55 protein-coding genes and 6 tRNA genes (1 of these 61 only partly in view) are annotated in these 57,671 nt (G+C 34.1%); 31 read left to right on the forward strand and 30 right to left on the reverse strand.

The window, feature by feature from the left end; translation table 11 throughout:
• Positions 1 to 32: 32 nt before the first annotated feature.
• The 8 genes from JMI89_RS05060 to rpsU all read right to left on the reverse strand — a co-directional run bounded on the left by JMI89_RS05060 (position 33) and on the right by rpsU (position 8,874).
• Positions 33 to 251 carry a helix-turn-helix transcriptional regulator gene (locus JMI89_RS05060; protein ID WP_220679483.1) on the reverse strand — a complete coding sequence of 73 codons (219 nt, stop codon included), beginning with the start codon at positions 249 to 251 and terminating at the stop codon, positions 33 to 35.
• A gap of 13 nt (positions 252 to 264) precedes the next feature.
• Positions 265 to 834, reverse strand: coding sequence for a DUF2975 domain-containing protein (locus JMI89_RS05065; RefSeq protein ID WP_187754469.1), 570 nt, complete (start codon positions 832 to 834; stop codon positions 265 to 267).
• 407 nt (positions 835 to 1,241) lie between these two features.
• Entirely contained in the window at positions 1,242 to 1,703 is a 462-nt protein-coding gene (gene uspA, locus JMI89_RS05070; protein ID WP_187754470.1) for a universal stress protein UspA, read from the reverse strand.
• A gap of 62 nt (positions 1,704 to 1,765) precedes the next feature.
• Positions 1,766 to 3,268, reverse strand: a complete 1,503-nt coding sequence (gene pitA / locus JMI89_RS05075; protein WP_187754471.1) for an inorganic phosphate transporter PitA — start codon at positions 3,266 to 3,268, stop codon at positions 1,766 to 1,768.
• A 232-nt stretch (positions 3,269 to 3,500) separates the two neighbouring features.
• On the reverse strand, positions 3,501 to 4,472 hold the full coding sequence (locus tag JMI89_RS05080) for a bile acid:sodium symporter family protein (RefSeq protein ID WP_220679484.1): 972 nt from the start codon (positions 4,470 to 4,472) through the stop codon (positions 3,501 to 3,503).
• A 185-nt stretch (positions 4,473 to 4,657) separates the two neighbouring features.
• On the reverse strand, positions 4,658 to 6,496 hold the full coding sequence (rpoD, locus tag JMI89_RS05085; protein ID WP_187754473.1) for an RNA polymerase sigma factor RpoD: 1,839 nt from the start codon (positions 6,494 to 6,496) through the stop codon (positions 4,658 to 4,660).
• Positions 6,497 to 6,770: 274 nt separating this feature from the next.
• Entirely contained in the window at positions 6,771 to 8,558 is a 1,788-nt protein-coding gene (gene dnaG / locus JMI89_RS05090; RefSeq protein ID WP_370633720.1) for a DNA primase, read from the reverse strand.
• Between the two features lie 100 nt (positions 8,559 to 8,658).
• Positions 8,659 to 8,874, reverse strand: a complete 216-nt coding sequence (gene rpsU, locus JMI89_RS05095) for a 30S ribosomal protein S21 (protein ID WP_039103609.1) — start codon at positions 8,872 to 8,874, stop codon at positions 8,659 to 8,661.
• 439 nt (positions 8,875 to 9,313) lie between these two features.
• Here rpsU and hemB point away from each other — a divergent pair, with 439 nt between their 5' ends.
• Positions 9,314 to 10,321 (forward strand): porphobilinogen synthase, encoded by a 1,008-nt coding sequence (gene hemB, locus JMI89_RS05100; RefSeq protein ID WP_220679486.1) that lies wholly within the window; start codon positions 9,314 to 9,316, stop codon positions 10,319 to 10,321.
• A 67-nt stretch (positions 10,322 to 10,388) separates the two neighbouring features.
• Here the strand turns inward: hemB and ybaK are convergent, their stop codons facing one another.
• The 4 genes from ybaK to glyQ all read right to left on the reverse strand — a co-directional run bounded on the left by ybaK (position 10,389) and on the right by glyQ (position 14,909).
• Positions 10,389 to 10,874, reverse strand: a complete 486-nt coding sequence (gene ybaK, locus JMI89_RS05105; protein WP_220679487.1) for a Cys-tRNA(Pro) deacylase — start codon at positions 10,872 to 10,874, stop codon at positions 10,389 to 10,391.
• Positions 10,858 to 11,688 (reverse strand): hypothetical protein, encoded by an 831-nt coding sequence (locus tag JMI89_RS05110; RefSeq protein ID WP_187754476.1) that lies wholly within the window; start codon positions 11,686 to 11,688, stop codon positions 10,858 to 10,860. Before JMI89_RS05110 ends, ybaK begins: the two co-directional genes overlap by 17 nt.
• A gap of 203 nt (positions 11,689 to 11,891) precedes the next feature.
• Positions 11,892 to 13,964: a glycine--tRNA ligase subunit beta gene (gene glyS / locus JMI89_RS05115; RefSeq protein ID WP_187754829.1), complete on the reverse strand. Its 2,073-nt coding sequence runs from the start codon at positions 13,962 to 13,964 to the stop codon at positions 11,892 to 11,894.
• A gap of 9 nt (positions 13,965 to 13,973) precedes the next feature.
• Positions 13,974 to 14,909 (reverse strand): glycine--tRNA ligase subunit alpha, encoded by a 936-nt coding sequence (gene glyQ, locus JMI89_RS05120; RefSeq protein ID WP_187754477.1) that lies wholly within the window; start codon positions 14,907 to 14,909, stop codon positions 13,974 to 13,976.
• Between the two features lie 135 nt (positions 14,910 to 15,044).
• Between glyQ and JMI89_RS05125 the strand changes: the two genes are divergently transcribed.
• The 3 genes from JMI89_RS05125 (at position 15,045) to JMI89_RS05135 (ending at position 17,134) form a co-directional block, all read left to right on the forward strand.
• On the forward strand, positions 15,045 to 15,614 hold the full coding sequence (locus JMI89_RS05125) for a DNA-3-methyladenine glycosylase I (RefSeq protein ID WP_255562853.1): 570 nt from the start codon (positions 15,045 to 15,047) through the stop codon (positions 15,612 to 15,614).
• A gap of 9 nt (positions 15,615 to 15,623) precedes the next feature.
• On the forward strand, positions 15,624 to 16,049 hold the full coding sequence (locus tag JMI89_RS05130) for a MerR family transcriptional regulator (protein ID WP_187754479.1): 426 nt from the start codon (positions 15,624 to 15,626) through the stop codon (positions 16,047 to 16,049).
• A gap of 128 nt (positions 16,050 to 16,177) precedes the next feature.
• Complete coding sequence (locus JMI89_RS05135; protein ID WP_220679489.1) at positions 16,178 to 17,134, forward strand: hypothetical protein; 957 nt, start codon at positions 16,178 to 16,180, stop codon at positions 17,132 to 17,134.
• A 231-nt stretch (positions 17,135 to 17,365) separates the two neighbouring features.
• Here JMI89_RS05135 and JMI89_RS05140 read toward each other — a convergent pair whose 3' ends face one another.
• Entirely contained in the window at positions 17,366 to 18,712 is a 1,347-nt protein-coding gene (locus JMI89_RS05140; protein ID WP_187754481.1) for an MFS transporter, read from the reverse strand.
• 302 nt (positions 18,713 to 19,014) lie between these two features.
• On the opposite strand from JMI89_RS05140, the gene mnmE reads away from it, so the two are divergent.
• The 4 genes from mnmE (at position 19,015) to JMI89_RS05160 (ending at position 22,773) form a co-directional block, all read left to right on the forward strand.
• The gene (gene mnmE / locus JMI89_RS05145; protein ID WP_220679490.1) at positions 19,015 to 20,376 is read left to right on the forward strand and encodes a tRNA uridine-5-carboxymethylaminomethyl(34) synthesis GTPase MnmE; all 1,362 of its coding nucleotides are present in this window, start codon (positions 19,015 to 19,017) and stop codon (positions 20,374 to 20,376) included.
• Between the two features lie 120 nt (positions 20,377 to 20,496).
• Positions 20,497 to 21,432, forward strand: a complete 936-nt coding sequence (locus JMI89_RS05150; protein ID WP_187754483.1) for an ABC transporter ATP-binding protein — start codon at positions 20,497 to 20,499, stop codon at positions 21,430 to 21,432.
• Positions 21,425 to 22,195 (forward strand): ABC transporter permease, encoded by a 771-nt coding sequence (locus tag JMI89_RS05155; RefSeq protein WP_187754484.1) that lies wholly within the window; start codon positions 21,425 to 21,427, stop codon positions 22,193 to 22,195. The genes JMI89_RS05150 and JMI89_RS05155 overlap by 8 nt, the downstream gene beginning before the upstream one ends.
• A 41-nt stretch (positions 22,196 to 22,236) precedes the next feature.
• Positions 22,237 to 22,773 carry a ClbS/DfsB family four-helix bundle protein gene (locus JMI89_RS05160; protein ID WP_187754485.1) on the forward strand — a complete coding sequence of 179 codons (537 nt, stop codon included), beginning with the start codon at positions 22,237 to 22,239 and terminating at the stop codon, positions 22,771 to 22,773.
• A gap of 18 nt (positions 22,774 to 22,791) precedes the next feature.
• Here the strand turns inward: JMI89_RS05160 and pth are convergent, their stop codons facing one another.
• The 3 genes from pth to mnmD form a co-directional block, all read right to left on the reverse strand.
• Positions 22,792 to 23,376: an aminoacyl-tRNA hydrolase gene (gene pth, locus JMI89_RS05165; protein WP_187754486.1), complete on the reverse strand. Its 585-nt coding sequence runs from the start codon at positions 23,374 to 23,376 to the stop codon at positions 22,792 to 22,794.
• 59 nt (positions 23,377 to 23,435) lie between these two features.
• Positions 23,436 to 24,383, reverse strand: coding sequence for a ribose-phosphate pyrophosphokinase (locus JMI89_RS05170; protein WP_187754487.1), 948 nt, complete (start codon positions 24,381 to 24,383; stop codon positions 23,436 to 23,438).
• 170 nt (positions 24,384 to 24,553) lie between these two features.
• Positions 24,554 to 25,264: a tRNA (5-methylaminomethyl-2-thiouridine)(34)-methyltransferase MnmD gene (gene mnmD, locus JMI89_RS05175; protein ID WP_220679491.1), complete on the reverse strand. Its 711-nt coding sequence runs from the start codon at positions 25,262 to 25,264 to the stop codon at positions 24,554 to 24,556.
• Positions 25,265 to 25,383: 119 nt separating this feature from the next.
• Between mnmD and JMI89_RS05180 the strand changes: the two genes are divergently transcribed.
• From JMI89_RS05180 to rfaC, 5 genes are all read left to right on the forward strand, one after another.
• Positions 25,384 to 26,130 carry a 1-acylglycerol-3-phosphate O-acyltransferase gene (locus tag JMI89_RS05180; RefSeq protein WP_187754489.1) on the forward strand — a complete coding sequence of 249 codons (747 nt, stop codon included), beginning with the start codon at positions 25,384 to 25,386 and terminating at the stop codon, positions 26,128 to 26,130.
• Between the two features lie 12 nt (positions 26,131 to 26,142).
• A complete protein-coding gene (locus JMI89_RS05185; RefSeq protein WP_187754490.1) occupies positions 26,143 to 26,904 on the forward strand; it encodes a methyltransferase domain-containing protein in 762 nt (253 codons plus the stop codon).
• Between the two features lie 97 nt (positions 26,905 to 27,001).
• Positions 27,002 to 27,934 carry an ADP-glyceromanno-heptose 6-epimerase gene (gene rfaD / locus JMI89_RS05190; protein WP_220679492.1) on the forward strand — a complete coding sequence of 311 codons (933 nt, stop codon included), beginning with the start codon at positions 27,002 to 27,004 and terminating at the stop codon, positions 27,932 to 27,934.
• A gap of 21 nt (positions 27,935 to 27,955) precedes the next feature.
• On the forward strand, positions 27,956 to 29,017 hold the full coding sequence (gene rfaF, locus JMI89_RS05195) for an ADP-heptose--LPS heptosyltransferase RfaF (RefSeq protein ID WP_220679493.1): 1,062 nt from the start codon (positions 27,956 to 27,958) through the stop codon (positions 29,015 to 29,017).
• Positions 29,018 to 29,989, forward strand: coding sequence for a lipopolysaccharide heptosyltransferase RfaC (gene rfaC, locus JMI89_RS05200; RefSeq protein ID WP_220679494.1), 972 nt, complete (start codon positions 29,018 to 29,020; stop codon positions 29,987 to 29,989). It abuts the gene before it with no gap.
• Positions 29,990 to 30,857: 868 nt separating this feature from the next.
• Here the strand turns inward: rfaC and JMI89_RS05205 are convergent.
• The 8 genes from JMI89_RS05205 to JMI89_RS05240 form a co-directional block, all read right to left on the reverse strand.
• A tRNA-Gln gene (locus JMI89_RS05205) sits at positions 30,858 to 30,932 on the reverse strand.
• An 8-nt stretch (positions 30,933 to 30,940) separates the two neighbouring features.
• A tRNA-Leu gene (locus tag JMI89_RS05210) sits at positions 30,941 to 31,026 on the reverse strand.
• Positions 31,027 to 31,361: 335 nt separating this feature from the next.
• Positions 31,362 to 31,436, reverse strand: a tRNA-Gln gene (locus JMI89_RS05215).
• A 239-nt stretch (positions 31,437 to 31,675) separates the two neighbouring features.
• Positions 31,676 to 31,750 (reverse strand) — tRNA-Gln (locus tag JMI89_RS05220).
• A gap of 20 nt (positions 31,751 to 31,770) precedes the next feature.
• Positions 31,771 to 31,855 (reverse strand) — tRNA-Leu (locus tag JMI89_RS05225).
• Positions 31,856 to 31,872: 17 nt separating this feature from the next.
• Positions 31,873 to 31,949 (reverse strand) — tRNA-Met (locus JMI89_RS05230).
• 125 nt (positions 31,950 to 32,074) lie between these two features.
• Positions 32,075 to 33,256, reverse strand: coding sequence for a multifunctional CCA addition/repair protein (locus JMI89_RS05235; protein ID WP_220679495.1), 1,182 nt, complete (start codon positions 33,254 to 33,256; stop codon positions 32,075 to 32,077).
• Positions 33,257 to 33,265: 9 nt separating this feature from the next.
• A complete protein-coding gene (locus tag JMI89_RS05240; RefSeq protein ID WP_187754495.1) occupies positions 33,266 to 33,895 on the reverse strand; it encodes a TIGR04211 family SH3 domain-containing protein in 630 nt (209 codons plus the stop codon).
• A 347-nt stretch (positions 33,896 to 34,242) separates the two neighbouring features.
• Between JMI89_RS05240 and moaC the strand changes: the two genes are divergently transcribed.
• The 4 genes from moaC (at position 34,243) to JMI89_RS05260 (ending at position 36,244) form a co-directional block, all read left to right on the forward strand.
• On the forward strand, positions 34,243 to 34,749 hold the full coding sequence (gene moaC / locus JMI89_RS05245) for a cyclic pyranopterin monophosphate synthase MoaC (RefSeq protein ID WP_187754496.1): 507 nt from the start codon (positions 34,243 to 34,245) through the stop codon (positions 34,747 to 34,749).
• Positions 34,742 to 34,987, forward strand: a complete 246-nt coding sequence (gene moaD, locus JMI89_RS05250; RefSeq protein WP_220679496.1) for a molybdopterin synthase sulfur carrier subunit — start codon at positions 34,742 to 34,744, stop codon at positions 34,985 to 34,987. Before moaC ends, moaD begins: the two co-directional genes overlap by 8 nt.
• Positions 34,988 to 34,991: 4 nt before the next feature.
• Positions 34,992 to 35,441 carry a molybdenum cofactor biosynthesis protein MoaE gene (locus tag JMI89_RS05255; protein ID WP_220679497.1) on the forward strand — a complete coding sequence of 150 codons (450 nt, stop codon included), beginning with the start codon at positions 34,992 to 34,994 and terminating at the stop codon, positions 35,439 to 35,441.
• Between the two features lie 74 nt (positions 35,442 to 35,515).
• The gene (locus JMI89_RS05260; protein ID WP_220679498.1) at positions 35,516 to 36,244 is read left to right on the forward strand and encodes a Bax inhibitor-1/YccA family protein; all 729 of its coding nucleotides are present in this window, start codon (positions 35,516 to 35,518) and stop codon (positions 36,242 to 36,244) included.
• Positions 36,245 to 36,339: 95 nt separating this feature from the next.
• Here the strand turns inward: JMI89_RS05260 and gloA are convergent, their stop codons facing one another.
• Both gloA and JMI89_RS05270 read right to left on the reverse strand, forming a co-directional pair.
• A complete protein-coding gene (gloA, locus tag JMI89_RS05265; protein WP_255562854.1) occupies positions 36,340 to 36,747 on the reverse strand; it encodes a lactoylglutathione lyase in 408 nt (135 codons plus the stop codon).
• Positions 36,748 to 36,764: 17 nt separating this feature from the next.
• Positions 36,765 to 37,247 carry a glycine zipper 2TM domain-containing protein gene (locus JMI89_RS05270; RefSeq protein ID WP_187754501.1) on the reverse strand — a complete coding sequence of 161 codons (483 nt, stop codon included), beginning with the start codon at positions 37,245 to 37,247 and terminating at the stop codon, positions 36,765 to 36,767.
• A 401-nt stretch (positions 37,248 to 37,648) separates the two neighbouring features.
• On the opposite strand from JMI89_RS05270, the gene JMI89_RS05275 reads away from it, so the two are divergent.
• The 5 genes from JMI89_RS05275 to JMI89_RS05295 all read left to right on the forward strand — a co-directional run bounded on the left by JMI89_RS05275 (position 37,649) and on the right by JMI89_RS05295 (position 41,838).
• Positions 37,649 to 37,849, forward strand: coding sequence for a hypothetical protein (locus tag JMI89_RS05275; RefSeq protein WP_220679499.1), 201 nt, complete (start codon positions 37,649 to 37,651; stop codon positions 37,847 to 37,849).
• Between the two features lie 53 nt (positions 37,850 to 37,902).
• Entirely contained in the window at positions 37,903 to 38,412 is a 510-nt protein-coding gene (locus JMI89_RS05280) for a replication initiation regulator SeqA (RefSeq protein ID WP_187754502.1), read from the forward strand.
• An 86-nt stretch (positions 38,413 to 38,498) separates the two neighbouring features.
• Positions 38,499 to 40,133, forward strand: a complete 1,635-nt coding sequence (pgm, locus tag JMI89_RS05285) for a phosphoglucomutase (alpha-D-glucose-1,6-bisphosphate-dependent) (protein ID WP_220679500.1) — start codon at positions 38,499 to 38,501, stop codon at positions 40,131 to 40,133.
• 225 nt (positions 40,134 to 40,358) lie between these two features.
• Positions 40,359 to 41,180: a hypothetical protein gene (locus JMI89_RS05290; protein ID WP_187754504.1), complete on the forward strand. Its 822-nt coding sequence runs from the start codon at positions 40,359 to 40,361 to the stop codon at positions 41,178 to 41,180.
• A gap of 370 nt (positions 41,181 to 41,550) precedes the next feature.
• A complete protein-coding gene (locus JMI89_RS05295) occupies positions 41,551 to 41,838 on the forward strand; it encodes a DUF305 domain-containing protein (protein WP_246415076.1) in 288 nt (95 codons plus the stop codon).
• 78 nt (positions 41,839 to 41,916) lie between these two features.
• On the opposite strand, the gene JMI89_RS05300 is transcribed toward JMI89_RS05295, so the two are convergent.
• Positions 41,917 to 43,095 carry a PLP-dependent aminotransferase family protein gene (locus JMI89_RS05300; protein ID WP_220679501.1) on the reverse strand — a complete coding sequence of 393 codons (1,179 nt, stop codon included), beginning with the start codon at positions 43,093 to 43,095 and terminating at the stop codon, positions 41,917 to 41,919.
• 173 nt (positions 43,096 to 43,268) lie between these two features.
• Between JMI89_RS05300 and alr the strand changes: the two genes are divergently transcribed.
• From alr to nrdG, 4 genes are all read left to right on the forward strand, one after another.
• Entirely contained in the window at positions 43,269 to 44,381 is a 1,113-nt protein-coding gene (alr, locus tag JMI89_RS05305; RefSeq protein ID WP_220679502.1) for an alanine racemase, read from the forward strand.
• 18 nt (positions 44,382 to 44,399) lie between these two features.
• Entirely contained in the window at positions 44,400 to 45,419 is a 1,020-nt protein-coding gene (gene mltG, locus JMI89_RS05310; RefSeq protein WP_220679503.1) for an endolytic transglycosylase MltG, read from the forward strand.
• Between the two features lie 239 nt (positions 45,420 to 45,658).
• Positions 45,659 to 47,794 carry an anaerobic ribonucleoside-triphosphate reductase gene (gene nrdD / locus JMI89_RS05315; protein ID WP_187754509.1) on the forward strand — a complete coding sequence of 712 codons (2,136 nt, stop codon included), beginning with the start codon at positions 45,659 to 45,661 and terminating at the stop codon, positions 47,792 to 47,794.
• Between the two features lie 24 nt (positions 47,795 to 47,818).
• The gene (nrdG, locus tag JMI89_RS05320; protein ID WP_187754510.1) at positions 47,819 to 48,289 is read left to right on the forward strand and encodes an anaerobic ribonucleoside-triphosphate reductase-activating protein; all 471 of its coding nucleotides are present in this window, start codon (positions 47,819 to 47,821) and stop codon (positions 48,287 to 48,289) included.
• Between the two features lie 113 nt (positions 48,290 to 48,402).
• Here the strand turns inward: nrdG and can are convergent, their stop codons facing one another.
• Positions 48,403 to 49,065 (reverse strand): carbonate dehydratase, encoded by a 663-nt coding sequence (gene can, locus JMI89_RS05325; protein ID WP_187754511.1) that lies wholly within the window; start codon positions 49,063 to 49,065, stop codon positions 48,403 to 48,405.
• Between the two features lie 221 nt (positions 49,066 to 49,286).
• Here can and JMI89_RS05330 point away from each other — a divergent pair, with 221 nt between their 5' ends.
• Together JMI89_RS05330 and JMI89_RS05335 are read left to right on the forward strand one after the other, a co-directional pair.
• Positions 49,287 to 51,554, forward strand: a complete 2,268-nt coding sequence (locus tag JMI89_RS05330; protein WP_220679504.1) for a heavy metal translocating P-type ATPase — start codon at positions 49,287 to 49,289, stop codon at positions 51,552 to 51,554.
• Between the two features lie 149 nt (positions 51,555 to 51,703).
• Positions 51,704 to 51,904: a heavy-metal-associated domain-containing protein gene (locus JMI89_RS05335; protein ID WP_187754513.1), complete on the forward strand. Its 201-nt coding sequence runs from the start codon at positions 51,704 to 51,706 to the stop codon at positions 51,902 to 51,904.
• A gap of 61 nt (positions 51,905 to 51,965) precedes the next feature.
• On the opposite strand, the gene JMI89_RS05340 is transcribed toward JMI89_RS05335, so the two are convergent.
• The gene (locus JMI89_RS05340) at positions 51,966 to 52,418 is read right to left on the reverse strand and encodes a surface-adhesin E family protein (protein ID WP_220679505.1); all 453 of its coding nucleotides are present in this window, start codon (positions 52,416 to 52,418) and stop codon (positions 51,966 to 51,968) included.
• Between the two features lie 1,093 nt (positions 52,419 to 53,511).
• Positions 53,512 to 54,354, reverse strand: a complete 843-nt coding sequence (locus JMI89_RS05345; protein WP_220679506.1) for a DUF6708 domain-containing protein — start codon at positions 54,352 to 54,354, stop codon at positions 53,512 to 53,514.
• 738 nt (positions 54,355 to 55,092) lie between these two features.
• On the opposite strand from JMI89_RS05345, the gene JMI89_RS05350 reads away from it, so the two are divergent.
• The 3 genes from JMI89_RS05350 to JMI89_RS05360 all read left to right on the forward strand — a co-directional run.
• On the forward strand, positions 55,093 to 55,512 hold the full coding sequence (locus tag JMI89_RS05350; RefSeq protein WP_220679507.1) for an OsmC family protein: 420 nt from the start codon (positions 55,093 to 55,095) through the stop codon (positions 55,510 to 55,512).
• A gap of 115 nt (positions 55,513 to 55,627) precedes the next feature.
• Positions 55,628 to 56,977, forward strand: a complete 1,350-nt coding sequence (locus JMI89_RS05355; RefSeq protein ID WP_220679508.1) for an APC family permease — start codon at positions 55,628 to 55,630, stop codon at positions 56,975 to 56,977.
• A gap of 319 nt (positions 56,978 to 57,296) precedes the next feature.
• Positions 57,297 to 57,671: the beginning of a putative DNA modification/repair radical SAM protein gene (locus JMI89_RS05360; protein WP_187754518.1), read on the forward strand. The gene runs 885 nt beyond the window's last position; the window shows 375 of its 1,260 coding nt (coding positions 1-375); its start codon is at positions 57,297 to 57,299; the stop codon falls past the right edge of the window.

Consider the following 57,671-nt stretch of genomic DNA (forward strand, 5'->3'; position numbering starts at 1 on the left):
TATTAACGTGAAATATTTTATTAATCTGGTTTTTAATCAACTTTGCTATCTGCTCGATATTCTAAAATATCACCCGGTTGGCAATCTAGATATTGGCAAATCGCTTCAAGTGTGGTTAAACGAAATCCTTTTACTTTACCTTGTTTTAGCAAAGATAAGTTTTGCTCAGTGATGCCAATTGCATTAGCCAAATCTTTAGATTTAATTTTACGTTTAGCCAACATAACATCTAAATTAATGATAATTGCCATGATTCATTGATCCTTATATGAACTGTTCGTTTTCTGTGGCTATTTGGGATGCTTTTAGCAGAATTCGCCCTATAATCATGATACAAAGTGCAGGGAAAAAGGTGATGATATCGTCACCAGTTAGACTCACGTTAATGAACTTTTCTTCATTATTTAACGTTAAAATTAATGATAATAATGGCTCAAAAATTACGCCTAATACAACCCAAGCTACTAATGCTTTACCGAAATTGTAACAGTGATTCGATGCATTTACAGTGAAATATTCCGCTTTCGCATAGCAAATAAATTGCAATCGCAGTTGATAAAAACCATACAATAAAATCACTATGGGTAGGGTATCGATGCAAGTTGCCAGTGCTGATTGCCACCATGTTAATGTTTCAGTATTAGTATCAAATCCAACATATGAAGAAAATAAAGAATAATTATCCGAATCTAATCCAATATTTTGTATATTAAAAAAATAAAATAGTAGGGGAGAAAAGCAACCAATAAAGATACAAATGATCGGCACCCACGTAAACCATGCCACATAGTTTGAATAACGCTTTAAATGTTCAATATTTGATGAATTACGCATAAATGCTCCTAAATAGTATGTAAATGAATTAAGGAGATTATATTCTTTGTTTATTATTAATCAATAAAAAATTATCGTAAAACAATAATAATTTATTGTTAATTATGATTAATGCTTGATTTACCTTATTTATTTTACCTAAAGTTACCTTTTCATTGTTTTAAATCATTTTAATGATAAAGGAATTAATATAATTTAAATAATTATGTACTTATGAAATACTAGAAAAGCAAGAAACCTTATATTGATAATTTTTTGTATACTTTTTTAATGTCATTGGTCATGTTTATAGGAACACTATAGTAGGTATTGGGAATCGATATGAAAATAAAAACTTAACAAAAAGGTCCAACATATTATTGTTAGACCTAATTATTTTTATCTTATGGCTAAAATTCTAAATGTTTTTAATTAACTTCAGAAGGTTTTTCTTCAGTGACTTCATCATCTTTCAGTGGCACAATTAAGGTATCAACATGAGTATTATTGATTAATTGGCGCGCAGAAGACATCAGTTTACTCCAAAAATCTTGATGATGACCACAAACCACAAGATCGGCACCATATTCATGAATAGCTTCAATTAATACTTGACCAAATTCACCATTACCTGAGAGTGTATGAGTTATTGGATAACCCGCATTATCGGCTAACTTATTAAGTACAATATGGGCATCTTCAGTAATACGATCTTTCATGTCATTCATATTGATATCCACTAGTCCAGTATAGAGATCGGAATAGTTGATACCGACATGAATCAATGAAATTTGTGCATTATAAGGCCTTGCCATTGAAACAGCTTTTTCAACTAAAATATCGCTTTCAGGTGAAAGATCTACTGCTACTAAAATATGTTTATAAGCCATAACACTTTCCTCTATCTTTTTAACTTGCAGAAAATTTAATTACTCTCCGGTTAGTTGTACTACTAAATTAACATTTGAGCAAGCCAAAAAATTAATGCTGATAGTAATATAGAAATTGGTAAAGTTAAGATCCAAGTTAAAGCAATGCTCTTCATGGTTTTACTTTGTACACCACCACCATCGACGATCATCGTTCCAGCAACAGAAGATGACAATACTTGTGTCGTTGACACCGGCATACCTGTAAAGCTAGCAATACCAATTGAAATAGCGGTAGTAACCTGAGCACAAACACCTTGGGCGTAAGTCATCCCTTTTTTACCAATTTTCTCACCAATTGTGATGGCAACACGACGCCAACCAATCATAGTACCTACAGCTAAAGCAGAAGCTACAGCAATAATAATCCAAATAGGTGCATATTCTACAGTTTTTAATAAATCATTTTTTAATGCGGATAAATAATTCTTATCCTGCTTAGGTAGATTTGCTTGTTTAGCAATATGATTTACTGTGTCAGATAAACAAATTAGAATACGACGAGTTTGCGCACGCTGATCAACGGTTAAAGTTTCATAATCATTTAAATTATTGAATAATGTTTTGGCAATATTCAAAGTTGTAAAAGAGTGTGAATAATCACAATGATATTCAGTAAGGTCAGTATGTTGAATTTCATTGCTTACAATGGGTTGTTTACCGATTACTTCGGATAGAATTTGCTGGTGGGTAGTAAAATATTCTTCAATATTATGGATGGCGCTTCGTGTGTTAGCAATATCATAAGTCGGTGCGTTCATATTAACAATAAAACCTGCTGGCGCGACACCCATTAATACCAACATTAATAATCCTATTCCTTTTTGTCCATCATTGGCACCATGTGAAAAACTGACTCCAGCAGCTGAAATGATTAACATAATCCGGATCCAAAATGGAGGTTTTTTCTTACCGTATAGTTTTTCACGTTGTTCAGGTGTCATAAATATACGTTCTCTTTTCTTACCACTCTTCTTTTGGGTCCACATTTTTCTTAATATATAGATCATTAAACCTGCCATTAATAAGCCTATCAATGGTGAAATGACTAAAGAGAGTAAGATTGAAATCATTTTTGGAATATTTAGTGCTTCGATTACTGATGTATTTGTCAGAAACGCATTTGCCAAAGCGACGCCAATAATTGAACCGATTAAGGTATGAGAACTTGAAGCAGGGATACCCAAATACCAAGTTCCCAGATTCCAAATGATCGCAGCAAAAAGAATAGAAAATACCATTGCTAATCCGTGCGAAGAACTGACATTGAGTAATAAATCAGTCGGTAACAGGTGAACAATAGCATAAGCAACGCTCAAACCACCAAGTAATACACCAAAGAAATTAAAAATACTCGCCATAAGCACTGCTAGTCGTTCTTTTAGTGCTTTGGTATAAATCACCGTTGCAACTGCATTGGCGGTATCGTGGAATCCATTGATTGCTTCATAAAATAAAACAAAAAATAGCGCTATAGCTAATAACATAAGTGTCGAAATATCTAAATCAGAAAATAGATGGAACATATCGGCTCTTCACATAAATAAATAAACGTCGCTATTATCCTAAAGAATATTAAATGAGCAAAGCAATTTTTGAAATTTTATTAATAAATCCTTGAAAGGATTCTAATATAAGCAAAAAGTGTGCGCGAAATAGCACATCAGTTATGGTGTAAAATAAAATATACAAGATATTGATAACAATTATCAGTAACGATTGAAGAGCAGGATAAACAATGGTTGTTTGATTTTTGTTTTAGTCCTGACGTTTAGCATAATGTGCGGCCAATATAGCACAAACCATCAGTTGTATTTGATGAAAAATCATTAATGGTAATACCATCATTCCCGTTACGGCGGCTGGAAAAATAATACTAGCCATAGGAATACCACTGGCTAGACTTTTTTTCGAACCACAAAATACAATCGTAATTTCATCTTGTTTATTAAAGCCGAGTAGTCGTGAACCATAACGTGTAATGACTAATACACTAGTGAGTAATATAAGAGAGAATATAATAATAGTGATGAATGATATGATATCAATTTGTTGCCAAATGCCATTTATTACCGCATTGCTGAAAGCAACATAAACCACTAATAAAATTGATAAACGGTCGGTTTGATTGATGATTTTGCGATATTTATCGATCCACAAACCAATAAGTGGTCTGGATAAATGCCCCAAAATAAAAGGTAGCATTAATTTAAGCATTATAGAAATAACCGCTTCGGAGATGTCCATGGCATTGTCTGATTGAGCATGCATAAAAAGACCAATAAGAATAGGAGTAATAAAAACACCCAGTAAAGTTGATGCCGAAGCACTACAAATAGCAGCAGCAACATTACCGCGTGCTATTGATGTAAAAGCAATAGCAGATTGTACTGTCGCTGGTAAGGTACACAGATATATGAATCCTAAATAAAGATTATGCGTTAATAAAGCAGGGACAAAAATCTGTAATCCCACTCCGAGTAATGGAAAAATAGCAAATGTCGTTATAAAAATCATCAAATGAAGTTTCCAATTTTTAATGCCATCAATAATGGCATTAAAGGATAATTTTGCACCGTGCATGAAAAATAATAACGCGATTGCAAGGCTAGTTAAGGATTCAAAAAAAGTATTAATCCTACCTTCGCAAGGTAAAAATGTTGCGGTAGCTACTACAATAACTAGGGTTAATAAAAAAGGATCGATTTTTAGTAATTTGATGATATTCATGGAGATTCTAGTCTGTTTTATCAATACAAACGAACGATACGTTAGTATATACGAGATAATCGGCAAATTATATAGTAGCGACGGAATGCAAGCTGATAAAACGCAGGTTAATTAAATAAAAAAATTCCGCTACTTAATGATTTCGGCAGCGGAATTTTGGTAAGTGAATAGTTGCGATTAACTATTTATTCATCGAGAAAACTGCGTAAAACGTCAGAACGACTTGGATGACGTAATTTGCGAAGTGCTTTTGCTTCAATTTGACGTATACGTTCACGAGTGACATCAAATTGTTTACCGACTTCCTCCAAGGTATGGTCAGTATTCATATCAATACCAAAACGCATTCTTAACACTTTTGCTTCACGTGGCGTTAGACCGCCTAAAATATCGCGTGTAGCTGCGCGTAGGCTTTCTGATGTTGCCGCATCAAGAGGTTGTTCCATTGCAGTATCTTCAATAAAATCACCAAGATGTGAATCTTCATCATCACCAACCGGCGTCTCCATTGAGATGGGTTCTTTGGCAATTTTTAGTACTTTACGAATTTTGTCTTCAGGCATTTGCATTTTTTCAGACAATTCTTCCGGCGTTGGTTCTCGACCTATCTCTTGTAAGATCTGGCGTGAAATACGATTGAGTTTATTGATTGTCTCAATCATATGAACTGGAATACGAATAGTTCTAGCCTGGTCAGCAATTGAACGGGTAATTGCTTGACGAATCCACCAAGTTGCATAGGTTGAAAATTTGTAACCACGACGATATTCAAATTTATCAACAGCTTTCATTAAACCAATATTACCTTCCTGAATTAAATCAAGGAATTGTAAACCACGATTAGTGTATTTCTTAGCAATCGAGATAACCAAACGTAAATTTGCCTCAACCATCTCTTTTTTGGCACGTCTGGCTTTAGCTTCACCAATTGACATACGACGATTAATATCTTTGATTTGTTCAATCGAAAGATTAGTCTCTGTTTCAATTTGTTGGAGTTGCTCGGTTTGTTGCGCAATGTCTTTATCAAATTCACTTAACTTTTCAGCATTAGCACCCTTTGATTTCATTGCCTTTTCGAACCAATTCATGTTATTTTCGTTACCGGTGAAATAAGTCATAAATTGTTTTTTCGGCATTTTGCATTGTTCAACGCAGATTTTCATAATTACCCGTTCATGAGAACGCACACGTTCCATCATTTCACGCATGCTATTAACCAGAATATCAAATTGCTTGCCAACCAAACGAAATTGTTTAAAGATTTCAGATAGATTTTCAATTTCTTGCCGTGCTTTTTTATTCGATCTGCCGTATTTTTTGATCGCTTCAGATGTTTTCTCATGTTGCACTTTTAAGGCTAAGAATTTTTCTCTGGCTACTTCTGGATCAATCGATGTATCATCATCAGTAGAATCAGTTTCTTCGTCTTCATCATCTTGATCATCGTCAAGATTAAGAGTGCTATTTTCATCCTCTAATTCTTCAGGTAAATCTTCTATGCTTTCTTGAGCATTGGGATCGACAAATCCGGTAATTAAATCGGATAAACGTACCGTACCTTGTTCAACCAGATTATATTGCTCCAAAAGGTAAGTGATTGCTTCTGGATATTCTGATACTGATGTTTGTACTTGGTTAATACCGTCTTCAATACGTTTAGCTATATCAATTTCGCCTTCACGAGTTAGAAGTTCTACGGCACCCATTTCGCGCATATACATGCGCACAGGGTCTGTTGTGCGACCAATTTCTGATTCAACGTTCGATAATACCAAAGCGGTGGCTGCTTCGACTGCTTCTTCATCAGGCACGTTTTCTGATAAAAGCATGTCATCAGAATCAGGAGCTTCCTCCAGAACCTGAATCCCCATATCATTGATCATTTGAATAATATCTTCGATCTGATCGGAATCGATAATTTCTTCAGGCAAATGATCATTCAAATCTGCATAAGTTAAATAGCCTAGCTCTTTACCGCGAATGATCAGATGTTTGAGTTGTGATTGAGAGTTTTGCTCCATATCAAAATATCCACATTTTGTTGTTTAGTGATAGGGTAAAATCATCGTTACCCAGACTAAATACTTTCCAGATTTCGCTGATAGCATTGAATTGAGCACTATAAGTATAGTGAGGGCGAATCATTTATGTTGCCATTAATTTTTTCAATGAAACCAAAGCGATAAACCATAAAAGTATATTGCTTCAAATTATTACTTTAAATTTATGCGCTATAATTAATATAACATTATAGCTGCTCCAATATTGGTAATTAAATTACTGTTTTATATATATTTAGTCTTTTTTTGATAAAACAAGTATTAATGTTGCTAGTTCTTTTTTTTCCGCTTCAGTTAATTTAGATATTCTGTCTTTAGCTATAAGCTCATCTCTTTTTTGGCTCAATATATTATCATACAACTCTTTCAATGTATGAGAAAAAATCTCGCTTATTTCCTCATCAGGATATTTATGTTCCCAAGAGGATAAGATATTTAATTGCTTATAAACTGGCGTATCTGCGTATTTTGCCAAAATTTGCGCAGTTGTTATATGTGCATAATGGTGGCAGAGATCCAATAATTCAAGGAACAAATCAATACCGGCTAATTTTACGCTTCTTAAGGCCTTAACATCAGTAATCAAATTAGCTAATTCAGGATGTTGTATTAATAAGCCGATCAAAATCCGCATCGTTGTTAATTTCATTTGTAACACAGGCACTTTGTTTTTCGTTGCTGGTAATGAGTCGGTTACTTCATGCTGTTGTAATAACTTATCAATTTGGCTAACATCCAGATAGCCAAGATAGTCACCTAATTGTTGTTTAAGATTGAGACTAAAAGATTGCGCTTTTATTTGCGCAATCAATGGCAAAGCGAGAGAACTTAATTTTGCCCGACCTTCAGATGTTTTTAAATCAACTTGTTTAACCAGTTCTTCAAATAAAAAGTTAGATAAAGGCATCCCCTGAGCTAAACGAGTCTCAAAGGCAATTTTACCTTCTTTACGAATTAATGTGTCAGGATCTTCGTTTTCTGGCAAAAAAACAAATTTAATTTGTTTGCTATCAAGCAAGGTAGGTAATAAGACATTTAAAGCTCGCCATGCTGCCCGACGTCCGGCCTCATCGCCATCAAAACAAAAAATCACGTTATCAGTAGCTCTAAACAATAATTTTATATGTTCTTCTGTCGTTGCTGTGCCTAAAGCTGCAACAGCATAGTGAATACCAAATTGCGCTACCGAAACCACATCCATATATCCTTCAACCACCAATAATTGTTCTGGATTACGATTAATTTGCAATGCTTCGTACAAACCATATAGTTGGTAACCTTTATGAAAAATATTGGTTTCTGGAGAGTTAATATATTTAGCTGAATCTGTGCTACTAATCGTTCGGCCTCCAAATGCAATTACGTTACCTTGTCTATCGCGAATTGGAAACATGATACGATTACGGAAGCGATCATATTGTTTGCCATTGTCATTGGTGACTAGCATACCAGCTTGATCATAGAGTTTGCGATCTCTTGCCGTTTGAGCAACGCTAGTGGCTGTTTGGTGCCACTCATCGGGCGCGTAGCCGATTTTATAATGTTCTATGACTTGAGAATCTAACCCACGTTGCATAAGATAATCTCGTGCTTTTTGGGCTGCTGGTATATTCAATTGTGTTTGGTAAAAATTAGCTAATTGGTCCATGAGTTGATAGAGATCACGGCGAGTATTTTGACCACTAATTTGAGTTTTACTTTTATTCTGGTTTGGTGAGGAATCAATATAAGGAACGGTAATACCTTGTAAGCTAGCTAATTCTTCAATGGTTTCTGGAAATGAAAGTCGGTCATATTGCATAATAAAATCAATTGCATAACCACCAGCACCGCAACCAAAACAATAATAAATTTGTTTTTTCTCACTAACAGAAAAAGAAGGCGTCTTTTCATTATGAAATGGGCAATTTCCCCAATAATCTTTTCCTCGTTTTTTGAGTTTGATTCTATTACCTATAACATCAACAATATTGGTGCGTGCAACAAGATCAACAATAAAATCCTGAGGAATATGTTTCATAATATGATTCTATCCGCTAAAGACAACAAACCGCACATATTGTACGGTTCATTATATATTAGATACTATATGAATTATATAGTGTTTTCGATAGACTAACTAATTAGTGTAAACGAATACGACGTGCATTTTCTCTTTCAAGTTTTTTTGCGTGGCGTTTTACAGCAGCAGCTTTAGCGCGTTTACGAATAGTAGTTGGTTTCTCATAAAACTCACGATTACGAACTTCAGCTAGAATTCCTGCTTTTTCGCAAGAACGTTTAAAACGACGTAACGCAACATCAAAAGGTTCATTTTCACGTACTTTAATTACTGGCATGTGCCTCTCACCTCAAAATTAATTGAATTTACCAGCCATGACCATATAAATTGGCTAGTGTTAAAAATTAGTGCTGAATTGTACTGCTAATAGCCACTGTTTGTAAAGCATTTTATCGGATTTAATTTTAAGCAATTTGTAATTTATGTTATTAATAGATGTCATCTATTTATGTATTATTAAAATACAATATTGTCGAATAAAAATTTGATATAGATGTAAACCAAATAAGTTTGTTAATTTAATTGAATTTTAGCATCGGTTATATAGTTATTTGATAAGTTTTAATTATGACTAAATTAATTCGGTTAAACTTATCAACCGATAGACGATCAGTGAAATTTATTTGATTATCATTAGCTAGCGTCAGATAATAGCCAAAATTTAGTTTTAATTACAATTAATCATTATTTTCTATTGATTGTTAGGAGTGTTTGTTATGATACCGCTGATTGCTGGACAATTTCCTCAGCGTCGATTACGCCGTTTGCGTGCTCATGATTTTAGCCGTCGTTTAGTGGCCGAAAATCACTTAACCGTTGATGATCTGATTTATCCGGTTTTTGTTGTAGAAGGTAAAAATATTGTGCAGCCAGTTGCATCTATGCCTGATGTTAATCGTATGAGTATCGACGTGTTATTAAAAGAAGCAGAACACATTGCTAAGTTAGGTATTCCTGTTTTATCACTTTTTCCTGCCGTTGAATTTGAAAAGAAAACATTATTAGCAGAAGAAGCGTTTAATCCAGATGGGTTGGTGCCCCGTACGATTCGCGCTTTAAAAAAAGAATTTCCTGAATTAGGTATTTTAACTGATGTCGCCTTAGATCCTTATACAACACATGGACAGGATGGTATCATTGACGCACAAGGATATGTGCAAAATGACATCACGGTTAAGGCATTAATAAAGCAAGCGATAACTCAAGCTGAAGCTGGCGCTGATATTATTGCACCGAGTGATATGATGGATGGGAGAATTGGAAGTATTCGCTGTGAATTAGAGCAACAAGGTTTTAGCAATACCCAAATTATGGCCTATTCAGCAAAATATGCATCGAGTTTTTATGGACCATTTCGTGATGCGGTTGGCTCTGCTGCTCATATAAAGGGTGGAAATAAGAAAACTTATCAACTTGATCCAGCGAATAGTGATGAAGCATTACATGAAGTTTATCAAGATTTGCAGGAAGGCGCGGATATGGTTATGGTTAAACCGGGTATGCCTTATTTGGATCTGGTACGACGAGTGAAAGAGACTTTTGCCGTGCCTACTTTTGCTTATCAAGTTTCCGGGGAGTATGCTATGTTGCAAGCGGCGATCCAAAATGGATGGTTACAAGATGTAGTTATTATGGAATCATTACTCTGTTTTAAACGTGCTGGAGCCGATGGTATATTAACCTATTTTGCAAAAACAATAGCGCAACGCTTACAGTCATATTAGTTATTTTTTATGTATCCTTTGTTTATTTGCAAAGGATGCATTAATTTAAAACATTAAATTTAGTTTATTAACCAACAATATCCTGCAATTGTGCGTGAATAGTTTTGGCCAAATCATGTGGTGCTATTTCAATTTCTAGCCCACGACGTCCACCTGAAATAAAGATAGTATTAAATTGGTTAGCACTCTGGTCAATTAAAGTGGGTAGCATTTTTTTTTGTCCTATGGGACTAATGCCACCAACTAAATAACCAGTGATTTTTTCTGCTAAATTCGCATCAGCTAAATCGATTTTCTTGCAATTAAAAGCTCTTGCGGCTTTTTTAAGATTTAGATGACAGTCAACCGGGACAATACAAACTGCTAAATCTTTATTACTACTATTTATGCTAACAACGAGAGTTTTAAACACTTGCTTAGCAGTGATACTTAAGTTTGGATCAAGTTTTGCTACTGCTTCTTTGCCAAATTGTATTTCATTTGTATCATGCTGATAATGATGAACATGAAACGGGATATTTAATTTTTTTAATATATTAATGGCGGGTGTCATAAGGTGAAACCTGTTGTGTTAATAGATAAAGACGATATATACAACAAAGAGATGTAAATACTAATAGATTTTCAGCGATAGTGTTGAAGAAAATCACTATCATGCTATTACCCATTAGATTAAAAAAGGTATTTAACGCCATGGTAGCGAGTAACCAAAATAGAAATATCATTAAAATAAGCTGAGTTTGTTGTTTAATAAATAATAATGTATTTTTTAAGGATGCAAGAAATTTTCCTGATGAGCGAGCATCAATAATAACAGCAGTGAACACAACATAAGTGAGCATATAAATTACGATAGCAAGCAAAAATAAAATAGGGGCTAAAGGTTTAATGATTAATAATATTGAAGATAGCAACATGAAATAGGGTATTGCACAAATAATGAATATTGCAATTTGTGGAATTAATCGCAAGCTATTAATAAACAAGCTTGACCCACAAAATTGGTTGACTGATAAAATGCGGATTAATGAGCCAATGCAACTTAGGGTTATTATGTTATTAATAAACAATACTAGGCAAATTTTAAATACGTAGTTTAAAAGGTAGCTAGTAAATTGTTGTTTTTCTATATCGGGAAGCTGTGATATGGTTTGCATAATATTGTCAAGCGAAGCTGCATCTGTTTTCTGTGCATTTATTTGATTAATGATTGCTTCAAATTGATTATTGATTTCAATTGTAGGTAGAAAAAGATAGTTAAATAACTGTGTCAATAGAGATACTGTAACAATAACAAAAATAATAATCATAAAATTATTTTTAAAAAAGTTTTTTGTATCTGTCATAAGTGAAGTAAACGTTGGCAAAATATACCCCTTGATGTTTACAAATTAGATTAATAAGTTTTTAAATGAACAATGGTAAAAGTTTGAATTTTACCATTGTTAGTGTCAAAGTTATTTATGACATTGATTATTAATACTAATCTTAAAATAAAAAATAATAAACTATCGATAGTATAATACTAATCATTATGCATAATCGTGTTGATATTGTGGGTACAATCTAATTATGCTTGTAATAATGAAATATCTGCAATTTTTAAGAATAAACTCTGTAGTTTTGATAATAATGCTAAACGATTTAATTTCACTTGTTCATTATCAGTCATGACCATTACCGAAGTAAAAAAGTTGTCCACAGGTTCTTTCAAAGCAGCGAGTTCAACTAATGCTTCTTGATAGCGACCTTGATTAAAATAAGGCGCTAATTTATCCGTTAAGACGACAACATGTTTAGCTAATTCGCCTTCAGCGCCGGCTTCTAACAATGCTGCATTAATGTGTTCAGGTATGATCACTTGCGCTTTAGATAAAATATTGGAGACACGCTTATTTGCTTCAGCTAAAGATAGCGCAACAGGTAAAGTTCTGAAGTGATTTACTGCTTTTACACGTGCATCAAAATCAGCCGGTTTAGTTGGATTACGGGCTAGTACTGATTGAATAATATCAATCGCAAATCCTTGTTCTTGATACCAAGCACGGAACCGGCCTTGCATAAAGTTAACAATATCATCGACGACATTTTGATTGGTTAATTTATCCCCATAAAGTAAGGTGGCATGACGCGCTAACACCATTAAATCTAGCGGTAGATTTTTTTCAACAATAATACGTAATACGCCGATAGCAGCTCGACGTAAAGCAAAAGGATCTTTATCGCCTTTAGGATGTTGGCCAATGCCAAATATTCCAGCTAAGGTATCCATTTTTTCAGCAATAGATACGGCACTAGCAACTAAAGAGCTTGGCAGTTCATCACCGGCAAAACGTGGTTTGTATTGTTCTTCAATAGCGATGGCAACGTCGCTATGTTCACCATCTTTGACCGCTAAATAACGACCAATGATGCCCTGAGTTTCAGGGAACTCAAAAACGGTATTTGTTACTAAATCACATTTAGCAAGTTTACCAGCACGTTCAGCATGTTTAACATCAGCATGGATTTGGTGAGCAATATAGCCCGCTAACGCTTCAAGGCGTAATGCTTTATCTTTAACTGTACCCAGTTGTTGTTGGAATAAAACCGTTTCTAAACGTTGTAAGCGTTTTTCTAAGGATTGTTTTAAATCGGTTTGATAGAAGAATTCTGCATCCGCTAAACGTGGACGTACCACTTTTTCATTACCGGAGATCACCACTTGTGGATCTTTTGATTCAATATTGGCAACAAAGATAAAATGAGGTAATAACCGATTTTCTTTATCGTATACTGGGAAGTACTTTTGATCACCTTTCATAGTGTAAACTAACGCTTCTGCTGGCACTTCAAGGAACTTTTCCTCAAATTTTGCTGTTAATACTACTGGCCATTCTACCAATGCGGTGACTTCTTCTAGCAGACTATCTGTCAAATCAGCCCGACCGTTTAGTTGAGCAGCGGCTTGCTCTGCTTGTTGCTTAATAATGGCTTTACGCTGCTGATAATCAGCAATGACTTTACCGCGCTCAGCCAAAATTTGTGGGTACTGATCAGCATTATCAATGCTAAATTCAGCTTCTCCCATAAAACGATGACCGCGAATAATGCGATCGGATTGAATATCTAAAATTGATCCCGGTACTAATTCATCACCATATAACATGGTAACGGTATGACTTGGGCGAATAAATTCTACTTGTTTAGCGGCCCAGCGCATTGGCTTAGGAATAGGTAATTTGCTCAGCGCAGCTTTAACTATATCACATAACAGATTAACAACCGGTTGACCAGGTTGATTTAGCGTATAAGCTAACCATTCACCTTTATCAGTTGTTACACGCTCTGCTTGATCAACTGTAATACCACAACCACGCGCCCACCCCTCAGCAGCTTTGGTCGGTTTGCCTTCTGCATCAAATGCAGCACTCACTGCCGGACCACGTTTAAATACTTGGCTATCAGGTTGGGTATCATCCAAATTTAGTACTTTTAACGCTAAGCGACGTGGTGAGGCGTACCAAAGTACTTCACCATGGCTTAAATTCGCATTATCTAATTGCTCAATAAAATTTGCCGCAAAACTTTCGGCTAATGTGCGCAGTGCTTTTGGTGGTAACTCTTCAGTACCAATTTCAACTAAAAATGTTTTTTGCATGATCGTGTCTCCTTACTTTGCAGTGATTGGCGTTGGTTGATTGTCGTTATGACACATCGGGAATCCTAACGCTTCACGCGACGCATAATAAGCTTCGGCGACCATTTTAGTTAACGTTCTGATTCTTAAAATATAACGTTGACGTTCTGTAACAGAAATGGCTTTACGTGCATCAAGTAAATTAAAACAATGTGCAGCTTTTAAAATGCGTTCATAAGCCGGTAATGGCAACGGTTTTTCTAGTTCTAATAAGTAACGTGCTTCTTGTTCATGTTGATCAAAGCAATAAAATAAGAAATCCGTGTTAGCATACTCAAAGTTATAAGTAGATTGTTCAACTTCATTTTGATGGAAAACATCGCCATAAGTTGTTTTACCAAAGGCTCCATCACTCCAAACAAGATCATAAACACTATCAACTCCTTGAATATACATCGCTAAACGTTCAAGTCCGTAGGTGATCTCGCCGGTGACTGGCTTACACTCTAATCCTCCAACTTGCTGGAAATAAGTGAATTGAGTGACTTCCATACCATTTAGCCACACTTCCCAACCTAATCCCCAAGCGCCAAGGGTTGGATTTTCCCAGTTGTCTTCCACAAAGCGAATATCATTAATAGTAGGATCAAGACCAAGTTGTTTGAGAGAACCTAAATAAAGTTCCTGAATGTTTTCTGGTGATGGTTTTAAGATAACCTGAAATTGATAATAATGTTGTAACCGATTTGGATTTTCACCATAACGACCATCGGTCGGGCGACGAGAAGGTTGCACATAAGCAGCATTAATCGGTTCTGGTCCGAGCGCACGAAGGCAAGTCATTGGGTGCGATGTTCCAGCACCTACTTCCATATCTAAAGGTTGAATAATTGTACAACCTTGGTTTGCCCAATAATCCTGTAGCGTTAGGATTAATCCTTGAAAGGTTTTGACATTAAACTTTTGCATGATGTTATCTTTTTGAATTGTATGTGTTCAGAATAAATAATTGGCTATTTTATACTGTTTATTATTCATTGTGGAAGTGTTAATCTTAACAGATTGTAATTAAATTGAAAAAGCGACCTGGTAGGGGAGATATATTTGAACCAGAATCATATTCGTTGTGCTTGGGTAACGAACGATCCAATATATATTCATTATCATGATTATGAATGGGGACAACCCCAATATGATAGTCTGAAGTTATTTGAAAAAATATGTTTAGAAGGGCAACAGGCGGGTTTATCTTGGATTACTGTTCTTAAAAAGCGCGATGAATATCGCCGTTGTTTTTTTAATTTTGATCCGTATAAAATTATCAATATGACTCAAAATGATATTGATAAGTTAATACAAAACCCTGGTCTTATTCGGCATCGTTTGAAACTTAATGCTATTATTAAAAATGCACAAGCTTATCTAGTGATGCAAAATAACGGTGAAGATTTTGGGAAATTTATTTGGTCGTTTGTAGATGGTAAACCTATAATTAATGATTATCAGAATATTCATGAAATTCCAACCCGTACTGTGATTTCACGCCAAATGTCTATCGCATTAAAGAAAAAAGGGTTTGTTTTTGTGGGCGAAACCATTTGTTATGCTTTTATGCAATCAATGGGGTTGGTTAATGATCACTTAGTAGATTGTTATTATCGTTGTTTTAAGTAATGGAATAAAATGAAAATTAATGAATTGGCAAAAGTAGTTGGTTGTTCAACTGAAACAATACGTTTTTATGAAAAAACAGGTTTACTTTTTCGGCCAGAACGAGGCGCAAACAATTACCGTATTTATCATAAGAAGCATCTTGAACGCTTATTATTTATTCGTAATTGTCGGGCGCTTGAAATGAGCCACGATGAAATAAAAACATTAATCACTATTATGGTAAATCCAAATAATCAGGCGGAACATGATAATGCCCATCAGTTATTACAAGCCCATTTACAACATATTGATGAACGGATAGAAGAATTAACCAATTTACGTCAGCAACTAATGAAATTACAAAATCATTGCCATTCTTCCAATCAATCATGTGGTATTTTGCAAGAGCTAACAGAAATGTCAGTGACTGTAAAATCGACTAAAAACCATCTATAATCTCTTTTTTCTATGGATTAAAACTTAATTAAATGTAAAAATAGACTTCGTAGGAATGATCTTTCTTTTTAAAAAGAAAAAAATAATTTAAAAAAACAAAAACAATTTTAAAATGCGAAGTTAATAAGATGAAAAAAAATAATACTAATTATAAAATCATAACAGGCTGTATCACTGATCTGCAAATATTTAATACTGAAGATGAATTTATCGACGCTCACAAACAGTCAGGGTTAACTGAAATTGATTTATCGAATATTGGTGAGTTAAAACGAGTTAGGACGGATGATATAAAATTTAGGCAGAATCTGTCAGAAAACGATGATCCTAAATTGGGATTAGTTCAATTTTTCAGTTGTAAAATAGGAACTAATGTGGTTGAAGGTGTCTTCTCACGTATCATATTTAATGAAGGTGACCATGTCGAGATAGTTGTTGAATCTATGGGGGATGATAGCTATTTTGCATTTGCATTACATCGCACATCAGATCACTACTTATTTCTGCATCCTTATACGGATAAGGGAACCAAAGCGTACCTAAATTTTGAACCTCGCCAAAATAAAATAATTTTTGCGCTTAGTTGTATTGGAATTTTAGGATTATTTATATTATTTTATTTTTTTTATATTTCTGACTTACCATCTTTCAACGTAGAAATGATCTTTATTTTGTGTTGTTTATCAATTTTGCTATGTCCCAGTTATATTGTGCTTTTAAAATATAAAAATTTAGGTTCAAAAATAGCTGATAAAGTATTTAGAACATTAGGTTATCAAAAACCTAGACACATTGACATTCAGTTAGAAGTGAATAAATTTAATGATAAAATGTTAGAATCATTTGCCGCTTTTGGTTACTTCAAAGCGCAAACGGGTGAAAGTGTTTTACAATTTAATGATTTCCTTGAATTTTATGAAGAGTTTGAACGTGAGGATGATACTGAAAATGATATTTATTTTAAAAAATATTTTATTGATACCTTCAAAATAGAAGGACTTAAGTGGTTTTATGTTAAACTAGATCGGTTAACTGTTCCAAAAGAGGTTGAGATTATTAATACTCAAACGGAGCAAATTGATTAAGAACAATAATGATTAAATAATAGGCGGACATTATAAATCGTTTTATTTGTGTTCGTCTAAATCTCGTCATTATTAATGATAATTGGAATAAAATGACAAGATGGAGATAGGAAATTTTGTCTCGATATCAAAACTAAGCTTCAATGCAACCTAAAATTAATTTAACTCCAATATATAAGATTGAGTCATATGATTAAGATGCCAAATAACTCAATCTAAGGTTAATATCATTTATTTACTGACTGGTTGCCAACCTTGTTGGGCTAAGGATACAAAACCAACCACAACACCAAGTAAAGCAACAAATGCTATATAAACACCAGCTCCTATGTAAGCATAATGACCCAATAAATGGTTAGGATTAAGTAGGTACAGCGTTAATGTAGGTGTAATCGCACTAAATAATGCGTAAGCTAAGTTATATGCAAATGATAATCCAGAGTAACGAATTGAAGGGGGGAATGCCCGAGTACCGACAATTGGTAAGGTGGCAATCGCTCCGGTAAATAACCCAAAAATTGCACAATGGATATAAAGTGCGGTTAAACTCATATCAAGACTTAGCGTAGCATAAAAATAGATGCTGGTGATAGCAAGACCTCCCCAGGCGATAATCATATTTCGCTTAGTGCCAATTTTATCTTCTAACCAACCAAAGAATATGCACCCTAGTGTTAGCATTAAAGCAACAACACAACCGGCTACTCGACAGTCAATTGATGGTAAATGGTACATGCCACCAAGAATCTTTCCTGGTGTAATCAATACACCCACCATAACCGTAGTTGAAAGTGACCAGGTTAATATTGCGACTAAAAGGCAGGCAAATTGATGGTTTTTTATAACGGAAATTACCGGGATGTTTTTCTCTAATGCTTTACGTGATGCCAGTTCTTTAAAAATGGGTGTTTCTGATAAAAAACGACGTAAATAAACAGAAATAATGCCAAATATTCCACCAATAATAAACGGAATACGCCATGCATAGTTTAGTATATCCACTTTAGTAAAGAGCATATCAATGATGATTGTAATTAGAAAACCTAATAATATACCGCCGGTAATGCCCGACGTTAGGGTACCAATACCAAAACCATAACGTTGTTTTGGCGTATGTTCGGCAATAAATACCCAAGCCCCAGGCATTTCACCGCCAATTGCTGCACCTTGTAACATACGCATAACCAGTAATAGGATTGGTGCCAACATACCAATACTATTATAGGTAGGTAAAATACCAATAATAAATGTCGGTAACGCCATTAGCGCAACACTTAAAGTAAACATCTGTTTACGACCAACTTTGTCGCCAAAGTGCGCCATTATAATACCACCAATTGGTCTAACTAAATAACCGGCGGCGAAAATACCCCATGCAAAAAGTTCTTTAGTAAATAAACTAAGCGAATCAGGGAAAAAAAGTGGCGCGACGATAAGATCGACATAGAGTGCATAAATGACAAAATCATAAAATTCAAGTGTGCCACCTAATGATGACAAAATAAGTGTTTTAATGTCTTTTGGGTTTAATGGACGAGCTTCAGGTCGTCCTTCGGCAGTGATATCTGAATGACTCATGAAAATACCTTATTAATATTATTAAATTAGTGGGTTAGTTCTACATTGCACTGTGTATTAATCTAAATTCATCAAATCTTTGGTTAAAGTATTAGCATAAATAACGACAGATATAATGTGATAAAATTTCGAAAATTTATCTTAAATAAAACGATAAGATATTCAATTATGCCATAAAAATAAACAGTTGCCAGAAAAATTGATGAATATTGTCGTCAGTTAATGGCATGTAACTGGTTTTAAAAAAAAGGGTATTAATGTTATGATTAGCTTAATTTTTAGATAGGTTAGAAATGTTATAAATGAATTTAGATACAATTATTGCTCAGGCAACAGCACCAGGTCGTGGTGGTGTTGGTATTTTAAGAATATCTGGTCGTCAAGCACAAACCGTCGCGCATGCTGTTTTGGGTAGATTACCCAAACCTCGTTATGCTGAATACTTGTCATTCTATGATGAAAATGGGCAAGTCATCGATCAAGGTATTGCACTTTTTTTTCCTAACCCACATTCTTTTACTGGGGAAGATGTTTTAGAACTGCAAGGACATGGCGGTCCGGTTATTTTAGATTTATTAATCAAACGTATTTTATCTATCCCATCAGTTCGAATTGCCAGACCAGGCGAATTTTCACAGCGCGCATTTTTAAATGATAAACTTGATTTAGCACAAGCTGAAGCGATTGCCGATTTAATTGATGCCAGTTCAGAACAAGCCGCTAAATCTGCTATTTCTTCTTTGCAAGGTGTATTTTCGAATAAAATCAATGAGTTAGTTAACTTGTTGATTAATTTGCGTATTTTTGTTGAAGCTGCAATTGATTTTCCAGAGGAAGAGATAGATTTTTTATCCGATGGTAAAATTGAAGCACAGTTGAAGGATGTTATTGCGCAGTTAGATGCTGTAAGACGTGAAGCCAAACACGGTTCATTATTGCGCGAAGGAATGAAAGTAGTAATTGCTGGTCGACCAAATGCCGGTAAATCCAGTTTGCTTAATGCCTTAGCTGGGCGCAATGCGGCAATTGTTACTGATATTGCCGGTACCACGCGAGATGTTTTACGTGAACATATTCATATTGATGGTATGCCACTACATATTATTGATACAGCCGGGTTACGAGAAGCGAGTGATGAGGTTGAACGTATCGGCATTGAAAGAGCTTGGAATGAGATAAAACATGCTGATCGTGTTTTATTTATGGTTGATGGTACGACGACGGATGAAATTAATCCAGAAAAATTATGGCCAACGTTTATGCAACGTTTACCAAGTCATATTCCGATTACCATCATTCGTAATAAAGCAGATTTAACGGGTGAAACATTGGGCTATAGTGAAGTAGATCAATATGCACTAATACGGCTTTCTGCTCGAACCGGTCAAGGTATTGATTCGTTGAGAGAACATTTAAAACAATCAATGGGCTTTTCAACCACGACTGAAGGCGGTTTTTTAGCCCGAAGACGTCATTTACAAGCGCTGGAAAATGCTGCTAAGCATCTTGACGCTGGTTTAGAACAATTAATAGTATTTCATGCAGGTGAATTATTGGCTGAAGAACTGCGTCTAGCACAAGAATCACTGAGCGAAATTACTGGTACTTTTACTTCAGATGATCTACTCGGTAAGATCTTTGGTTCGTTTTGTATTGGTAAGTGATTATTTTTATTAATAAATTTGTTATTACGGTTATTTTCCTCATATCATGGGGGTTATCTGAATCAGTATTAAATTGAGATAATTTATTGTGTTAATAATCTTTTAATTTTGGGAAACGTTATGTCATCGGGGTTAGCACTGGAGTTAGTGGGTCTTAAAAAAATCTACAAAAATGGGGTTGTAGCATTAAAAGGTATTGATCTACAAGTTAAAGCAGGTGATTTTTATGCATTACTTGGTCCAAATGGTGCAGGTAAATCAACCACCATTGGCATTATTAGTTCGTTAGTCACCAAAACATCAGGTCAGGTAAAAATTTTTGGTTATGATTTAGATCATGATGTTGTTAATGCAAAGCGTCAACTTGGTCTAGTGCCGCAAGAATTTAATTTTAATCCCTTCGAAACGGTGTTTCAGATTGTTGCAAATCAAGGTGGATATTACGGTTTGCCTCGTAAAGTGGCAATACAAAGAGCTGAAAGATATCTGCGTATTCTTGATTTGTGGGAAAAACGTAATAGTCGAGCCAGAGCACTATCTGGTGGAATGAAACGGAGATTAATGATTGCCAGGGCATTAGTTCATGAACCAAAATTATTAATTCTTGATGAGCCAACTGCTGGAGTTGATATTGAACTACGTCGTTCAATGTGGGAATTTTTGCGAAAAATCAATCAACAGGGTATTACTATTATTCTCACGACACATTATTTGGAAGAAGCTGAAATGTTATGTCGTCATATAGGTATCATTCAACACGGCACTTTAATTGCCAATACCTCAATGAAGCAATTACTAGCGAATTCTAAATCTGAAACGTTAATCTTTGAGTATTTACCTATTGAAAAACAACCACAATTACCGGGTTATCAATATAAAATCACTGAACCAGGTTCCCTCGAAGTGGTGATTAGTAAGGAACAAGGGTTGAATCAGTTATTTAGTTTATTGTTGGAACAAAAAATTACAGTGATGAGTATGCACAATAAATCGAATCGTTTAGAAGAATTATTTATTGACTTGGTGAGTCAACCGCAAGGTGGTAATTATGTTTAACTTATACTGGATTGCTTTAAAAAGTATTTGGCGTAAAGAAGTTACACGTTTTTTGCGTATTTGGGTACAAACGTTAATTCCTCCAGTTGTAACGATGTCGCTGTACTTTATTATTTTTGGCAATTTAATTGGCGCTCGAGTCGGGCAGATGGGCGGTTTTAGTTATATGCATTTTATTGTACCGGGATTGATTATGATGTCGGTCATTACTAACTCTTATACTAATGTGTGTTCATCATTTTTTAGCGCTAAATTCCAACATAATATTGAAGAACTATTGGTTGCGCCTGTTCCAACGCATATTATTATTTGGGGATATGTGGGAGGCGGTGTTGCTCGGGGTATATGTACTGGGGCTTTGGTCACAGTTGTATCTATGTTATTTGTAACATATGATGTCCATTCCTGGTTGATTGTGGTGATAACGTTGCTGTTAACCTCTATTTTATTCTCATTAGCTGGATTACTAAATGCTGTGTATGCAAAGTCATTCGATGATATCAGTATCATTCCTACTTTTGTTTTAACACCATTGACCTATTTAGGTGGTGTGTTTTATTCATTAATATTATTACCAGAATTTTGGCAATGGGTATCTAAATTAAATCCGATTGTCTATATGATTAATGGTTTTCGCTACGGATTTTTAGGGATTTCTGATGTGCCATTAATAGTTACCTTTGCTATGTTATTCTTGTTTGTCGTTGTGTTATATGCTATAACTTGGAAAATTATTGAATCTGGACGCGGTTTACGTAACTAGTTTTTATACATTAAAAAGGCTGTTTTAGGAGGCATATCATAATGATGAAAGAAATCAGTAAACAATTATTATTGCAGGAAATTCGTCGTACCGCTCAGTTATTTATTAACGAGTTTGATAATATCCAAGAAAATGACAAAGATCGTTTTTTTGCCGGTGTTGACAAAACACCGGCACAGATGATTGCTTATCAACTAGGTTGGCTTAAATTAGTCAAATCATGGGATGATACGGAAGTAAGAGGTGATGTGCCAATCCTGCCTGCTGCAGGTTATAAATGGAATAGACTTGGAGCGCTTTATCAATCATTCTATGACAATTATCAATCTTATAGCTTAGCAAAACTTATTCAAACATTTGAGCAAGAACTTACTATTTGGTGTCAGTGGGTAGAATCGTTAAGTGATGATGTGTTATTTATTAAAGATAAAAGGAATTGGACTAAACCTTATCCTGAAAATTGGACAGTGGCGCGTTTTATTCAGATTAATTCTATTGCACCATTTAAGTCATTTAGAACCAAAATTAGAAAATGGAAAAAGCTAAATGATGCCACCGTAGCTGATAGCATAGTATGATTAAGATAGTGCCATTGTTTAAGCTTTGAAGGCATGCAATCGATTCATTGCTGCTTCAGTACCTTGTTTGACTAAGATTTCTGTGCATTGTACTGATTCATCAATGGCGCGATCGATAAGATCTTGTTCGGGTTTGGATGGTTTATTTAATACAAAACTCACCACTTTACTTTTATCACCTGGGTGACCAATACCAATTCTGAGACGATAAAAATTAGGATTGTTGCCTAATTTATTGATAATGTCTTTTAAACCATTATGACCACCATGACCACCCCCCAGTTTCAATTTTGCTACACCAGGATTAAGATCAAGTTCATCATGAGCAACCAGAATTTCTTCCGGCTTAATTTGATAAAATGTTGCCATAGCTTGTACAGCTTTACCACTTAAATTCATATAAGTTGTCGGGACAAGAAAACGAATGTCCTGACCTTGAATGTTAACTCTGGCTGTATAACCGAAAAATTTGCTTTCATTTTTGAGGGACTGGTTATAACGTTGTACAAGTTGCTCAATATACCATGCACCTGCATTGTGGCGGGTTGCTGCATATTCAGCACCAGGATTAGCAAGACCTACGATAAGTTTAATGGTAGACATATTCGAATTAAAAGCAGTTTAAAACCAATAAAACATTGGCTTTAAACCTGCGCTAAGCATTAGTAATGGAACATTGCAGAGATAGATTCTTCATTGCTGATTCGTCTTATTGCTTCTGCAAGCATTCCGGATAAGGTTAATTGGCGAACATTCTCAAGCGCCTTAACTTCTGCAGTTAATGGAATCGTATCACATACGACGATCTCATCAATCTTCGAGTTTTTAATATTCTCAACGGCTTTACCAGAGAAGATGGGGTGAGTTGCATAGGCAAATACTCGTTTAGCTCCACGAGCTTTTAAAGCTTCAGCTGCTTTACATAGTGTACCAGCAGTATCAATCATGTCATCAACCAAAATACAATCACGATCTGAAACATCCCCAATAATGTTCATGACTTCAGCTTCATTGGCGCGCTGACGACGTTTATCAATAATGGCCATGTCAGTATCATTAAGTAGTTTTGCAATTGCTCGAGCACGTACTACACCACCAATATCAGGAGAAACCACAATTGGGCGTTCAAATTCTCTTTGTAGCATATCTTCAAGTATTACAGGGCTACCAAATACATTATCAACTGGGACATCAAAGAAACCTTGTATTTGTTCAGCATGTAAATCAACCGTTAAAACTCTATCTACTCCAACGGTAGAAAGAAAATCAGCTACCACTTTGGCTGTAATTGGTACACGCGCCGAACGGACACGACGATCTTGTCGAGCATAACCAAAATAAGGAATAACCGCTGTAATCCGACCTGCTGAAGCACGGCGCATTGCATCGATCATAACCAGTAGTTCCATTAAATTATCATTGGTTGGAGCACATGTAGATTGAATAATAAAAACATCCTCACCTCGAACATTTTCATTAATTTGAACATTCACCTCACCATCACTAAAACGACTTACAATGATATCGCCAAGTGATGTATAAAGACGATTTGCTATATGTTTTGCTAGTTCAGGAGTTGCATTCCCAGCAAAAAGCTTCATGTCAGGCACGAGTAAACCTCAGGATTGTATAATGATTACTTAGTTGTAATCGGTTAAATCGGGAGCTTAATTATATAATTATTTGGGCATGATGCTCAACTAGATTGTCTAAATTTATCGCAATGTTATGATTTATTTAAATAAAATTTAATGATTGTGATCTTTAAGATAAAGGATATTTAAAATTCTCTTAAGCCGATTAACATTTCTCGCTTTTTGCCATAGCCTTTAATCTTCTTAATGGTAAATCCAGCATTGATTAGATTCCGTCTTACCTGACCAGATGCGGTAAATGTGGCGAACGTTCCTCCCAGTTGGGTTAGTGGAAAGAGTTGTTTAAATAGTGATTCTGACCACATAGCGGGATTTTTGTTAGGCGAAAATCCATCGAAAAACCAAGCATCAATCAGTACATTGTGTTTGTTTAAGAAATGTGCATACTGGTCAATATCATCAAATAAAAGATGTAATTTAATAGTATCAAATTGGTGAATAGGTGTGGGCCAAAATTGTTGTAGTTTTCCAGCTAGTATATTAAGAGTGTTATCACAAATAATTTGCTGATGGATTTTACGCATGTCCAAGAGGGATAAAGGATATTTTTCAATGCTATAAAAATGTATCTGTTTTAAAATATGATTTGGATAATGTTGTTTAAATTGTAAAAATTGTTGCCACAATACCAAGAAGTTTAACCCAGAACCAAACCCTGTTTCAGCCACAGTAAAAATAGGTTGATCAAATTCGATGAAGCGTTGCATCAATTGATTGCCTTTGATAAAAACATAGTCAGTTTCTGCAATAGCGTTATCGTTGTTAAAATAGATATCATTAAATTGGATGGACACAGGGGTATTATTTATATTCCAAAAAATATTTTGATTATTCATAACAATTTTTATTCAATTTAGACATGCAAATCTCATAATAAACAATAGGGTAATTGATTTACGTGCATCTATAAGTGTGATGAGTATATAATAATTCACGATAATTCGAGAGGTAAATTATGATTTTTCTGTTGAGGCTTGTTGCAGTTGTTGCTTTAGGGCTGCTAATTTGTATTTTTGGTATTCTATTTTGTTTATTTAACCCACGTAATCCAACTAATGTCGCACGGTTTGCCCATATTTTTGGTGTGGTATTAACGCCATTATTTGGTATTAAAGTAATTACTCGACAATCTAAAGCAGTTAAAAATTTAGGAAGTAGCGTCTATATTGCTAATCATCAAAATAATTTCGATGTTTTAGCAGCAGGGGATGTTGTCCAATATAAAACGGTAACTGTCGGCAAAAAAAGTTTAGCGTGGATTCCTTTCTTCGGACAATTATATTATTTAACCGGGAATATTTTGCTTGATCGTGATAACAAATCCAAAGCACGTGATACATTATCTCAAATTGTCGACATAATGAATAAAAAAGATATTTCAATCTGGATGTTTCCAGAAGGTACACGTAGTCGTGGACGAGGGTTATTGCCTTTTAAGACTGGAGCATTTAGAACAGCGATTGCTGCAAAAGTCCCTATTATCCCGATTTGTATTTCAGATACGACAAAGATTAAATTAAATCGTTGGAATAATGGTTATATCATTGTTGAAATGATGGATCCTATTGAAACGAAAGAGTTGACAAAAGAAGATGTTAAAGGATTAATGGATCATTGTTATCAAATCATGGCGGATAAAATACAGCAATTAAATGATGAAGTTAAGCAATTAAACCAAAAAAAGTTCAAAGATAATATATAAAAGAAAATACTCATGGATACAGATCGTAATTTTGATGATATTACTGATAAATTTGCCCAAAACATTTATGGTACAACTAAAGGCAAAATTCGAGAGATCATTGTTTGGCAAGATATTGAAAAAATATTAGCTCTTTTTCCTAAACAACAAAAACTCACTATTTTAGATGCTGGAGGAGGGCAAGGTCAAATTGCTTGTAAATTAGCTAAATTGGGACATGATGTGACGATTTGTGATATTTCAGCACAAATGCTTGAAGTCGCAAAAAATCATGCTCAAACACAATTTGTTACCCTTAATTATCTTAATAAGGCAATTCAGGATTTACCGGCAGAATTTGCGCAATCTTATGATATTGTGATTTGTCATGCTGTATTAGAATGGGTAAATAACGGTAAAGGTTTAATTTATGCATTAAAACAGCTACTTAAGCCATCGGGATTTTTATCATTAATGTTTTATAATTTACATGGACTGTTATTTAGAACAGTGACATTAGGTAATTTTGGTTACGTGCAAATGGGATTAAATAAGCGCAAAAAGAAAACGCTATCGCCTGATTATCCAAGAAATCCTGATGAGGTTTATCAGTGGTTAAGTGAATTTAGTCTACGAATTCTTGAAAAAACAGGTATTCGGGTTTTTCATGATTATATGCTTGATAAATCGAAACAACAAAATCGCTTTAATGAACTTTTGGAATTAGAAAAAAAATTCTGTCGGCAAGAACCATATTTACAGCTGGCGAGATATATCCATGTTATAGCACAGTAAAGTTAAATAATGTAGAACGTTAAATAACTTAATAGATTATGCAAAATACTCATTAGTCGCTATTATATTAATAATTTTTTTATATAAGGTAATCATTATGATCGTAGTAACGGGCGGAGCAGGTTTTATTGGCAGTAATATTATTAAAGGGTTAAATGCACTTGGTCGAACTGATATTTTAGTCGTTGATGATTTAACTGATGGCACTAAATTTGTCAATTTGGTTGATTTAGATATTGCTGATTATATGGATAAAGATGAATTTATAGGTTTAATTGTAAGTGGTGAAGATTTAAATATTGACGTCGTTTTTCACCAAGGGGCTTGTTCATCAACCACCGAATGGAATGGTAAATTTATGATGGAAAATAATTATAATTATTCCAAAGATTTGCTGCATTACTGTTTGGATAATCGAATTCCATTTTTGTATGCCTCTTCAGCTGCCACTTACGGTGGATGTAATGATAATTTCGTTGAAGATAGACAGTTTGAAAAACCGTTAAATGTTTATGGGTATTCGAAATTTTTGTTTGATCAATATGTTAGAACGATGCTACCAAAGGCAAAATCACAGGTTTGTGGTTTCCGATACTTTAATGTTTATGGACCACGTGAACAACACAAAGGGAATATGGCTAGCGTGGCATTCCATTTAGATAGTCAATTAAAGAAAGGTGAAACACCAAAATTATTTGAAGGTAGTGAAAATTTTAAACGTGACTTTATTTATGTCGAAGATGTGGTCGCCGTTAACCTTTGGTTTTGGCAGCATAATAAATCAGGGATCTTTAACTGTGGTACTGGACATGCAGAATCTTTCCAAGCAGTTGCGGATGCTGTGTTAAATTATCATGAAAGTCAAGTTATTGAATACATCCCTTTTCCTGAGCATTTAAAAGGTCGTTATCAAACTTTTACACAAGCTGATTTAACTAAATTCAGAGCAACCGGTTGCCCAATTGAATTCAAAACAGTGGCAGAAGGTACTGCAGAGTATATGCAATGGTTAAATAATTATATAGATTAATTGAGTCTACAGAGTAAATTGATGAAAACCTTAATTATTGGACCTTCATGGGTGGGTGACATGATGATGTCACAAAGCCTTTATCGTACCTTGAAAGTACGTTGTCCGGAAATCGAAATAGATGTTATGGCACCAGCGTGGTGCCGACCACTATTAAATAAAATGCCAGAAGTTAATCAAACCATTGCCATGCCAATAGGACATGGAGAATTGGCTTTAAAACAGCGTTATCAATTAGGTAAATCTTTGCGAGATCAACATTATGATCAAGCGATTGTATTACCAAATTCGTTAAAATCAGCGTTAATTCCATTTTTTGCCGGAATTGCCAAACGTACGGGGTGGAAAGGGGAAATGCGCTATGGTTTACTTAATGATATACGTTCATTAAATAAACAAGCTTTTCCTTTAATGGTTGAACGTTATATCGCTTTAGCATATCCCAAAAAAGATATAAAACGCGCTTGTGATTTACCACAGCCACTGCTTTATCCAAAATTATCAGTAGAATTGTCAGATATTCTCGTTACACAACAAGCATTTAATATCAGTAATCAAATGCCTTTAATTGGTTTTTGTCCGGGTGCCGAATTTGGTCCAGCAAAGCGTTGGCCTGATTATCATTATGCCGCTTTAGCTGATATGTTAGTTCAACAAGGCGCTAAAATAGTGATTTTTGGTTCTGAAAAAGATAAACAAGTCGGAGATGCTATTATTCGGCAAATGACATATTCTAAATCATGTATTAATTTAGCTGGCTCAACAACGCTTGAGCAAGCAGTTAATCTAATTGCTGGTTGTAAAGCGATAATCACTAATGATTCAGGGTTGATGCATATTGCGGCTGCATTAAATAGACCTCTTGTGGCTCTTTATGGTCCAAGTAGCCCTGATTTTACTCCCCCTTTATCTGATAAAGTGGCGATAATTCGATTAATTACAGGTTATCACAAAATTCGTAGAGGGGATGCGCAAGAAGGATTTCATCAAAGTTTGATTGATATTCAACCACAACAGGTATTTGAGTCATTGATGCAATTATTAGCTAAATTTACTGAATCGTCGACTATACAGGAATCATAAATGGTGAAACGTGTTTTAATCGTTAAAACATCGTCTATGGGTGATGTTTTGCACACTTTGCCTGCTTTGACAGATGCAAGCAATCTTATTCCTGGTATTAGATTTGATTGGGTTGTCGAAGAGAATTTTGCACAAATCCCCAGTTGGCATTTTGCAGTGGATCATGTAATTCCCGTAGCAATTAGAAGATGGCGAAAAGCATGGTTTACTCGAGATATAAGGGCTGAAAGACAACAGTTTTATGAACACCTTAGCCAAAATACCTATGATGTAGTGATTGATGCTCAGGGATTAATAAAAAGTGCTTTTTTAATTACGCGTAAAGCAAACGGGATTAAGCATGGGTTAGATCGAAAAAGTGCACGTGAACCGATAGCAAGTTGGTTTTATGATGTAAAACATGCAGTAGCTAAAAATTTACATGCAGTCGAACGCGTCAGGTTACTTTTTGCACAAAGTTTAGGTTATCAATTGACTAATGATAAAGGAGATTATGCGATTGCTCAGCATTTTCTTAACAATTTACCATTAGATAATCAACAATATTTGGTGTTTTTACACTCTACAACCCGTGATGATAAACATTGGACAGAGGAACAGTGGCGTGATTTAATTAAATTGGTTGCTGCAGATGGTTATAAGATTAAGTTACCATGGGGAAGTGAACCAGAATATCAACGTTCATTACGTCTGGCTGAAGGATTTTCGAATGTTGAAGTACTGCCAAAGCTCACACTAGCTGAAGTTGCCAATGTATTAGCTGGAGCAAAGGTAGTGGTATCAGTTGATACCGGATTAAGTCATTTAACAGCAGCTTTAGATAGACCGAATGTGACGTTATATGGTCCAACGGATCCTAAATTAATTGGTGGATATGGCAAAAATCAATATTGTGTTATTTCAAATGATCAACAAATGAAAACTATTTTAGCTGACAATATTTATAACAGAATTAGAGCATTGATTACTTAATATTGTTAGAAATCTTAAAATTAGATATAAAAAATCCCGATAACCTAAAAAGATTATCGGGTAAGAACTACAGTAGGAATACAACTCGCATATAGATTAGCAAAATCGATTTAGCTAATCAAGTAAAATCGAAAATATTTTTATATTATTTAATAAATTAATTGTAAAATCATCAACGTATTGTTTATCAAAGTTTAAATTACAATCTATTTTAAAAGTGGATTCGCTAGCGAAATTTCCACATTTCTTAATTTTCATGGAATATAAATCTGATTAAATCTTGGTAAAATATATTCATCAATATGTAAAATAAAATTCAGATCAAGTTAACAAATTAGTAGAATAAGATATTAAAGTTTAATTTTTTATAGAAATAATTCAACTTTATTTTTGTTTAATGTTCTTAAATAAATATTAATTCTTTATTTTAATTAAAATATATTCTTCTAAATTTTATAATATTAGTAAATATTAACTGGGCGATTAATATCACGTAACAAAGATAGCTCTTAGTACAAATTTCGGAAAATTATTTCTAGCCTTTTTAGCTAAATGGTATGTGATGTTACTCACTATTTTAGTTAAACAAATAAAGATAATTCTTTTTCCAAAAGTCCCGCTTTATTGAATTGCTTAAAAACTTAAAACAAATAATCTATATGCAGTAAATTTCTCGATATAAGTAATCGAACAGATACTAATAAACTGGAATAGCTATTTAATTGTAATCTTAAATAGGTTTTATTGGATGAATTACTTCTTTTGAAATGAAATTACAAATGTTTTGTTCATGAATCAAGGTTTTCCTGTAATATGACATAGATATGTTTATAGTACTGATAAAAAAGGGATAATAAAGAATTGAAAATGGCTGGGGTACAAGGATTCGAACCTTGGAATGGTGGAATCAGAATCCACTGCCTTACCGCTTGGCTATACCCCAAAATTAGATGGTGCGGGTAGTGAGATTTGAACTCGCACACCTCATCGGAACTAGAACCTGAATCTAGCGCGTCTACCAATTCCGCCATACCCGCTTAATGTTGGCTATTATGATACTTAATTTTTACTTTATCAACCGCTCAATTTATAAATTAATCTCAAGTAAGTATTTTTACTCATTAAACGAGAGAGCTTCATTATTAGATGACATATAAATGAATAAGTCACGAATATATGTGACATAAATGGATGATGAAGCACAAGATATAACCTATCATGTCATATATCTGTTTTTGTGAAAAGATTGCTAATGTAACACTCAAAACGTTGCTCCATACAATTTATTAAAAACCAATGTTCTTTTATCTTAGTACGATATAAGTATGTATACAGCGTGTTGGGTAAAAAGGTGATACTAAAGACTTAAAAATGGCTGGGGTACCAGGATTCGAACCTGGGCATGGCGGGATCAAAACCCGCTGCCTTACCGCTTGGCTATACCCCAATAGGGAAATTGTAATTAAATGTATTATTTAACGAAAAACCATATGAATTTTTATAGACCACTCAATTCATCTTCCAATTATGAACCATATTTGTTTAAGCGTTGATGGAAATAGTAAATATTAGATGCACCCAAGGTGTGGTTTAATTCCAATTATATTTAAATTCTTAATAAGAACGAAGATAACAAATTATCTGTCTTATCAAAGAACTGAAATTCATCAAATGCGCATAAAATTATGGCTGGGGTACCAGGATTCGAACCTGGGCGTGGCGGGATCAAAACCCGCTGCCTTACCGCTTGGCTATACCCCAAAAGGGAAATTATAATTAAATGGTGCGGGTGAAGGGACTTGAACCCCCACGCCTCGCGGCGCCAGAACCTAAATCTGGTGCGTCTACCAATTTCGCCACACCCGCATTTAATCAAAATTTAATGGTGGCTACGACGGGATTCGAACCTGTGACCCCATCATTATGAGTGATGTGCTCTAACCAACTGAGCTACGTAGCCATTTCATTCGCAACGTCGTAAGCAACACTGCGAGGCGCATTATGCTTGTCTTAAACAAAATCGTCAACTATTTTTTTACATATAATGACAATTTTAGGTTTGATTGTTTGAGATATAAACAAATTCTAGTTTTTAAGACTTATTAATGCTTGAATTCGACGGTGGTTTAATTCTATTTGAATACCTTTACCGACAAAACCTTGCGCGATGATTGCTTGTATTGATACTGCTTTAGTGATTTGATAAGCTTTTTCAAGGATATTTTTAGGTTGATAGATTAATTTATCATCATTGTATGTTGCTTTTGCATTTGCATAACAGACAAAAAGTAACTGCTGTAAGTGTTGTGGATTGCGCCAAACGTCAATATGATTTAATAAATCAACAACTTCAGCTGCAGATAGTAGCTCGATATTATCAACTTGTTGATAATATCGATTCGCAATATTGGCTATTTTCTTATATATTGTTGGAATTTTAAACCTGTTATATAGTTGATCTAATGTTGTTAACGCTCTTGACGGAAAATCGGCCTGCTGAATAATTGCGTTAATATGACAACATAGCGCAGCAAAACGGGTTACAGGATCATTTGTCATTTGGCTGGTGTATTTAAGCGTGTTGAATGTTAATTGCCCTAAATTTTGTTGGTGCAATGATTGAGTAAATAATCTCGCAATTTCTGGAAATAGAATATTCAATGCATGGCATTTTTTTAATACAGAAAAGAAAATTTGCGGATTTTTTGTTTTTAAAGCTTTTTCAGTTTCCAACCATACTCGCTCTACGGTTAAGGTTTCAATTTCACCTTGTTCAACAATTGATTGCATAAGTTGCATCGTTTCTGGTGCAATGGTAAAACCTAGATGATGAAACCGAGCAGCAAATCGTGCAACTCTCAACACGCGTAATGGATCTTCAGCAAATGCTGGTGAAATATGACGTAACACGCGCTGATTAATATCGGCTATACCATTAAATGGATCGATGAATTGATTATTTTCATCCATAGCGATAGCATTGATGGTCAGATCGCGTCGTTCTAAATCTTGTTCAAGCGTGATATTTTCATTAAAATCAAAGACAAAACCTTTATAACCTTTACCCGATTTCCTTTCGGTACGGGCGAGGGCATACTCTTCTTGAGTTTCTGGATGTAAAAAAACCGGAAAATCTTTACCAACTTGATTAAAACCTAAGTTTAATAGATCTTGTGCTTTAGCCCCAACGATCACCCAATCTTGATCAATAACTGGTTGATTAAGTATTAAATCTCTTACCGCTCCACCGACAAGATATTTTTTCATTGAAACTCCTTAATTCATCCAGCGATCTCTTTTACGACGTTTAGGTATAAGATAAGGTAATATCAAACCGAGAAATAAACCCGAACCAGCAACTAATCCACCTCGTGTAAACCAGGTTAACATAATATTTTGACTGCTTTCGTCTATTTCTCTATTTAAGTTTTCTAATTTTGTTATGTTTTCTGCTAATTGCGTTTCTAATGAAATTTTTACTTTTTCTAATTCATTAACTCTATTTTGGGCAATAGTAAGCTGTTTACTATAGTCATCAATAACGCTTTGTTTTTCTTGATCTGAGTTGGCTATTTGTTCTTTCAATATTTCAATTTGTTGTTCAAATTGAGGTAATCTTATTTTTGCACTTGGTGTACTAGTTAATAACTCTGATTCAATCCAAGCGATACGATTTTTATCATCTTTTATCTTAGTAAAGGTACCATCTTCACTTGTATCTAATATTGTAACTTTATCACCCGCTTTTAATGAACCTGTCAAACCATATCGAGTTCCTGGACCTCTTCTTACGTAAACCGATATATTATCAGTAATATATTTGTCATCAGCCAAGGCAGAAAAAGAAGGAATTGTAATTGGAATAGTAACTAGTATTGCTAAGGTCAATATTAATTTTTTATTCATGATTTTTTTCTATATTTTATGTTAGTGGCGTTAAAAATTATAACATAAATTTTTTCTATCTGCGCTTTGATATCATTTTACAGAGAAATAACCGGGTAATTATTTACATAATTATATGAATAAAAAAATTTTTTTAGAAAAAATAATCTATAGTTTATTGATATTTTTTGTTAATTAATCATGTATTATGATGAATCGATAAGATATTTTATGCTGATATTGAAATGATAGATTGAAAAATAATCCCGTTTTGGTGGTTTTTATGGTCACAGATATTATTGATGTTGTATTTTCAATAACGTTTTATTTTGTTATCTTAACGTACCGATCGAACAATAAGATAAAGTATGTCTTCTATAGAAAATAAAAATAGGCAAACAGCCTTTAGCCATATCAATGCTCAAGGTGAAGCAAATATGGTGGATGTCACAGAAAAAACAGTTTCAACCCGACAAGCTATTGCACAAGCAATTATTCAAATGCATTCCGATACACTGTCTATGATCATCACGGGTAAACACCATAAAGGTGATGTTTTTGCTGTAGCAAGAATTGCTGGTATCCAAGCTGCTAAGCGAACTTGGGATATTATTCCTCTATGTCATCCCTTGTTACTCAGTAAAATTGATGTTGATATTCAAGTGGATCAAAAAAATTCGCAAGTGATTATTCGCTCTTTGTGCAAATTAAATGGACAGACTGGCGTGGAAATGGAAGCTTTGGTCGCCGCTTCAACCGCAGCTTTGACAATTTATGATATGTGTAAGGCTGTACAAAAGGATATGGTAATATCACAAATTAAATTAATCTCTAAAACCGGAGGAAAATCAGGAGATTTTAATTGTCATGATTAAAATTCTATTCTTTGGTCAAACTCGAGAACTGATTGGAGTACCATCGTGTGAGTTCCAACAATCATCTCTCACCGTTTTAGAACTTCGCGATCTGCTCAGTGCTAGAGGTGATAATTGGTATTATGCATTAACAGAAAAAAGTTGTTTATGTGCAGTGAATCAAATATTAGTTGATGATACGCATTTAATTGGGAATGGTGATGAAGTCGCTTTCTTTCCTCCAGTAACGGGAGGATAGATTTATGAATGAGAACCGAGTGATAATCGATGCGACCCCAATTAAAATAAATAAATATTATGATTGGTTGTCACAATCTCCTATAGATGGTGCGATCGTTACTTTTACTGGTAAAGTAAGATCCGAACAGGAAAAAGTTCAGTCACTATATCTTGAACATTATCATGGTATGACTGAAACCGTAATGGTAAAGATAATGGATGAAGCTCGTCAACGCTGGCAGATTAACCGTGCGATTATTGTGCATCGGATTGGTCATATTTTGGCTAATGAACTGATTGTTTTTGTTGGGGTCAGTAGTTTGCATCGCCATGAGGCCTTTGTGTCAACACAATTTATTATGGATAAGTTAAAAAATGATGTCCCATTATGGAAAAAAGAAAAAACGTTGTATGAAGAATCTTGGGTTGAAGCAAAAAAATCGGATAGAGATAGCTTGAAAAAATGGTATTAACCTATATTTAATATATAATATGACTCATTCATACAGCACTTGCAGTATAAATTTTTTGAAGAGGATGTGAAAATATGAATAATTATTATGGTAATGATTCAATCGTTGAACAGGTAGGTACTCGGGTTCAAACCTATATGAGTCATGTTTATGGTTGGATGACTGTTGGTCTAGTTTTGTCGGGGTTAGTTGCGTGGTATGCATCATCAAGTCAGCAAATGTTCTTTCTGTTATTTAATTTAGACTCAGGTGGCATTTCTTTAAGTGGTTTTTCATGGTTTTTATTGATTGCTGAATTTGGATTAGTATTTGCTTTATCTGGTATGATTAATCGCTTATCTGGAAGTATGGCAACAGGTTTGTTTTGCTTATTTTCTGTTCTGAATGGGTTATCCCTCATGCCTATTTTCATAACGTATACATCATCATCGATTGCGAGTGTTTTCTTTATTACCGCCGGTATGTTTGGCGCATTATCGTTTTATGGTTATAGCACTAAACGTGACCTTTCGGCAATAGGTCGCTTCTTATTTATGGGGCTCGTTGGTATTGTCATTGCATCAATTGCGAATTTCTTTATGAAAAGCGCGCCAATGATGTGGGCAATTACTTATATTTCGGTATTTATTTTCGCGGGATTGACAGCTTACGACACGCAAAAATTAAAAGAGTTTGGTATGAATGTTTCTAGTGAAGATGGCAATGTATTTAGACGTTTTGTGATTTTGGGTTCATTAACATTGTATCTTGATTTCATTAACTTATTTATTATGTTATTAAGAATCTTAGGTGATCGACGATAAACACTTGGTATCATAAAGCTTTAATAATAAAAGGGTCATAATGACCCTTTTTATTTTCGTGAATTTTTATATTGATTCGCGTTTTGCTTAATGAATTAATTGCCTAATGCTTGGTTGGCTTGATTATTTTGAATTAATTCGATTTTATAACCGTCAGGATCTTCTACAAATGCAATTACCGTGGTTCCTCCCTTAACCGGTCCGGCTTCACGCGTTACATTACCACCTGCTAATTTGATGTTTTGACACGTTTGGGCTACATTATTAACCCCTAAAGCAATATGGCCAAATGCATTACCATGATTATATTGCTCTGTTCCCCAATTGTAAGTTAATTCAATTACTGAACTATGAGCTTCATCATCATAGCCAACAAACGCCAATGAATATTGATATTCAGGATTTTCACTCGTTCTTAATAATTTCATACCCAGTATTTGGGTATAAAAATTAATCGAACGCTGCAAATCGCCAACTCGTATCATAGTGTGTAATATACGCATGATTAATCCTTATTTTTTTAGTTTATACGCGGTGCAACACTGATTTGTTTTCCATTAGTCACTATACGAACTTGTTGTCCAACATGGAATTGATTTGCGGTTGCTTTTTGTACTATAAGAATTGTATCTCCGCTGTCACGAAGAATTACCAGTTCTACTGCATTGGTTTGGCTAGCTAAATCTTGAGCTTTATTGCCAAGAAGGGCACCGCCAATTGCTCCACTAGCAATGGCCAACTTATTACCTGTTCCGCTACCGATAGTATTACCGATAAATCCACCAATAATTGCTCCACCAACTGAACCAATAACACTATTTGACGAACCGTTAGAAGCATTAGTTTGGATTTTTACTGGACGGGCTGACACAACTTTCCCATAATCTATTTGCTGCACTTGCTTTGCTTGATCAGCTGTGTAGACATCACCTGAATAAATATCACTATTTTGACAAGCAGTTAACATTAAGGCTAAACAAGTAAATGTCATTAATTTTTTCACAACTCAGTACCTCATCTAATTAAACCCAAAGATATTGTAACACTTTAACTGTAAGTAATTGAAACTATTAATAATATTATTAAAACCTTACAAATAATATTGTTATTTTGAATCAATTAGTAAGCCCTCTATATTGACAGAATAGAACAAGAAAAAATTGCCATTTTGGCTTTTATGTGGTTATTTCAATCTAAATGCCAGCTTAAGGTATCGTTTTAAAGTAAAAAACGGTGATGACGATTAAAAAATTGGAATCATATGGGAATTATATCACTAACATGATGTAAATATAAGCTGTTACTTTAATAATTTCCTATAAAGAATCATGTGATTTTTCATCTTTAGCTAAAAAGATGTTACAATAATACTATTATCAATTAATTAATTTGTGTTTTACCAATATGAGTAAATTAATAAAATATTGTTTTGTTACTTTTATGTTATTTACGTTAATGGGATGCGATAAGCTAAATCACTCACAAAATAATTATTCTTCTGATAAAGTTGAAACAAATGAACTTGATGATTGTGATGAAAATGTTTCAACCAATTCACATTCCGCGCTTCAATCTATTGTCGTTCAAGGGTGTAAAATTTATTAAACTTATTACTATTTATTTATTATTTATAGATAGGAACTTAAAAGGAATATGATATGAAGACCATCGAAATCGATGATGAACTTTATCAATACATCGCTAGCCAAACCTTACACATTGGTGAGAGTGCATCCAGTATATTGCGACGCTTACTGGCTATTAAGTCTAAAGATAATAAGATGAATCTTGCTCATACGGCGCAATCGAAGAATGCTGCAACGTCATTAGTCACTTTATTAAAAAGTGAAAATTTTTTAGCAGAAAAAAAATTAGTTAATCGTTTTTTAATCATTCTTTCTACCTTATATTTATTAGATAAAAGTATGTTTTCTGTTGCTGCAACTTCATTACATGGAAGTAAAAGACGTTATTTAGCTAAAGATGAAGCGACATTATTAAAATCAGGGAAAAATACGAAACCTAAATCCATACCAAATACGCCTTATATGGTAGTAACAAATAGTAATACAGCTAGAAAAATTTTTATTATGGAATCATTAATGAGAAATATGGAAATCTCTGAGGAAATTATAAATCAGGTTAAAACCCAATTTGTGTTGAAGTGATTTTTTCAGGAAAGTATTTACGTTAATTGAATTCAGATCAAACAACAAAAATTTTTGATTGAGTATAATACAAGGTAGATAATGATATGATTCAGGAAAGAGCAGGTCAACTTGCAGATGATAGCGATTTGATTGATATTGATAATTTATTAAGTCATTACTATCAAATTCAGCCGGATATTTATGAACCTAGTCAACGGGTCATTTTTGGCACCTCTGGTCATAGAGGCAGCGCTAACAAAGCAACATTTAATGAAAATCATATTTTAGCCATAGCACAAGCAATCGCCGATTATCGAAAAAAGTATCATATTGATGGTCCTTGCTTTATTGGCAAAGATACTCATGCATTGTCAGATCCTGCATTAAAAACGGTTCTTGAAGTTTTTGCTGCCAATCAAATTGAAAGTGTGGTAGCTAAAGATTGGGGGTATACACCTACACCAGTTATTTCCCATGCCATTATTGTTTATAATCAATCTAGAAAACAACATTTAGCTGATGGTGTCGTCATTACGCCATCACATAATCCACCAGAAGATGGTGGCATTAAATATAATTCAATTAATGGTGGTCCAGCCGATACCACGGCAACGTCTATTATTGAAGCAAGAGCTAATGAGCTATTAAAACATCATTTAGCAGAGGTCAAACGACTTTCTTTAACTAATGCATTAAACTCAGGTTATATTCATTTTAAACAGTATGAAGATGAATATGTTAATGATTTAACCAATATAGTGGATTTTGAAATAATTCGTAATGCCCAATTGCATATTGGTGTTGATCCGTTAGGTGGTGCTGGAATTAGTTATTGGTCAAGGATTGCTGAAAAATATAGATTAAATCTGGATATCGTTAATCAAAAAATCGATCCAAGATTTGGTTTCATGCATTTAGATTATGATGGCATTATTCGTATGGATTGTTCCAGCGCATACGCAATGGCCGGCTTAATCAACTTAAAAGATAAATATGATTTGGCATTTGGCAATGATACCGATTTTGATCGTCATGGTATTGTCACCTCACAAGGTTTGATGAAGCCAAATGCCTATTTGGCAACCTGCGTTAATTATTTATTTAATCATCGACCATTGTGGGCTAACCAAATCGCTATTGGTAAAACATTGGTTACGAGTTCAATGATAGATCGTGTTAGCAAAATTTTACAAAGAAATTTATTAGAGTTTCCAGTTGGTTTCAAATGGTACGCGAACGGATTATTTAATGGTAGTCTTGGATTTGCATGCGAAGAAAGTGCCGGAGCATCATTTTTAAGAAAAAATGGCCAAGTTTGGACTACTGATAAAGATGGCATTATTTTATGTTTGTTAGCTGCTGAAATGACGGCTAAATTGGATAAAAATCCACAAAACCAATATTTTGATCTTGAACAAAAATTGGGGCAATCTTATTATGGACGAATTCAAGCGTCAGCTACCTATGCTGAAAAAGTGAAATTAGCTAAACTTGATGCCAGTCAGTTAACAACAGATACTTTAGCTGGTGAAAAAATTGAACAATGTTTAACCACTGCACTAGCAAATGATGTTTCAATTGGTGGGTTAAAAGTGATAACAGAAAACGGTTGGTTTGCTGCTCGTCCATCAGGTACCGAAGATGCTTATAAAATTTATGCTGAAAGTTTTATTAGCCAACAACATTTGATTGATATTCAACACGAAGCCCAATGTATCGTTTCACAGGTCATCAATTAATTATGCTCAAGTTATATATCATTAGATCAATAAATAAATTGCTCTAATGATATCGTTGTTATTGTGGTCAATTTTTATATTATTGATTATGTAATAGTAGTTTTAGATAGTAGAAACTTATTCAGGTTTCAATTGAAATTGATGATTTGTAATATTTTACCTCTCAAAACAAACTTATCGTTTTTCACGGAAAATCATTTCAATTCACTTATTATTGGATAACAAATGTTGGCTAAATTAAGTCATTCACTGATAGCATTAGGTTGTTTATTTATTAGCGGTGCTAATGCTAATTTGTTGACTAATCAACAAATAAATTTATTGCTCGAAAATGATGATGTTCAAGTTTTTACTCCACACTCAAAAGTAAAAAAAGTAACTTTATCTATCGCAAAAAGTACTGACCATAGTCAGGGTAAAACGATTGCGGAATATACCAAAGATGGTTTATTAATTAATTATTATCAAGTATCTGTAATTAAAGATGAAAAAAATGATCTGAGCCATAATCAAAACACGATGATTACTACGTTGATAAATATTGCAGATGGCCAATGGCAACGTAAACAAACTTTAAATACGTTAGAGATTGATAATAGTGTTTATACCCTAAAAAATGATCATATAAGTATGGTGATGATGTCTGAAGGAATGGCATATGAACAAAATATGGCACAACACGTTTTCCCTTTAAATAAGCATTCTGGTATTTGGGTAAATTTTAGTTATATGATTTTCCCTAAAAATGAGCAATTAAATATTGATTATCAGTTTGATCAAAATAGCCAGCTTAGTCATTATCAATATTTTATAACTGATGAGTATGGTAATCGAACAAAGGTTAAATTAAATTTTCAATATGATCAACAACAACGCTTAATTCAGTGTAATGAAGAAGATGATTATCAGACCATTAATAAACCTGCAGAAAAAATTTTCAGCCATTTTAATTACTATGATTTTGACCGATTAGGCAACTGGCAAACTAAAATTGAAAAAATGCATTCACAGACAGTGATTTATAGTAGAACAATAGAATATTGGTAATCATTAGAAAACAACATTGCATAATACTATTTACTGAGTGTTATAGGTAGCAATAATAGCGCAAATGTCACTATTTGTATTAATTATTTATTCGTTAATAAATGTTTTTACTCTTCTCCCTTGATAACTTTTATGTAACAAAAAGATCATCCATTTAGCTTCCTTAGTAAAACAAATAATAAAAAATCTTTATTTTTCAAAATGTTAAATTGATTAATAGAAGATTCCTAAGCAAAAAATGGTTAAACTGAATAAATAATATTTGTTCACAATAAAGGAGTTTTAAATGAAGAAATTCGTGTTAATCACTTGTTCAGTTTTATTCGTTTTATGTACAACACACAACGCCATGGCAAATAAGGAGACAATTATGAAATCAATGCATAATGAACAGACTAACCCAATGATGTCTGATTATATGGCTGCAATGGATAAAATGCATAAACCAATGATGGATGGTATAAAAAACCATAATCCTGATATTGCATTTATTAAAGGCATGATTCCACATCATCAAGGTGCTATTGATATGGCAAAAATAGAATTGAAGTATGGTAAAGATCCTAAAACTAAAGCGTTAGCAGAAGAAATTATAAAATCGCAAGAAAAAGAAATTGCGTTAATGAAACAATGGCTTGAGACTCATAAAGATAAGTAATATTTAATTGATTTAATGCGTTAGTTTAAAGTCATCAGTATTGATGACTTTTAATTTCGTTTAATTGAAAAACATATATTATTTAATTAGCGATGCTAATGTTTTAATTCCTTGTTCAATTTGTTCTTCTGATACGGTTACAAACGCTAAACGTAAATAGTTTCTTTTTGGATTATTAGCAAAAAAGCTTTCACCAGGAACAAAAGCAACTTGGTGATTGACTGCTAGTGTTAATAATTTAGTGGTATTGATATGCTCTGGTAATTCTACCCAGATAAACATTCCACCTTCTGGTTTATTCCAATGTACCGTTTTAGGCATATATTTTTCAAGTTGCTGTAACATAAATTGGCAACGATGTTGATATAACTTACGAATATTAGGAATATGTTCTAATAGATAGCCATCTTTTATGACTTCATAAGCAATATATTGTGTAAAACTTGGAGTATGCAAATCTGCTGCTTGTTTTAATTGCACAAGTTTACTAATCAATGCAGTGGGGCCAATTATGTAGCCTAACCGCATACCAGGAGCTAAAATTTTCGAAAATGATCCTAAATAAACAGTATTATTTGGTGCGTAACTGATCAAGCTTGGTAAGCGTTGACCTTGATAATCCAATTCGCCATAAGGATCATCTTCGACTAATAATAAAGCATTTTTAATGGCTTTCTCAGCAAGTTTTTGGCGACGAGCTAATGATAAACGACGCCCTGTAGGATTTTGAAAATTAGGAATAGTATATAAAAAGCTTGCTGTTCGTGCATCTTCATCGGTTAGTAAATCAGGATTCAATCCATATCTATCGCTGTCAATCGCAATGTATTGGGGATCGTATTGGGTAAATGTTTGTAGACCACCTAAATAGGTTGGTGTTTCAACTAATATTTTCGTACCATGATCAATTAATGCTTTGCCCAGTAGGTCTAATGCTTGTTGCGATCCGGTAACGATCAATACATTATCAACGGTTAATTGTAGCTTTTCACGATGATTAATAGTATCAATAATCCATGTCCGTAGTGGCTGGTAACCCTCGGTTGGTCCATATTGTAGAGCATGCAATGCATCTTCACTATTGAAAATATTATCAACGGCTTGTTTAATTTTCTTAACAGGAAACGAACTTGGTGAAGGTAGTCCACCAGCAAAAGAGATAACGTCTGGACGTTCAGTGACTTTAAGAATTTCACGAATTGCTGAACTTTTTAATGTGATTGCACGTTTAGAAAATTGCCATATTGTAGGTGACATAAAATACCTAATTTTTATTATGTAAAATAATAAATATAATACTTGTAAATTTGTTTGTCATTATGAAAAACAGAAATTAGAATAGTTAATTAAACAAGATAATTTCATCATAATAATCGGTTTTGTTTCATCGTGCTATTAACCGAGCAAAAAGTGATGTAATTGAGGAAGGTATGTCAGTTGCGACAATTGAAGTCAGTTTAACCGCGTTATTAAATAATGTAGCTTATTTAAGAAAAATTTGCCCTACTAGTCAGATCATGGCAATTGTGAAAGCAAATGCTTATTCGCACGGTAAGGAAAAAGTTGCTATTTTATTAGATAATTATGTTGATTATTTTGGCGTTGCCCGATTAGAGGAAGGGATTGACTTACGGAAAAAAGGAATTCAATCACCGATTGTTTTATTAGAAGGATTTTTTTTGCATGATGATCCGAGCCTATTACAACAATACGGCTTGGAGACAATCATCCATTGTTCGCAACAAATCGATGCATTAGCGCGGTTACCTAAAACTATGTCAATTTCCTGTTGGTTTAAGATTGATACGGGTATGCATCGATTAGGTTTTCGTATTGATCAGGCTGTTGATTACTTTAAACAACTCGCATGTTGCGAAGCAGTAAAAAAACCGATCAATATAATTAGTCATTTTTGTAGTGCTGACAATTTAACAGCTAACGAAACTATGACGCAAATCTCTTTATTTGATCGGTTTATCGATCAGATAGATGATTCATCATTGCTAGGAAAACAGACGATTGCTGCTTCTGGTGGCATTTTAGCATGGTCAGAATCGCACCGAGATGTGATTCGACCGGGTATTGCACTATATGGTGTTTCTCCATTCGACTATAATGAAGATGGTAAAGCGACGGGAATGCAATTAGGTTTGAGGCCTGTGATGACCTTCAAATCAGAAATTATCACAATACGCGAACATAACAAGAATGAGGCTGTAGGATATGGTCAAATCTGGAGAAGTGAACAAGATACATGTCTAGGTGTTGTGGCTATGGGGTATGGTGATGGTTATCCTCGGGATATTTTACCTGGCACACCTGTATGGATAAATGGCCGCTTAGTTCCAATTGTTGGAAGAGTCTCTATGGATATGATCTTAATCGATTTAGGTTTAAATAGCGATGACCAAGCTGGCGATGAAGTGATATTTTGGGGGAATGAAGCGCTACCCGTTGAAAAAATTGCGGCCTATTCAGGGATGAGTGCGTATGAATTACTTACCCGTATTACTGAACGGGCTAAACTTCGTTATGTTGATTAACTTACATTATGACTAAGTATGAAAGCTAAAATAATTACTTGTTGTTTAATAATATTTATTGTTTCTTTGTTAACGGTAGTCGCAACAGGGTGTTGGTATGTTAACCATTTTTTTCAACAACCAATACAATTTAATTCCGATAATAATCTATTTACCTTAAAACGTGGTACATCGATAAATCAATTAGCTAATCAACTTGAGCAACAAGCTTTAATTAAAGATGCTTTCTTACTACCTTATTTACTTAAAGTGAACCCGTCATTAAAGAATATAAAGTCGGGTACTTATCAATTAACTGCATCAATGAGTTTGAAACAATTTCTGCAATTACTTAATAGTGGTAAAGAAGCACAATTTAACGTGAAGTTAATTGAAGGGAAAACGTTTAAAGATTGGTTACTAGTTTTGAAAAATACTAACTATATTGAACATCAGTTGGCTGAGCTTACTCCTTTGGAAATTGCTCAGCAATTAAAGCTAGATACCCCCTTAGAAGGCTGGCTTTTTCCTGATACCTATAGTTACACCATAAATTCTTCAGATATTGATTTAATTAAACGGGCTTATCTCAAAATGCAAATGGTACTAGAGGATATTTGGGAAAACCGTGCCGAAGATTTACCCTATAAAAGCCCATATGAGTTATTAATTATGGCTTCAATTATCGAGAAAGAGACCGGACTTGATAGTGAACGCAGTAAGGTTGCTTCAGTGTTTATTAATCGGTTGAAAAAACGAATGTTATTACAAACTGACCCCACCATTATTTATGGTATGGGAGATAACTACAATGGACAAATCCTTACGAAAGATTTGCGTGATAAAACCAATCCTTATAATACTTACATCATCTCAGGACTACCACCAACACCAATCGCTATGCCGGGGAAAGCATCCTTAGAAGCAGCAGCTCATCCAGACCAAACAGATTATTTGTATTTTGTTGCCGATGGTCTTGGTGGGCATACATTTTCGACTGATTATACCTCTCATAAAAAAGCTGTCGAAAATTACTGGCGATTAATGCGGAGTCGTTAAAGCAGTAATAATTAAATAAATATCTAAATCACTCAATATATACAATCGTAATAGGACAGTTTAAGTATTTGAATTAGCGATATTAACCATTCTTTTATGACATATAAGATGATTTTTTAAAATCAAAACTATTTCCTATTAATCAGATTCACTGTATATAAAAACTAGAAAAACACAATATATAGTGTATAATCCATAAAAAATATCCATATATAGTTTTTAAGAGGTTGGGTGAGTTTATGCCAGTAGTAATTAAACGTGACGGATGCCAGACAGCATTCAATGAAAGTCGCATTCGTGATGCCATTCTTAAAGCCGCTGTTGCCGCCAATGTGAATGATTCCGAATATTGTTCATCAGTTGCTCAAGTTGTCACTAATGAGATGATTGATCGTGAGCATGTTGATATTAACGAGATCCAAGACTTGGTTGAAAATCAACTTATGGCAGGACCTTATAAAAAATTAGCTCGAACTTATATAGAATATCGCCACGACCGTGATCGAATTCGTGAGCAGCGCAGTCGTTTAAATCAAGATATTAAAGGTTTGATTGAACAAAGTAACATGGCGATTTTAAATGAAAATGCCAATAAAGATAGTAAAGTTATTCCAACCCAGCGTGATTTATTAGCAGGAATTGTTGCTCGTCATTATGCCAAACAATATTTACTACCCAAAGATATTTCACGTGCACACGATCGTGGTGAAATTCATTATCATGATCTTGATTATGCGCCATTTTTCCCTATGTTTAACTGTATGTTAATTGATCTTGATGGCATGTTGACCAACGGTTTTAAAATGGGTAATGCGGAAATTGAACCCCCAAGATCAATCGCGACAGCTACTGCAGTCACCGCGCAAATTATTGCGCAAGTTGCTAGCCATATTTATGGTGGCACTACCATCAATCGTATTGATGAAGTGTTAGCAAAATTTGTTAAGATTAGCTTTGAAAAACATAAAAAAATAGCGGAAGAATGGAATATTCCGGATGCAACAGCTTATGCTGAAAGTCGTACGCGCAAAGAATGTTATGATGCATTCCAGTCCTTAGAGTATGAAGTTAATACCCTACATACAGCAAACGGCCAAACGCCTTTTGTTACTTTCGGTTTTGGTTTGGGAACCAGTTGGGAATCAAGACTAATTCAAGAATCTATTTTAAAAGTGAGAATTTGTGGTTTAGGGAAAAATCATAAAACAGCAGTATTTCCAAAATTAGTTTTTGCCATCAAAGATGGCGTTAATCATAAAGCCGGTGACATTAATTATGATATCAAGCAATTAGCTTTGGAATGTGCTTCCAAACGAATGTATCCTGATATTCTTAATTATGATAAGGTGGTTGAAGTAACGGGTTCATTCAAAACGCCAATGGGATGCCGTAGCTTTTTAGGTGTTTATGAAGAAGATGGTAAAGAGGTTCATGACGGTCGTAATAATTTGGGTGTTATTAGCTTAAATCTGCCACGTATCGCCATTGAAGCTAAGCATGATGAAGCACGTTTTTGGCAACTGTTAGATGAGCGTTTATTAGTATGTAAAAAAGCATTGATGACTCGTATTGCCCGTCTTGAAGAGGTTAAAGCCCGGGTAGCGCCGATTCTTTATATGGAAGGAGCATGTGGTGTAAGACTTAAAGAGGATGATTCGGTTGCTGAAATTTTTAAACATGGTCGAGCTTCTATCTCACTTGGTTATATTGGTTTACACGAAACGATTCAAGCGTTATATGGTGATCAAATTCACCCGTTTGATAGTGAGGAATTGCGCCAGAAAGGGATACAGATTGTTAGCAGATTACGTAAAGCGGTTGAAGAATGGAAGCAAGAAACCGGATATGGTTTTAGTCTCTATAGTACACCAAGTGAGAATCTTTGTGATCGATTTTGCCGACTTGATACTGCTGAATTTGGTGTGATACCGGGTGTGACCGACAAAGGTTACTACACCAATAGTTTTCATTTGGATGTACAAAAAAAGGTTAACCCTTACGAAAAAATAGATTTTGAAAAACCTTATCCTGAATTAGCAAGTGGTGGATTTATTTGTTATGGTGAATATCCTAATATGATTCATAACGTAAAAGCCTTGGAAGATGTTTGGGACTATAGTTATACTCGCGTACCTTATTATGGAACTAACACGCCAATTGACGAATGTTATGAATGTGGTTATACCGGTGAATTTTCTTGTACTAGTAAAGGGTTTGTCTGTCCAAGTTGTGGTAATCATGATTCAGCTAAAGTTTCTGTCACGCGACGCGTTTGCGGGTACTTAGGCAGCCCAGATGCCAGACCGTTTAATGAAGGTAAACAAGAAGAAGTTAAACGTCGAGTTAAACACTTGAATAATGGTCAAATTGGTTAGTCTTCTGGTATTGCTGTATTGATTATGAATTATCATCGTTATTATCCTGTTGATGTAGTTAATGGTCCGGGAACTCGTTGTTCACTGTTTGTCGCAGGTTGTATACATCAGTGTCGTGGCTGTTACAATAAAAGTACTTGGTCACTAAATTCTGGTGTGCCTTTTACACAGGATGTGGAAGATAAAATCATAGCCGATCTGCAAGATACCGAGATTAAACGGCAGGGATTGTCACTATCGGGTGGCGATCCATTGCATCCAAAAAATGTCCCAGTTATTCTTAAACTGGTAAAGCGTGTAAAAAACGAATGTCATCAAAAAGATATTTGGCTCTGGACTGGGTATAAAATTGACCAACTAACGCTACAGCAGCGTCAAGTGCTTGATTATATAGATGTATTAGTTGATGGAAAATTTGTACAAGACCTCGCTGATCCCAATTTAATTTGGCGCGGTAGTAGTAATCAAGTGATTCACCATCTCAATCATAAATAAAAATTACCAATTGTGAAAACAAAGTGATATAGCGAATTGAGATAAATGAAAGCTTAACATTCGCTATCGATTATTCTTTTGATAAAATTGATGTTTTTTGCACCTTATGTTGTTTATATTAGATTTTCGTTCATATTTAATAGACTCGAAATTGCTTCACGATAATGAATTTCTAAATTTTCACGACTATTGGAGCTGATCTTTAAATCGGTGATGCGCCCATTATCAATGCCATATACCCAACCATGAATACACACTTTTTGCCCTCGTTGCCATGCTGACTGAATAATCGTTGAGTGACCTAAATTATAAACTTGTTCAATCACATTTAATTCACATAAAATATCCATCCGTTGTTCAGCCGGAAAATCACCAAGTAATGAACTATAGCGAAACCAGATATCGCGAATATGTAATAACCAGTTATTGATAAGACCTAAATCGGGATTCTCAACAGCGGCGCGAATACCTCCACAATCGAGGTGACCGCATACAATAATCTCTTCTACTTTTAGCACATCTATCGCGTATTGCACCACAGAAAGGCAATTTAAATCGGTATGAATTACTAAATTGGCAACATTACGGTGTACAAAAAGCTCACCAGGTTCAAGCTCAGTTAATTTTTCTGCTGGGACGCGACTATCTGAGCAACCAATCCATAAAAATTTAGGTTTTTGGCTATTTGCAAGACGGGAAAAGAAAGTTGGATCTTCTGTGGCCATTCGTTGTGACCAAATATGATTATGCGCGATAAGGTCATTAATATTTTTCATTTTTATTTCTCTTTCTTATATGGGATCAGTAGTTTACTGATTGTCGTATTAAATATCAAATCGTAATCTGATTCCCAAATATAAGCCTAACTATTAATCAAGTAACTTGATGTAAAATTGTTTGACCTTGTAGTAACTTTAAAGATTATAGTGATGTTAAATACAAGATACTGATCGAAATTAATTAAAATTATTAAACATATCACTTATGAGGTAGATTTATGGTTAGTCAGCCTGGACAATCACATAATAATCATGTTGAACTCAATGAAAAACGTGAAAGTAAAGAGCATCGCGAGCATGATCATGCACATTGTTGCGATAGTGTGAAACAGCTACCACAACTCGATACTCATTTAATGATTCCTAATACCACATCAACGCGAGCTGTATATCGAATTCGTAATATGGATTGCCCGACTGAAGAGGCATTAATTCGTAAGAAGCTAGCTAATTTTCCTGAGATAACGCAACTTGATTTTGATTTAATACAGCGGATTTTAACCATACATCATCAACAGGCTTCGCTATCCGACGTTGAAGCAGCATTGGTCGCAATCGATATGTTACCAGAAGCGATTATTCAAACTGATGATCAAAATGTTAAAGAGTTTGCATCAGATATTAACTGGCTTCGGTTAGGCTTAGCTGGTACGATGGCTTTGACCGCTGAAGTTGCCCATTTTGCCAATGCACCAGATTGGATAACACTAATTTTGGCGCTTGTTGCTATCATTATTGGTGGATTTGAAACATATAAAAAAGGTTGGATTGCGCTTAAGAATTTTAATCTTAATATGAATGCATTGATGTCATTTGCTGTGACCGGTGCGTTGCTTATTGGACAATGGCCGGAAGCTGCTATGGTAATGGTATTATTCGCCTTAGCTGAAGCTATCGAACAAAAATCAATGGATCGGGCTCGTAATGCTATACAACAATTATTGTGTATTACTCCTGAACAGGCAACAGTATTGCAAGCTGATGAGCAATGGTTAGCCGTTGATATTAAATCCGTGCCAGTCGGTAGCATCGTTAGAGTAAAACCGGGTGAAAGAATTGCTCTAGATGGTGTGATTGTATCAGGCCAATCTACCATTAATCAGGCCGCCATCACTGGAGAAAGTTTACCGGTTGAAAAAGCGATTGGAGATCAAGTCTATGCCGGTACGATGAATGAATCAGGATCTTTCGAATTTAAAGTAACTGCGATTGCGGCACAGTCTACTATCGCCAGAATTATTAAAGCTGTTGAATCTGCGCAGGGAAGTAAAGCCAATACTCAGCGTTTTGTCGATATTTTTGCTCGAATTTATACTCCGGTGGTATTTGTCATCGCACTAGCTATCGCTATTATTCCTCCGTTAATAATGGGAGCGTTATGGTTCGATTGGATTTATAAAGCACTGGTTTTATTAGTCATTGCTTGTCCTTGTGCTTTAGTCATTTCTACGCCAGTTACAATTGTTAGTGGATTAGCAGCAGCAACACGTTATGGTATCTTAATTAAGGGAGGGATATTTTTAGAACAAGGACGTAAAATATCAATCCTTGCGGTAGATAAAACGGGAACTTTGACCAATGGTAAACCCGTACAAACAGATTTTGTTAAAATAGGAACATTAACTGAACAAACATGTCGTGAAATTGCAGCAAGTTTAGCAAATCATTCTGATCATCCTGTATCTAAGGCAATTACTTATGCAGCAGAACAAGATGGTATTGATTTATATAATGTGACTCATTTTGTGGCTGTATTGGGTCAGGGTATCAAAGGCATAATTGATGATCAGCAATGGTATTTGGGAAATCGTCGTATGGCAATTGAACATGGACTCGATCAACCTGAATTAGCACAACAAATTCAATATTTTGAACAACAAGCTAAAACCGTGGTGTTATTAATGAATGATAATACCGTGCAAGCTTTATTTGCTGTAGCGGATACAATTAAACAAAGTAGCTCTAAAGCAATTAAGCTGATTAAGCAAATGGGCATTAAAACATTAATGTTAACCGGTGATAATACTCTAACTGCAAATATTATTGCCAATGAAATTGGCATTGATGAAGTCAAAAGCCATTTATTACCAGAAGATAAATTAACTATAGTTAATGAACTTTTATCGATGGGGGTGGTTGGTATGGTCGGTGATGGTATTAATGATGCGCCGGCCTTAGCCAAAGCAAATATCGGATTTGCAATGGGATCTATTGGCAGCGATACCGCTATTGAAACGGCTGATGTTGCACTTATGGATGACGACTTATGTAAAATTCCACAATTTATCCAATTATCCAAAGCCACATCCAGGATATTGATTGAAAATATTGTGTTTGCATTAGTGGTAAAAATGCTATTTTTTATTTTAACGTTTATGGGGCTGGCAAATATGTGGATGGCGGTGTTTGCCGATATCGGTACCAGTTTGTTAGTGGTTGCGAATGGATTACGATTATTAAAAAAACGCTTTGATTTATCTAATTAAAAGATATGCAAGCTTATCATAAAATAATTAAAATTATTGCTAATATTACAAGTCATTTAGTTACAATATATTGGTAAATTATTTAGAATTATTTTGAAATAGATATAAAATAGCTTTAAATTTAGTAAACGTATTGTAAGAGGTGAAAGATGAAATTAGTTGTGGATAATATGAGTTGTCATCATTGTGTGAAAGCGATCACCAAAGCAATTAACAATATTGATTCAAAAGCACAAGTGACTGTCGATCTTGCCCAGAAAGAAGTGACAATTGAAGGTGGCACAATTTCGCAGGAAGCCGCAATCAAGGCCATTGATGATGCAGGATATCAGTTTGTTGGAATTCGTTAATATCCGAAAAAATTATGCTGATTAGATTTGATCAGCATAATTGTCAAGTTATAATATTTTGTCACTTATGATTTTGTGCTGGTAGCGCTTTATCACAGATTAATTCTTTCGTACTGCTTAAAAGGCTGTCTTCTTCGAGCGTTTGCCATTCATCTGTTTGCGCAGTATAAATAAGATTACCATTACCAAAATTATTATCGTATATATAGCTTTCTTGTAATAGATATTTCGGTTCTTGGCAATTGACGATATACAAATTCGCTTGGGAATTTATAAATATCTTATCTTCCTCAACATAAATAGGTACTAACTCATTAAACAACATAATAACTTGCCTTAAATTTTTTTCATTACTATAAGGTGATTGACTGTTTTTGACTATATAAATATCTGTAGTATCGTTTTTACCGACAAATATTAATTGATCCAAAGAATAAGGAGGGGCAATGTTGAGCTGAGCATATGATGTAAACGAACATATTAATAGCATAATATTTAATATAATTATTTTCATGTTATTTTAACCAATTTAAATGTAATTTTGGATGAATTTAACTTAATTCACTAACCGGAAGTTCTCCTAGTAAAGTGCAGTAAAGATCAAATCCTCGTGGGGTAGTTTTTTTCAATGAGTAAAAATGTTGCTGCGATATTTGAGGACCGTTTGATATCTGATACCTCATTATGATTAGATAGCCATTTGTTATTTTTTACTATGACAGTGTCACTAGTATAATAATTATTAACTATTTTTTGCCAATTAATCCAGAATAGAGTCTGAGTAATATTGTCAATAAAATGATATGGAATTTCGAATTTCCTCAAAAAGTATTGTTGGTCTTGATCATTTAAATTCAGTTTTCTATAACAAAGTAAATTTAAATCGTTAAACGCGATCGTTTTTGAAAATTCTTGAATACTATAGTTAATTAATGCAAACAAATGAATCATTTCACTAGTAATATTTGTTTGTATAGCATTTGAGTGATTGTGTTCGTAATAGGAATGATAATAATCAGAAATCAAAGTGGAATAAAATTTATCGTCGCATTGTATAAAATACTCTAATAAATTTTTTATATCCCTGCCATTATCAGGTGAATACACTCTGAGATAAAAAGGTAGCAAGAAACTTATCAATATCATGCGTTTTTTTTTCATTTTTTAAGCCATGTTATTGTTATTTATTATAATTATCTTAGTTTATAGCAGGTTGAAAGTTTGAGCAAACTGATTTATATGGTGAGTAGTAAATTTTGTGATTGTTATGAATCTTTGTGATGTGCAAATTGAGTGTAATTTGATATAAGTCAATTTAAATAATAGTTTAACACAAATCAATACATAAAATTATGAACGAATTGCAAATAAAATTTATAAACATTAACTAGTCAAACATCACCATTATCGCATTATAAATATCAAGTAATGATTAATGGTTAAGCTAGCAGTTTATTTTGATATAAATAGATGTGGGAACTCATAAATATTTTTATTATGATGTTTTCCATGTTTAAATAATTATGTCATGGATTAAAAAAGATTATTAATTTTTTATGTTAATAATCTTTTAATTTATCAATTGTCATATGGATGTTTCATTATGATTAATTTTCAGGATAACGTTGTTTGATTGCTGATAAATGTTGCAATGAAATAGCATTAAATGCTTCAATCATCCACTTTGGCCAACCTTGTCCTTCGATATAATGGTATTTGAAATTATGTTCTTGGTGAGCTTTATAATTTCCATGATTGAGATTAGCTAAATCATGGAAAGACATAAAATTATTGATCCAATACCATATATCAACATTCTCTTTTCCAATTCTATCACGGTCTAATATGATATGATCTATTGCTAAACTTGAGTTTGGTTTAAAGACCATTAACACGATACTTTGTCTTCGACCTCTACTTTCGTATCGCATGACCCCTTGTAAAAGCCGCCAATCATATTCTTTAATCCGTTTTTTAAACGGCAGAAGATAATATAACGGGTTACGCAATAATTTGAAATTAAAAAAATAGTTTTCATTGATATAGACTTTTTGCGTTTTACGATTAAAAATAATTGGACATCCGCGTCGACTAAAAATATCCATATATAACCTTGGTAAAAAGGCCAGATAAAGAAAACAAACAAGACCAAAAATCGTCAAAACATCAAAAAAGATTTTTCCTTCTATATCACTCTGAAAAACAACATCTGCCTGAAGGTCAACCTCATACAAAAATTCACAAGCATGTTTTAAAATAAGTAACGCCAATAAACAAATGACAAAGCTGACTATTGATCCAAAAACTTGCCATGTTTTTTTTATTCGGCGAATAGCACAATAATTGTCATTGACATAAATAATATTTTTTTCTGGACTTGATAAAAGATTGGATCCTTTTTGCAAATCCGCATGCCAACAGAACAATTGTGGCTGGTACTTAGATGGCATAATCTCTCCTACTGTAGGATATTATTAATTATTGAATAGTTAGAGAATAATAGTGTTTATTAGTATGATTAAGCCAATTCACCCTGTTCAATCATGATGAATAGTTAACGGAAAAATTAGGCTACATAGATATTATGCTATTATATTTTTTAAGTCAATTTAACTTATTGAGTTAAGATTTGTTGCTATTTTTTATAATATGAATTTATTAATTAATAATAAAAAGATACATCTAAAATGCATGCTTTTACTAAATTATACGACTGAAAAGCAATTATGTTGCAAATAATAACGCTTCATCTATGTTAAAAATGGTGTAGTGGAGTAAGTTTTAGTATGTCTTTGGTTACTATCTTAACTAAATTGGGATTTATTAATTATTGTCACGTCAAAAAATAAGTGGATATATTGATCCTGTGATTAAATATTCATTTTATTCTTTAAAGATTGATTGTTATTTGTTTTGCTATCATTATTAGACATATGTAAACTCTTATCGATTAAAAACGCTAAATCAGTTGGTTTGTAATCATGTAATTTTCGAATTATCAGACTTGTTTATGAATTTTATATTATCATCGATTGGATTTTTGGTATCCATTTGTTTATAAAGAAATTATTATCAATAGGCATTGAATTGGATATAGATAACTGGTTCGATAGTTACAGCAAGTGATTTTATAAGTTAAACATAATAGAATAAAATGATTTAATTCACAGTTAATTTAGGAGTTGAGTATGAAAGATCGTTTAAAATGGATTGATGAATTTGGTTTTATGGGTGAAACCGCAAGCGGTCACGCTTTAGTCATGGATGGTGGCTTAGAACATGGTGGCCGTAATCGTGGTGCACGTCCTATGGAACTTTTACTGCATGGTGCTGCAGGTTGTATGGCATATGATATCATTGCTATTTTAAAAAATGCTAAAGAAGATGTGCGAGATTTATGGATTGATATTGATAAAACTCAAGCTGAATCTTCACCCAAGGTATATACCGCGATTAATTTTCATATAGTTGTAACAGGCGAAAATGTTAAAAACGAATCGGTAGAACGTGCGATCAAACTTGCGTCTGAAAAATATTGCAGTGCTTCTATTATGCTAAGTAAAACAGCTAAAATGAGTTATACCTACGAAATCAGAGAACAAGAATAAATTAATCATGTTAGATTAAATTGTTATATATAAATGATAAATTGATCTTAGATGGTTTATCATTTTTTTTCTAGAATACTCTCTTACTTGTTTATACTCGTTAAGTGAGAATAATATGCAACAATTAACGAAAAGTATGCAGTTGCGGGATTTAGTAATTCTTGGACTATTGTTTATCGGTCCTACCGCACCAGTTGGTTTATTTGGCGTTCTTGATGCGATCAGTGATGGAGCAATTGCTTCAGTCTATATTGTATCGACAGTGGTCATGGCTTTTACTGCTTTATCGTATGCCAGAATGGCTAACCAGTTACCACATTCAGGATCTGTGTATGCATACTGCTCAGCGGGTATTCATCCTCATGCTGGTTTTTTAGTCGGATGGTTATTGTTGCTCGATTACCTTTTTATTCCAGCTGTTGCTTATTTGTTTAGTGGAATTTCACTTAATGCATTGCTTCCAGATATACCCGTTTGGATCTGGACTTGTTTCGCTGTAATTATTACAACGCTATTAAATTTAATCGGCTTTAAAAAATCAGCAATTATCACTCTGATCATATTAGTGATTGAAATTATAGTGTTAGCTGCTGTAATTATGACCGGAATAGCGATTATTTTCATACATGGAATACAACGTGATTGGTTGCATCCATTTATGGGAGGAGAACTATTTAATTGGAATAATTTATTTAGTGCTGTTTCAATCGCGGTACTGTCCTATTTAGGATTTGATGCGATAGCTACCTTCGCAGAAGAAAATGCAGGGCAGCGTAATTTGGTTAGTAAAGCTATTATTAGTTGTTTAATTTTAGCCGGTATTTTATTTGTGGTTCAAACGTATATAGGAGCATTATTAAGTCCTTATTCACCGGAATATTTACGCGCTAATCCAAATGTACAGGGAAAAATATATTATACTATTGTCAATGAGCAGTTAGGATTATGGTTAGGCTGGTCATTGGGTTTAATGAAAGCTATTGGCGCTGCGTTTGCGGCTATGGTAGGACAAGCAGCAGCAAGTCGTTTATTATTTAGTATGGGACGTGATAAACGATTACCAGCTTTATTAGCAAAAGTTGGCAAACAAAGTGGTGTTCCAACGATTGCCATTTTGATCGCAGCGGGTTTTAATTTATGTCTTGCTGCTTTGGCCGCTAACCATGCTAAAGGTTTACCAACATTGGTATCATTTGTTGATATTGGTGCAATTTGTGCATTTATTATGTTACATGTGTCAGTAATGGGCTATTTCAAAATTAAGCAAAAAACCACCGGACTGCGAGCATTGTTATTTGATATTGCACTACCGACAATCGGCATTTTAGTGTTGTTGCCAGTACTATTACACATTGATAATGATGCTAAAATTGTCGGCATTGTCTGGCTGGTGTTAGGTAGCTTGGTATTATTTTTTAATCGTCGTCAGGCTAATCTATCTTGGCTTGAATCAACTAACAATTAGCAATAATTTTTTTGCAGCTTTTCTAAGTAATTAAGTGGTCAATTTGTCATATCAAAGCGCCACTTAAATTCTCGTCAAAATATAGTCTAATTGTTTTCTCTTACAAGCAATCAGCCGTTTAGAATCCTAAATGAGTTATATTCAGCTGAGGTTGTTATAATGATTCACTAAAAAATAGCGATCCTATAATAATCGGTTTATTAATTTAGAAAAAATAATTTTTCAATTTAAGATGTTAATCAGTAATTTTTGATGACATATGTTACTTATTAAATTATACTGTTTAAATATACAGTTTATTTTTAATTGAAAAATATTCATGAAAGATTCGACAATAAAAAAACTTGAAATCCTGGCGGAATCAGCAAAATATGATGTATCTTGTGCATCGAGTGGTACTTCACGTAGCAATATCAAGGGTGGTATTGGAAGTGCACATGGTTGGGGAATTTGTCATAGTTTCACTGGTGATGGGCGCTGTGTTGCATTGTTAAAAATTATGCTGACAAATTTTTGTTTATTTGATTGTGCTTATTGTATTAACCGTAAGAGTAATGATATTCCACGCGCAGCTTTTTCACCCAAAGAATTAACGGAATTAACGATTGAATTTTATCGGCGTAACTATATTGAAGGGTTATTTTTGAGTTCTGGGATTATCAAAAATCCTGATCATACTATGGAAAGAATGTTA

The sequence above is a fragment of the Frischella sp. Ac48 genome (assembly GCF_019641635.1).
GTDB classification, from domain to species: domain Bacteria; phylum Pseudomonadota; class Gammaproteobacteria; order Enterobacterales; family Orbaceae; genus Frischella; species Frischella japonica.

What these genes read in the sequence shown, in the direction of transcription:
- nrdD (WP_187754509.1), top strand. Translation starts at nt 45,659, where the DNA reads ATGCCAGTAGTAATTAAACGTGACGGATGCCAGACAGCATTCAATGAA.
- JMI89_RS05350 (WP_220679507.1), top strand. Translation starts at nt 55,093, where the DNA reads ATGAAAGATCGTTTAAAATGGATTGATGAATTTGGTTTTATGGGTGAA.
- can (WP_187754511.1), bottom strand. Translation starts at nt 49,065, where the DNA reads ATGAAAAATATTAATGACCTTATCGCGCATAATCATATTTGGTCACAA.
- JMI89_RS05280 (WP_187754502.1), top strand. Translation starts at nt 37,903, where the DNA reads ATGAAGACCATCGAAATCGATGATGAACTTTATCAATACATCGCTAGC.
- JMI89_RS05260 (WP_220679498.1), top strand. Translation starts at nt 35,516, where the DNA reads ATGAATAATTATTATGGTAATGATTCAATCGTTGAACAGGTAGGTACT.
- JMI89_RS05330 (WP_220679504.1), top strand. Translation starts at nt 49,287, where the DNA reads ATGGTTAGTCAGCCTGGACAATCACATAATAATCATGTTGAACTCAAT.
- JMI89_RS05290 (WP_187754504.1), top strand. Translation starts at nt 40,359, where the DNA reads ATGTTGGCTAAATTAAGTCATTCACTGATAGCATTAGGTTGTTTATTT.
- ybaK (WP_220679487.1), bottom strand. Translation starts at nt 10,874, where the DNA reads ATGACACCCGCCATTAATATATTAAAAAAATTAAATATCCCGTTTCAT.
- mnmD (WP_220679491.1), bottom strand. Translation starts at nt 25,264, where the DNA reads ATGAATAATCAAAATATTTTTTGGAATATAAATAATACCCCTGTGTCC.
- JMI89_RS05345 (WP_220679506.1), bottom strand. Translation starts at nt 54,354, where the DNA reads ATGCCATCTAAGTACCAGCCACAATTGTTCTGTTGGCATGCGGATTTG.
- pth (WP_187754486.1), bottom strand. Translation starts at nt 23,376, where the DNA reads ATGTCTACCATTAAACTTATCGTAGGTCTTGCTAATCCTGGTGCTGAA.
- pitA (WP_187754471.1), bottom strand. Translation starts at nt 3,268, where the DNA reads ATGTTCCATCTATTTTCTGATTTAGATATTTCGACACTTATGTTATTA.
- gloA (WP_255562854.1), bottom strand. Translation starts at nt 36,747, where the DNA reads ATGCGTATATTACACACTATGATACGAGTTGGCGATTTGCAGCGTTCG.
- JMI89_RS05300 (WP_220679501.1), bottom strand. Translation starts at nt 43,095, where the DNA reads ATGTCACCTACAATATGGCAATTTTCTAAACGTGCAATCACATTAAAA.
- JMI89_RS05235 (WP_220679495.1), bottom strand. Translation starts at nt 33,256, where the DNA reads ATGAAAAAATATCTTGTCGGTGGAGCGGTAAGAGATTTAATACTTAAT.
- JMI89_RS05355 (WP_220679508.1), top strand. Translation starts at nt 55,628, where the DNA reads ATGCAACAATTAACGAAAAGTATGCAGTTGCGGGATTTAGTAATTCTT.
- JMI89_RS05180 (WP_187754489.1), top strand. Translation starts at nt 25,384, where the DNA reads ATGATTTTTCTGTTGAGGCTTGTTGCAGTTGTTGCTTTAGGGCTGCTA.
- moaD (WP_220679496.1), top strand. Translation starts at nt 34,742, where the DNA reads ATGATTAAAATTCTATTCTTTGGTCAAACTCGAGAACTGATTGGAGTA.
- rpsU (WP_039103609.1), bottom strand. Translation starts at nt 8,874, where the DNA reads ATGCCAGTAATTAAAGTACGTGAAAATGAACCTTTTGATGTTGCGTTA.
- moaC (WP_187754496.1), top strand. Translation starts at nt 34,243, where the DNA reads ATGTCTTCTATAGAAAATAAAAATAGGCAAACAGCCTTTAGCCATATC.
- rpoD (WP_187754473.1), bottom strand. Translation starts at nt 6,496, where the DNA reads ATGGAGCAAAACTCTCAATCACAACTCAAACATCTGATCATTCGCGGT.
- rfaC (WP_220679494.1), top strand. Translation starts at nt 29,018, where the DNA reads ATGGTGAAACGTGTTTTAATCGTTAAAACATCGTCTATGGGTGATGTT.
- JMI89_RS05335 (WP_187754513.1), top strand. Translation starts at nt 51,704, where the DNA reads ATGAAATTAGTTGTGGATAATATGAGTTGTCATCATTGTGTGAAAGCG.
- JMI89_RS05155 (WP_187754484.1), top strand. Translation starts at nt 21,425, where the DNA reads ATGTTTAACTTATACTGGATTGCTTTAAAAAGTATTTGGCGTAAAGAA.
- JMI89_RS05065 (WP_187754469.1), bottom strand. Translation starts at nt 834, where the DNA reads ATGCGTAATTCATCAAATATTGAACATTTAAAGCGTTATTCAAACTAT.
- JMI89_RS05060 (WP_220679483.1), bottom strand. Translation starts at nt 251, where the DNA reads ATGGCAATTATCATTAATTTAGATGTTATGTTGGCTAAACGTAAAATT.
- mltG (WP_220679503.1), top strand. Translation starts at nt 44,400, where the DNA reads ATGAAAGCTAAAATAATTACTTGTTGTTTAATAATATTTATTGTTTCT.
- nrdG (WP_187754510.1), top strand. Translation starts at nt 47,819, where the DNA reads ATGAATTATCATCGTTATTATCCTGTTGATGTAGTTAATGGTCCGGGA.
- JMI89_RS05240 (WP_187754495.1), bottom strand. Translation starts at nt 33,895, where the DNA reads ATGAATAAAAAATTAATATTGACCTTAGCAATACTAGTTACTATTCCA.
- hemB (WP_220679486.1), top strand. Translation starts at nt 9,314, where the DNA reads ATGATACCGCTGATTGCTGGACAATTTCCTCAGCGTCGATTACGCCGT.
- rfaD (WP_220679492.1), top strand. Translation starts at nt 27,002, where the DNA reads ATGATCGTAGTAACGGGCGGAGCAGGTTTTATTGGCAGTAATATTATT.
- JMI89_RS05140 (WP_187754481.1), bottom strand. Translation starts at nt 18,712, where the DNA reads ATGAGTCATTCAGATATCACTGCCGAAGGACGACCTGAAGCTCGTCCA.
- JMI89_RS05185 (WP_187754490.1), top strand. Translation starts at nt 26,143, where the DNA reads ATGGATACAGATCGTAATTTTGATGATATTACTGATAAATTTGCCCAA.
- JMI89_RS05150 (WP_187754483.1), top strand. Translation starts at nt 20,497, where the DNA reads ATGTCATCGGGGTTAGCACTGGAGTTAGTGGGTCTTAAAAAAATCTAC.
- JMI89_RS05160 (WP_187754485.1), top strand. Translation starts at nt 22,237, where the DNA reads ATGATGAAAGAAATCAGTAAACAATTATTATTGCAGGAAATTCGTCGT.
- pgm (WP_220679500.1), top strand. Translation starts at nt 38,499, where the DNA reads ATGATTCAGGAAAGAGCAGGTCAACTTGCAGATGATAGCGATTTGATT.
- mnmE (WP_220679490.1), top strand. Translation starts at nt 19,015, where the DNA reads ATGAATTTAGATACAATTATTGCTCAGGCAACAGCACCAGGTCGTGGT.
- uspA (WP_187754470.1), bottom strand. Translation starts at nt 1,703, where the DNA reads ATGGCTTATAAACATATTTTAGTAGCAGTAGATCTTTCACCTGAAAGC.
- JMI89_RS05295 (WP_246415076.1), top strand. Translation starts at nt 41,551, where the DNA reads ATGAAATCAATGCATAATGAACAGACTAACCCAATGATGTCTGATTAT.
- JMI89_RS05340 (WP_220679505.1), bottom strand. Translation starts at nt 52,418, where the DNA reads ATGAAAATAATTATATTAAATATTATGCTATTAATATGTTCGTTTACA.
- JMI89_RS05275 (WP_220679499.1), top strand. Translation starts at nt 37,649, where the DNA reads ATGAGTAAATTAATAAAATATTGTTTTGTTACTTTTATGTTATTTACG.
- JMI89_RS05130 (WP_187754479.1), top strand. Translation starts at nt 15,624, where the DNA reads ATGAAAATTAATGAATTGGCAAAAGTAGTTGGTTGTTCAACTGAAACA.
- JMI89_RS05135 (WP_220679489.1), top strand. Translation starts at nt 16,178, where the DNA reads ATGAAAAAAAATAATACTAATTATAAAATCATAACAGGCTGTATCACT.
- JMI89_RS05080 (WP_220679484.1), bottom strand. Translation starts at nt 4,472, where the DNA reads ATGAATATCATCAAATTACTAAAAATCGATCCTTTTTTATTAACCCTA.
- rfaF (WP_220679493.1), top strand. Translation starts at nt 27,956, where the DNA reads ATGAAAACCTTAATTATTGGACCTTCATGGGTGGGTGACATGATGATG.
- alr (WP_220679502.1), top strand. Translation starts at nt 43,269, where the DNA reads ATGTCAGTTGCGACAATTGAAGTCAGTTTAACCGCGTTATTAAATAAT.
- JMI89_RS05255 (WP_220679497.1), top strand. Translation starts at nt 34,992, where the DNA reads ATGAATGAGAACCGAGTGATAATCGATGCGACCCCAATTAAAATAAAT.
- glyQ (WP_187754477.1), bottom strand. Translation starts at nt 14,909, where the DNA reads ATGCAAAAGTTTAATGTCAAAACCTTTCAAGGATTAATCCTAACGCTA.